The sequence below is a fragment of the Pseudomonas sp. yb_2 genome, assembly GCF_043103905.1.
In the GTDB taxonomy this organism is placed as follows: Bacteria; Pseudomonadota; Gammaproteobacteria; order Pseudomonadales; family Pseudomonadaceae; genus Aquipseudomonas; species Aquipseudomonas alloputida.
This window is the reverse complement of sequence record NZ_JBICKH010000002.1, coordinates 57672-98454: the sequence shown is the minus strand read 5'-3', so window position 1 is coordinate 98454 and position 40783 is coordinate 57672. Positions and strand designations below refer to the sequence as shown.

The following is a 40783-nucleotide window of genomic DNA, read 5'->3' as shown; positions in this document are numbered from 1 at the left end:
AGGGACCGCGTTGTAGGAGCGGGTTTACCCGCGAAGAGGCCGGTACAGGCGAAATGCTGAGCCGAAAATGCAGAGTCGATCTGTCGCGCCCCGATCTGGAACGCGCGTGTTAGCCTAGCCGGCTACCTCTGACAAGAAGACTGCAGCCTATGACGCAAACCTCATCCATAGCGACAGATGAACCGCACCTGCAACGCAACCTGACCAACCGCCACATCCAGCTGATCGCCATCGGCGGCGCGATCGGTACCGGTCTGTTCATGGGCTCAGGCAAGACCATCAGCCTGGCCGGGCCATCGATCATCTTCGTCTACATGATTATCGGCTTCATGCTGTTCTTCGTCATGCGCGCCATGGGCGAACTGCTGCTGTCGAACCTGAACTACAAGTCGTTCATCGACTTTTCCGCCGACCTGCTCGGCCCCTGGGCCGGCTACTTTACTGGCTGGACCTACTGGTTCTGCTGGGTGGTCACCGGCATTGCCGACGTGGTCGCGATCGCCGCCTACACGCAGTTCTGGTTCCCCGACCTGCCGCAGTGGATACCGGCGCTGACCTGCGTAGGGCTGCTGCTGTCGCTGAACCTGGTCACCGTGAAAATGTTCGGCGAAATGGAGTTCTGGTTCGCCCTGGTCAAGATCGTTGCCATCCTCGGCCTGGTCGCTACCGGCCTGTACATGGTCATCACCGGCTTCACCTCGCCAAGCGGGCGCACCGCCCAGCTGGCCAACCTGTGGAATGATGGCGGCATGTTCCCCCATGGCCTGATGGGCTTCTTCGCCGGTTTCCAGATCGCCGTGTTCGCCTTCGTCGGCATCGAGCTGGTGGGTACCACCGCCGCCGAAGCGAAGAACCCGGAACGCACCCTGCCGCGGGCGATCAACTCGATCCCGGTCCGTATCATCGTGTTCTATGTGCTGGCGCTGATCGCGATCATGGCCGTGACCCCGTGGCGCGATGTGGTGCCCGGCAAAAGCCCGTTCGTTGAGTTGTTCGTGCTGGCAGGCCTGCCGGCGGCGGCAAGCATCATCAACTTCGTGGTGCTGACCTCGGCGGCTTCGTCGGCCAACAGCGGCGTGTTCTCCACCAGCCGCATGCTCTACGGCCTGTCGCAGGAAGGTGACGCGCCCAAGGCTTTCGAGAAGCTGTCGAGCCGTTCGGTGCCGGCCAACGGCCTGTATTTCTCGTGCACCTGCCTGTTGCTCGGTGCGGTGCTGATCTACCTGGTGCCGAACGTGGTCGAGGCATTCACCCTGGTCACCACCGTGTCGGCGGTACTGTTCATGTTCGTGTGGACGCTGATCCTGCTGTCATACCTGAAGTACCGCAAAGACCGCGCGGCGCTGCACCAGGCATCGAACTACAAGATGCCGGGCGGGCGCTTCATGTGCTACGTGTGCCTGTCGTTCTTTGCGTTCATCCTGGTGTTGCTGAGCCTGGAGGCGGATACCCGTTCAGCACTGGTGGTGACACCGATCTGGTTTGTCGTGCTGGCGGTGACCTACCAGCTCGTACGCAGCAGGCGCCATCCCCGCACGGCCGTGCGTAACGGCTGATGGCCTCGGGGGCTGTTCCCACGAAGGCACGGTGTACGCCGTCCGATGTGGGAGCGCCCTTGTGTCGCGATGGGCCGCACCGCGGCCCCAATCCTGTGCACACAAATCCATCAGGCACCAACCTGGATCCAACCAACGCCCCAAGACCTCGCACAGCCCCTCTAAACCGTACCTTTCGCCACTAGGCACAGCCCTTGCAACGCCCTCCCCGCTTGCCCAACACCATAAAAAACTCAGCGGAGAGAGCACATGAAGCGTCGCAGTCTGATCAAGGCCCTTACCCTCAGCGCATCGATCGCGGCGATGGGCCTGAGCTGGAGTATCCAGGCCGCCGAGACCATCAAGGTCGGTATCCTGCATTCGCTTTCCGGGACCATGGCCATTTCCGAGACATCGCTCAAGGACATGGCGCTGATGACCATCGAGCAGATCAACGCCAAGGGTGGCGTGAACGGCAAGATGCTGGAACCGGTGGTGGTCGACCCGGCGTCCAACTGGCCGCTGTTCGCTGAAAAGAGCCGTCAACTGCTGACCCAGGACAAAGTGGCCGTGGTGTTCGGCTGCTGGACATCCGTGTCGCGCAAGTCTGTTCTGCCGGTGTTCGAAGAACTCAACGGCCTGCTGTTCTACCCGGTGCAGTATGAGGGCGAAGAGATGTCGCCGAACGTGTTCTACACAGGCGCCGCCCCGAACCAGCAAGCCATCCCGGCCGTGGAATACCTGATGAGCGAGGACGGCGGCAGCGCCAAGCGCTTCTTCCTGCTGGGCACCGACTACGTCTACCCACGCACCACCAACAAGATCCTGCGCGCATTCCTGCACAGCAAAGGCGTGGCCGACAAGGACATCGAAGAGGTGTACACGCCGTTTGGCCACGCTGATTACCAGACCATTGTCGCCAGCATCAAAAAGTTCTCCGCCGGCGGCAAGACCGCGGTCATTTCCACAGTCAATGGTGACTCCAACGTGCCGTTCTACAAGGAACTGGCCAACCAGGGCCTGAAGGCCACCGACGTGCCGGTGGTGGCCTTCTCGGTGGGCGAGGAGGAACTGCGCGGCATCGACACCAAACCGCTGGTGGGCCACCTGGCGGCGTGGAACTACTTCGAATCGGTGGATAACCCGGTCAACCAGAAGTTTGTCGCCGACTGGAAGGCCTACGCCAAGGCCAAGGGCCTGCCAGGTGCCGACAAGGCCGTGACCAACGACCCCATGGAAGCCACCTACGTGGGCATCCACATGTGGGCCCAGGCTGTCGAGAAAGCCAAGTCCACTGACGTTGACAAGGTCCGCGAAGCACTGGCCGGGCAGAGCTTCGAGGCGCCGTCGGGCTTCACCCTGACCATGGACAAGACCAACCACCACCTGCACAAGCCGGTGATGATCGGCGAGATTCAGGATGACGGCCAGTTCAGCGTGGTGTGGGAAACCGAGCAGCCGCTGCGGGCGCAGCCATGGAGCCCGTTCATTCCGGGCAATGACAAGCGGCCAGATTACGCCGTGAAAGGTAACTGAGTGCATGGGGCTGCTTTGCAGCCCATTCGCGGGTGAACCCGCTCCTACAAGGACCGCGCAGGTTTCAAACCTTGCACCGTCTCTGTGTAGGAGCGGGCTCACCCGCGAAGAATCCAACACCGATTTCCAGGATTGCCCGCATGCTCAGACTCCTGCTCACCCTCCTGCTGCTAATCCCCCTGGCAACCCACGCCAGCGAGGGCGAATTCTTTCTCACCGCCAAGCCCGCCGAGCAGGCCGGCCTGCTCGAAGGCTGGGCAGCACAACCCGATGCCGCGCGCCTGCCGCTGCTGGAAAACCTGCGCCAAGGCCGCATCGCCACCGATGACACGCGCAAGGTGCGCCTGAACAACCGCCTGCGCGGCCTGATCGACAACGCCCTGGCCAGCCACCAGTTGCTCAGCGACAACAGCGAAACCCGCCTGGCCGCAGCCCAGCAACTACAGAAAAGCGCACAACCCGCGCAAATGGCCTTCCTCGACCGGCGCTTCGCCGCCGAGCCGGACGCCGCCGTACAGGCCGCCCTCGGTCTGGCCCTGGCCAACCTGCAGCTGGGCGCCAGCGAGCCTGCGGTACGCCTGGCCGCCGTGCGCCTGCTGGGTGAAACCGGCGACCCGCTGGCCCGCACCCGCCTCGAAGCCCTGCTGCAGCCCGATGCAGAACTAGACCCGGGCGTGCGCACAGCCGCCGAAACGAGCCTGGCCCAGGTCAAGCGCAAACTGCTGGTAGGCGAGCTGCTCGGCCAGGCCTTCAGCGGCCTGTCGCTGGGTTCGGTCCTGCTGCTGGCAGCGCTGGGCCTTGCGATCACCTTCGGCCTGCTCGGGGTGATCAACATGGCCCATGGCGAGATGTTGATGCTCGGCGCCTACAGCACCTACATGGTCCAGGTACTGCTGCAGCGCTTCGCCCCAGGCGCCATCGAGTTCTACCCGCTGATTGCCCTGCCGGTGGCCTTCGCCGTCAGTGCCGGGGTAGGCATGGCGCTGGAGCGCACGGTGATCCGCCACCTGTACGGCCGCCCACTGGAAACCCTGCTGGCCACCTGGGGCATCAGCCTGATCCTGATCCAGGCCATCCGCCTGCTGTTCGGCGCGCAGAACGTCGAAGTGAGCAACCCGGCCTGGCTGTCCGGCGGCATCCAGCTGCTGCCCAACCTGGTGCTGCCGTACAACCGCCTGGTCATCATCGGCTTCGCCCTGGCCGTGGTGCTGCTTACCTGGCTGCTGCTCAACCGTACCCGGTTGGGGTTGAACGTGCGCGCAGTCACCCAGAACCGCAACATGGCCGCCTGCTGCGGCGTGTCCACCGGGCGCGTCGACATGCTCGCCTTTGGCCTTGGCTCGGGCATCGCAGGGCTCGGTGGCGTGGCTTTAAGCCAGGTGGGCAACGTCGGCCCGGACCTGGGCCAGAGCTACATCATCGATTCGTTCCTGGTGGTGGTGCTCGGCGGCGTCGGGCAGCTGGCCGGTAGCCTCTGGGCCGCGTTCGGCCTGGGCATCGCCAACAAGCTGCTGGAGCCGCAGATCGGTGCCGTACTCGGCAAGATCCTCATCCTTGCGTTGATCATTCTGTTCATCCAGAAACGCCCGCAAGGCCTGTTCGCCCTCAAGGGACGGGTAATCGACTGATGAACCAGCCACTGCTTGTCACTGCTACGCAAAAGGCCGGCCCACGCCTGACCCTTGCCATCGGTGCCGTCGTCGTCCTGCTGCTGGTGGCTTTGCCACTGTGCTCACTGCTGCCGGCAGATCATGCCCTGCACGTGTCGGCCTACACCCTGACCCTGGTCGGCAAGATTCTCTGTTACGCCATCGTCGCCCTGGCCCTGGACCTGGTCTGGGGCTATGCCGGGCTGCTGTCACTGGGCCATGGCCTGTTCTTCGCCCTGGGCGGCTATGCCATGGGCATGTACCTGATGCGACAGGCCGCCGGCGACGGCTTGCCTGGGTTCATGACCTTCCTGTCGTGGACCGAGCTGCCCTGGTACTGGGCCGGTACCCAGCATTTCGCCTGGGCCCTGTGCCTGGTGGTGCTGGCACCCGGGCTGCTGGCGCTGGTGTTCGGCTGGTTCGCCTTCCGCTCGCGGATCAAGGGCGTGTACTTCTCGATCATGACCCAGGCCCTGACCTTTGCCGGCATGCTGCTGTTCTTCCGCAACGAAACCGGCTTCGGCGGCAACAACGGCTTCACCAGCTTCCGCACCATCCTCGGCTTCGACATTGCAGCCCAGGGCACCCGCGCGGTGTTGTTCCTGCTGACCGTGGCCCTGCTGCTGGCCAGCCTGTACCTGTGCTGGCGCCTGACCCGCAGCAAGTTCGGCCGCCTGCTCACCGCCGTGCGTGACGCTGAAAACCGCATGATGTTCTGTGGCTACGACCCGCGCGGCTTCAAGCTGCTGGTGTGGGTACTGAGCGCCGTGCTGTGCGGCCTGGCCGGTGCCCTGTACGTGCCGCAGGTGGGCATCATCAACCCCAGCGAGATGTCGCCGACCAACTCGATCGAAGCCGCCGTCTGGGTAGCCTTGGGCGGGCGCGGCACGCTGATCGGTCCGCTGCTCGGTGCCGGCCTGGTCAACGGCATGAAAAGCTGGTTCACCGTGGCCTTCCCCGAGTTCTGGCTGTTCTTCCTCGGCGCGTTGTTCATCCTCGTTACCCTGTACCTGCCCAAGGGCGTGGTCGGCCTGTTGAAGAAAAGGAGCCAGCCATGAGAGGCGTGCCCCCAGTCCACCCGGAGTTCATGCTGGAACCGGTATTCGACAACCTCGGCGCCGGGCGCGATGCCATCGGCCTGGGCCACAGCCGCAAAGCCGGCCTGGATACCCGCCACGGTACGGTGCTGAGCCTGGAAGACATCAGCGTCAGCTTCGATGGTTTCAAGGCGCTCAACACGCTGAACCTGTACATCGGGGTGGGCGAGCTGCGCTGCATCATCGGCCCCAACGGCGCCGGCAAGACCACGATGATGGACGTAATCACCGGCAAGACCCGCCCCGACAGCGGCACGGCTTACTTCGGCGACACCCTCGACCTGACCCGCATGAGCGAATACCAGATCGCCCAGGCCGGCATTGGCCGCAAGTTCCAGAAGCCCACAGTGTTCGAAGCGCTGACCGTGTTCGAGAACCTGGAGCTGGCGCTGAAGACCGACAAGTCGGTGTGGGCCAGCCTGGCCGCGCGCCTGAGCGGTGACCAGCGCCAGCGCATCGAGGACGTGCTGACCACCTTGCGCCTGCTGCCGCTGGCCCAGCGCCAGGCCGGCTTGCTGTCGCATGGGCAGAAGCAGTTTCTGGAGATCGGCATGCTGCTGGTGCAGGAGCCGCAACTACTGCTGCTGGATGAACCGGTGGCAGGCATGACCGATGCCGAGACCGAATTTACCGCCGAGCTGTTCAAGGGCCTGGCCGGCAAGCATTCGCTGATGGTGGTGGAGCATGACATGGGCTTCGTCGGCAGCATTGCCGACCATGTGACCGTGCTGCACCAGGGGAGCGTGCTGGCAGAAGGCTCGCTGGAGCAGGTGCAGGCAGATGAGCGGGTGGTCGAGGTGTATCTGGGCCGGTGACCGGATTTGAAATTTTTGGAGCCTGTGCCGGCCTCTTCGCGGGTAAACCCGCTCCTACAGGGGGCGTAATGCCATGGGGCGGGTCCCCGTCGTAGGGGCGGGCTTGCCCGCGAAGAGGCCGGCACAGGCACAGCATCCCTTTCAGGAACTCTCACATGCTCAAGATCGACACCCTGCACCAGTACTACGGCGGCAGCCACATCCTGCGCGGCCTGTCCTTCGAAGCCAAGATCGGCGAAGTGACCTGCCTGCTGGGCCGCAACGGCGTGGGCAAGACCACCTTGCTGCGCTGCCTGATGGGCCTGGTGCCCGCCCGCGACGGCAGCATCGAATGGGAAGGCAAGCCGATCACCGCGCTCAAACCGCAGCAACGGGTGCAGGCCGGCATCGCCTACGTGCCCCAGGGCCGCGAGATCTTCCCGCGCCTGACCGTCGAGGAAAATCTGCTGATGGGCCTGTCGCGCTTCCCCGCCCGTGAAGCCCGCGAGGTCCCGGCCTTCATCTACGAACTGTTCCCTGTGCTGGAGCAGATGAAACAGCGCCGCGGTGGCGACCTGTCTGGCGGCCAGCAGCAACAGCTGGCCATCGGCCGCGCCCTCGCCAGCCGCCCGCGCCTGCTGATTCTCGACGAGCCGACCGAAGGCATCCAGCCCTCGGTGATCAAGGAAATCGGCGCGGTCATCCGCCGCCTGGCCGAGCGTGGCGACATGGCGATTTTGCTGGTGGAGCAGTTCTACGACTTTGCCGAGGCGCTGGCTGACCAGTACCTGGTCATGGCCCGTGGCGAAATCATCCAGCGCGGTCGCGGCGAAAACATGCAAGCCGAAGGTGTACGCGGGCTGGTAACCATTTAATCTGCGAGCAACGACCTTGCGAGACGCTGTCATGAGCTACGAAATTCGCGATGCCCTGCACACCGACGTGCCAGGCATACTCGACATCTACAACGACGCGGTGCTCAACACCACGGCGATCTGGAACGAAACCCCGGTGGACCTCGACAACCGCCAGGCCTGGTTTGAAGCGCGTGCGCAGCAGGGCTACCCGATTCTGGTGGCGGTCGATGAAACCGGCGTGCTGGGGTATGCCTCGTTTGGCGACTGGCGACCTTTCGAGGGCTTTCGCCTGACCGTTGAGCACTCGGTGTACGTGCGCAGCGACCAGCGTGGCAAAGGGCTCGGGCCGGTGTTGATGGCGGCGCTGGTCGAACGCGCGCGCGGATGTGGCAAGCATGTGATGGTGGCAGCGATCGAGCGTGGCAATGCAGCTTCGGTGCGCCTGCATGAGCGGCTGGGCTTCGTGGTGACCGGCCAGATGCCGCAGGTGGGGGTTAAGTTTGGCCGCTGGCTTGATCTGACCTTCATGCAACTGGTGCTGAACCCGGGCGCCGAACCGACCTGAAATGCGGTCCATCGTGTGAGCATCGCGAAAGGGCTGCAAAGCAGCCCCGGCAATTTTGCGGTGGAGCAAAGATCTGGGGCTGCAAAGCAGCCCATCGCGACACAAGGCCGCTCCCACAGATGCCGGCACGGCCGGCCTACAACTGGATAAACCGGCCCAGCCGCTGCTTCAGCATGCTGTTCTCACTGCGCAACTGCTGCACTTCCTGCAACAGCTCCAGCGCCAGCGCCACCCCTTCCCACTCCAGTTCCAGCTCCTGGTGCAGCTTCACCGCTCGTTTGGTCACCAACGGCGCCTGATCGTCAAACAGCCAGTCCTCCGGCGTTCGCCCGGAAGGTTCGACAATGCCGTGCTCGACGATTTCGATCACGCATTCAGCCGTGACATCGGCTTCCTGACACAGGGTACGCATGTCCAGTTGAACGATCAGGGTGCTGCTCATGATCACTTACTCCATTGTGTCCTCGGGTTGAACGCAGCTTTCTCGGAAAGCTTGGTCCAGAGTTCGCGGGCAGATTCGTCCGACGCGGGCGGCATGACCACCTTGAGCTGCGCATAAAGGTTGCCGCGCTCTCCCTGTTTGTTCGCCAGGCCCTTGCCCGGTACACGCAGGCGCTGGCCGCTCTGGCTGTCAGGACGGATGGTCAGGTTGATCTTGCCATCCAGGGTCGGAACCGCCACCTTGGCGCCCAGGGCCGCCTCCCACGGTGCCAACGGCACAGTGATGATCAGGTCATGACCTTCGACATCGAACAGCGGGTGCGGTGCCATGCGGATGGTCAGGAACAGGTCACCGTTGGCCCCGCCACCGCTGCCGGGCGCGCCCTGGCCCTTGAGGCGGATGCGCTCGCCGTCGGTCACCCCAGCCGGAATCCTCACGTTCAAGGTTTTGGTGGTGAAGCCGGTGCGCTGGCCCATGGCATTGGTTTGCGGCACCTGGAAGCTGATCTGCTTGGACTCCTTGCTCAGGGTCTCTTCAAGGAACACTGCCAGTTCAAGCTCCACGTCCTGCCCCCGCCTGCCAGCACTGCGTTGCTGCTGCCGGGCGCCACCGAAGGGGTTGCCACCCGCACTGCGCCCACCGAAGATCGAGCTGAAGAAGTCGGAGAAGTCGCCGCCTTCGAAGCCGCCGCCACCACCGCGGCTTTCCCAACCCGGTGGTGCCTGGAACGGCCGGCCATGCTGGCCGCCGTACTTGCGGATTTCATCGAACTCGGCACGTTTCTGCGCGTCGCCCAGCACCTCATAGGCCTCGTTGGCCTCCTTGAATTTCTCCTCGGCGTCGCGCTCCTTACTGACATCGGGGTGATACTTGCGCGCCAGTTTGCGGTACGCGGCCTTGATCGCCTTTTCGTCCGCAGTGGGCTCTACGCCGAGTATCTTGTAATAGTCTTTGAAGTCCATTTATGGATCACCAATGTGAATGTGCATGTTGCAACTGAAGATAGGGGTCAAGCATAGCCTTTCAAGACCGACTTGGGTTTGCCTCAAGGCAGACGACTGGTCTTGATTCTGTAGCCAACTGGCATACACTGCGCGGCCGTTTTGCCTCCGGAAGCCCATTTCCCATGTCTGACGTATCCCCGGCCCGCGCCCTGGGCATCGACTTTGGCACCTCCAACTCCACAGTCGGTTGGCATCGGCCTGGCGTCGAGTCGCTGATTGCCCTGGAAGACGGCAAGATCACCTTGCCCTCGGTGGTGTTCTTCAATATCGAAGAGCGGCGCCCGGTGTATGGCCGCCTGGCGCTGCACGAGTACCTGGAAGGCTACGAAGGCCGCCTGATGCGCTCGCTGAAAAGCCTGCTGGGCTCGAAGCTGATCAAGCACGACACCAGCGTGCTGGGCAGCGCCTTGCCGTTCAAGGACCTGCTGGGCATGTTCATCGGCGAGCTCAAGAAGCGCGCTGAGGCGGCCGCTGGCCGTGAATTCGACCAGGTGGTGCTGGGCCGCCCGGTGTTCTTCGTCGACGAAGACCCGGCTGCCGACCAGGAGGCCGAGGACACCTTGGCCGAAGTGGCGCGCAAAATCGGCTTCAAGGACGTGTCGTTCCAGTACGAGCCGATTGCCGCGGCCTTCGACTATGAGTCGAGCATCAGCCGCGAAGAGCTGGTACTGATCGTCGACATCGGCGGTGGTACCTCGGACTTCACCCTGATCCGCCTGTCGCCCGAGCGCCATCTGGTCGCCGAGCGCCAAAGCGACATCCTCGCCACCGGCGGTGTGCACATTGGCGGTACCGACTTCGACAAGCAACTGAGCCTTCAGGGCGTGATGCCGTTGTTTGGCTATGGCAGCCGCATGAAGAGCGGTGCGCTGATGCCGACCAGCTACCACCTCAACCTGGCCACCTGGCACACCATCAACGCCTTGTATTCGCAGAAGTCACAGTTGGCGCTGGGCAGCATGCGCTATGACATCGAGGACAGCTTCGGCATCGATCGCCTGTTCAAATTGATCGAACAGCGCGCCGGGCATTGGCTGGCGATGGAAGTGGAAGCCAGCAAGATCGAGCTGACCGAGCATGACAGCCGCCACATCGACCTGCGCCGCGTCGAGCCCGAGCTGACTGCGGAACTGACCCGCACGCTGTTCGAAGAGGCGATCGAAGGCCTGCTGGAGCGCGTGCGCGGTAGCGTGACCGAGCTGCTGGCCAAGGCTGGGGTAAGCGAAGGCCAGGTCGATACGGTGTTCTTCACCGGTGGCTCCAGCGGCATTCCGGCGCTGCGCAACAGTGTTTCGGCGATGCTGCCGAATGCACGGCATGTGGAAGGCAATATCTTTGGCAGCATTGGTAGCGGGCTGGCCATCGAGGCGCGCAAGCGTTACGGCGCGGCCTGATTTGTCGTTTAGCCTGTACCCGCGAAAGGGCCGGTACAGGCCACTACATGATCAGACCAGCTCCGCCCGCTTCAGCTCACTCTTCAGATAGGCATAGTAGATGGGCCCCGCCACGACACCAGGCAGCCCGAACGCCGCCTCGAATACCAGCATCGCCAGCAGCAATTCCCACGCCTTGGCACTGATCTGCCCACCCACGATCCGCGCGTTGAGGAAGTACTCGATCTTGTGGATGACGACCAGGTAACCCAGCGCCGCTGCCGCCACCCAGATCGACAGCGACAGGCCGACGATGGTGATCAAGGTGTTGGACATCAGGTTGCCGATCACCGGCAGCAAGCCCAGCAGGAAGGTCAGCACGATCAGCGTCTTGGTCAGCGGCAGGTGTACGTCGAACAGTGGCATCACCACGGCCAGGAAAATGCCGGTGAAGATCGTGTTGAGCAGCGAGATCTTGATTTGCGCGAACACGATGTTGCGAAACGCTTTCACCAGCAGGCTAAGACGTTCGAACAGCGCCGCCGCCAGGGGCTTGCGCCGGGAAATATCGGGAATGCGCTGCAAAGCGATGATGGCACCGAGGATCATGCCGATGAGCATCGTCACGAACATGTGCGCCATACCCTTGCCCACCAGCTGCAAATCGCTCAGGTGGCTCTTGATCCAGTCGCCGATGGCCACCTTGAACTCTGCGGCACTGGCAGGCAGGTAGCCCTCGATGAAAGGGGGCAACTGGCTGCGGGCTCGCTCGACCAAGGCCATGAACTTGTCCAGCGAGGCGCCGGGGTTTTCCGCCTCGTGCAGCAGGAAGCTGAAGGCACCGGCAATCAGCAGTGTTAGGGTGCTGACCACCAGCGTGCCGAGCAACGCCACGGCCAGCCAGCGCGCGCGTTGGCCAGCAAGCAGCGGTTGCAGGCGCGGGGTCAGCATGTTGACCAGTTCGAACACCAGCAGACCGGCCAGCAGGCTGGGCAGCAACTTCAGGGGCAAAGCCAGCAGCAGCCCAGCCATGACGATGATCAGGCTGGCCAGGGTGATCTGACGGGGGGTAAAGGTCATACAGCCTCGACGGCAGACAGCGGGAATGCCGCAGTCTGCCAGCCTTGGCGGCGCAGGCATAGGCGCAGGTCATTTCTTCTTCAGGCAATCGCTCATGAAGGCCTTGCGCTCATCCCCCTTCAGGGCTTTGGTGGTGGCGTCAGCATTGCAGGTCTTCATTTTTTCTTGCTGGGTTTGAGGCACATCCTTTTTCAGGCAGGTGCTCATGAACGCTTTGCGTTCATCGCCCTTGAGGGCCTTGGCAGTGGCGTCGGCGTTGCAGGTTTTCATCTTTTCCTGCTGCGCGGTATTGGCAGCGAAACCTTGGGCACTGAACAACACCGCCAGCGCCAGTAACGGGATTTGCAGCACTTTCATGGAGTGGTCTCCTTGGCTCCGCGCCCGATGCACGGTGATCGAGCTGAGTGTAGCCAAGAATGTTCAGCGCCCCGCCCGCGCCTGCCGGCGGTACTGCTCGGGCGTACACCGGGCCTGGCGCTGGAACATGGCGATGAACGCCGAAGCGCTGCTATAGCCAAGGTCGAAGGCAATGGCCTGAATCGGCAGGCCGGCTTCCAGCGCTTCGATGGCACGCAGAAAACGCAGGCGCAGGCGCCATTCGCCAAAGCTGATGCCCAGCTCGCGCAGAAACTGGCGGGCCAGGGTGCGTTCGCTGACGTGTACGCGTGCGGCCCAGTCGGCCAGCGGGCGGTTGTCCCCCGGCTCGGCGCTGAGCGCGTCGAGCACCTGGCGCAAGCCATCGCTGTGGGCAAACGGCAGGTAGCAGGCCAGGGTGGGCGCCAGCAGCAACTGGTCAAGCAGTACCTGTACCAGGCGCTGGTCACGCTCGTCCTCGGCCACCTTCAGATTGCGCCGGGCGAAGTCACCGAGGATGGCCTTCAGGATGTCACTGATCATCAGGCTGCACGGGTGCGGTGGTAGCGCTGCGCACAGGCTGCGGTCGAGATAGATAGAACGGTAGACGATGGCCTGGGGGTTGTAGCAGCCGTGCTCGGTGTCGGGCGGCACCCAAACGGCGTAGTGCGGCGGCGACAGGAAGCGCTGGCCGGCCACATCCAGTTGCATCACGCCGTGGGCGGTGTAGTTCAGCTGGCCCCAGGCGTGTTGGTGCACGGCGCTGTGGGTGTCGGCAACGAACTCGTCGTGGCGGAAGTACACCGGGGCCGGCAGTTGGGTGAACTGGGGGATATCGAGGTATTTACGCGGCATGCTGTCTGCTTTGCAGGGTCGGTTGTCTGGATAGAAGTATAGGCTTGTAGACAGACACTCGATAATACAGGCCTATCGAGGACCTGCCTTGCAGGCCTTCGCGGGCTCCCCGCTCCCACAGGATCTGCGCCAGCCTCCAGGCCTGTGTATCCCCCGTAGGAGCGGGTTCACCCGCGAAGGGCTGCAAAGCAGCCCCATTCCAGCCCCCAGCGAGTACCCTGCTGCATGAACTACCTGTTCCCCCTCACCGCCATCCTCATCTGGGCCGGCAACACCGTGGTCACCAAGATGTCCGCCGGTGCCATCCACCCTGCGGAGATCGGCTTCTACCGCTGGTTGCTGGCCGCCTTGCTGTTCACGCCGTTCCTGCTGCCCGCCGTGTGGCGCAACCGTGCAGCCATCCGCCCGCACCTGGCCAAGGTGTTCGTGCTCGGCGTGCTGGGCATGGCGATGTACCAGAGCCTGGCCTACTTCGCCGCCGGCATCACCAGTGCCACCAATATGGGCATCATCCTCTCGCTGATGCCGCTGATGTCACTGGCGCTGTCCATCGCCTGGCTGGGCCAGCGCCTGAGCTACGGTGCCCTGCTGGGCGCGGTGGTGTCATTCTTTGGCGTGCTTGAAGTGGTCAGTGCCGGCCACCCCGCCAGCCTGCTGCAGCATGGGCTGAACAGCGGCGACCTGTTGATGCTGGTGGCTACATTGGCCTATGCGCTGTACAGCTTCCTGCTGAAGAAATGGCAGCTGCGCCTGCCGCCGATGCAGCTGCTGTACCTGCAGGTTCTGGTGGCCATCGTCGTGTTGCTACCGCTGTTCTTGCTGTCGGACAAGACCGGCCTGAACAGCCACAACATCGGCCTGGTCCTGTATGCCTGCGTACTGGCCTCGATGATCGCGCCACTGGTGTGGATGCAGGCCGTGCACCGCCTGGGGCCCAGCCGCACCACACTGTTCTTCAACTTGCTGCCGCTGGTCACTGCGCTGATCGCCGCCGTGGTGCTCGATGAGCAACTGGCCAGTTACCACCTGGTCGGCGGCTTGCTGACCCTGGCCGGGGTAGTGCTGGCCGAACGCTGGACCACGCCGATCCGCCGCCAAGGCACTTGAGCTAAAGCCCCGCCGCCTTGAGCCGGGCGGCATGTTCGGTGAATAGCCGCACAGGCTCCGCGCCTTTGCCCACGGCACCGAGCGACTGGTTGACGATGTCCAGGTGATCGAGCGGGTAATCGTCGCCGATCACCTGCCCCAGGTGCGAACTGAAACGCCCGACCATGCCGTCGCAATGGCCCTTTTCCTTGATGAAACTGCGTGCGAACAGGCGGCAGAAGCGGCTGCTGCCGTCGAAGCGGTTGCGCCCCTGGTCTGTCAGGCCGGGCTGCAAGGTGCCGGACCAGGAGTAATAGCGTACGCCATTGACCTCATAGGCCCCTTCCCCACCCCAGGTTTGCGGCAGGCCCTGTGGATAAGCCTGGTTGAACAGCGCCACCCCGGCGCTGGTCAGCGACTGGTGCGAGGCGTGCACATCTACCGGCAGCGGGTCACGACGCCAGCCGGTTTCCAGCCACACCAGCAGCACGGCAAACCCATGCAGCACGGCCTTGAGGACGCGCCCCTGGGGTGAATGGCCCGGTGCCGTGCGTTCCAGGTGGTCGGCCAGCTCGGAGCCATGGTTGGGCCCCGCCACCGAGGTGACCGACGCCACCCGCTCCGGCCGTTTGGCCGCTGCGTAACGCGCGCTCAGGGCGCCCTGGCTGTGGCCGATGAGGTTGACCTTGTCGACGCCGGTACGTTGGCAGATATCGTCGATGATCGCCAGCAACTGCTCGCCGCGCACCTCGCTGGAATGCAGCGGCGAAACCTGCACCGGAAACACCTGCGCCCCGCCCTTGCGCAAGGCCGGCACAATGCCGAACCAGTAGGGGTAGAGCACCATCCGGACAAACCCGAGCATGCCTGGCACCAGCACCAGCGGGTATCGCGTTGCCAAATCCTGCTGCATTGCCGCAGCTCCTTTGCGTGTACGACGGGCCAACACTACAGCGGCCATCATGACCATCGCAATCGAACTCCTGGCGCGCGCTGTGGTTCAAAACCACACAGACCCTTTGCAAGGAGCGGGACCATGTACAAGCAGACCCTGGCAATCCTTCTGGCAAGCGCCACCCTGGCCGCCTGCGGCAGCCGCCCGGAAAACCCGGTGGATTACGTCACCTACCGCGATGAGCCGCTGGTCAAGCAGGTGGAGAACGGTATGACCATGCAGAAGGTCATCGCCATTGGCGGCAGCCCGTCGAGCGTGATCGACCTGCCACACGGGGGCACCTGCAACGACTACATCCTCAACCACGATGGCAAGCAGCAGCCCTATTACGTGCGCTTCGATGCCACCGGCCATGTGGATGCCAAAGGCTTCAAGACCTGCAAGCAACGCCAGGAGGACAGCGACGCCCTGCATGGCGCGTAAGCCTGTGTTCCGACCCGACCCTGACCCCTGCTGGAGATAACCATGAGCAATGTTGAACTGACCGATGTGAAAACCCTGCGCGAGCGTGCACGCCAGCATGTGGAGCAAGGCGCAGTGACCGAGGGTTACCACGCCGACCGTGAACAGATCCTGCGCCTGCTTAATGAATCGCTGGCCACCGAGCTGGTCTGTGTGCTGCGCTACAAGCGCCACTACTTCATGGCCAGCGGCATCAAAGCCAGTGTGGCTGCCGAGGAGTTTCTGGAACATGCCAACCAGGAAGCCGAACATGCCGACAAATTGGCCGAACGCATCGTGCAACTGGGCGGGGAGCCGGACTTCAACCCCGACAACCTGACCAAGCACTCGCATGCCCAGTACGTGGCCGGCAATTCGCTCAAAGAGATGGTGCTGGAAGACCTGGTGGCAGAGCGCATTGCCATCGACAGCTACCGCGAGATCATTCAATACATCGGGGATAAAGACCCGACTACCCGTCGTATCTTCGAAGACATCCTGGCGCAGGAAGAGGAGCACGCGGACGATATGTCCGACCTGTTGCAAGGCCTTTGATTTCTGACACCCTCAAGGGGCCGCTTTTGCGGCCCCTTGCTATTTCTGTGCTTTCACCGCTGCCGGCGCCTTGCCTGCCTTCATCTGCTGCAACAACGGTGTGCACTGGTTCGGGTCATCCCCGCTGCTGGGCGCAATCAGCGCCAGCAACCCCGCCGCCGGCCCTGCCACCACCCCCAGCGCAACCATCCCTGCGCCACGCAACGCCAGCGGCACTGCCTGCACACCGGCGTTCGGCTTGGCGAACGGTCCGCGCACATACAGGGGTGAACGCAGCGAGAACAACCGCAGCCCTTTCGATTCAGGGGTGATGTTCAAATCCAGTTGCTCAGAAGCGAAGTTCGCCGTGCCGTCGATGTAGATGATCGCGTTCTCGGTATCGAAGATGAACAGCCGCGTAGTCGCCAGGCCATCCTTGATGCCTACATCGGCTGCCGCACAGTTGATCTTCACGTCCTCGTCACCAAACAGCTTGCCGACCACATAGTTGCCCACGTTCAAGCCGGCAATTTCCATCAGGCTGCGGCTGATGGCGCCATCGTTGATCAGCATGCGCAAGTCGCCATTGGCGGTACCCAGCAAGGCGGCTACCGAGTTGCCACGGCCGCTGATGTCGGCGTCGCCATTGAGCTCACCAAAGCTGGTCTGCATTGGCGCAAAGGTGGGGAACAGTTGCTTGAGCTTGAAGCCCCGCGCAGTCAACTTCGCGCGCCCCTGCAAGGGCACGCTGCGCCCGTCCAGGCGGATGTTGGAGGCCAGGCTGCCGCCGGCCACGCCAAAGCGCAGGGGCTCCAGGCGCAACAGACCGTCTTCCAGAACCAAATGGGCCGACAGGTCAGTGAACGGCAGTTGCGCGCTGTGCACGATGCGCTTGCCAGCAAAGGTGACATCAGCGTCCATTGCCCGCCAACGCTCGGTGCGAAACGCCTCCACTGGCAGCACCTTGCCTGCCGGCTGCTTGCTGGCACCGCCACGGGCCTTCTGTTCGGCATTGGAGTCGGCACCGATCAGCGGCGCCAGGTCCTTGAACAGCAACTGGTTCGATACCAGGTTGCCGGACAGTTTAGGCCGTGGCTGGCTGGCAACGAAGGCCAGGTCCCCATGTATATCGCTGTCGCCGATCTTGCCGTTGAAGCCCTGGTAATTGAACGACGCCCCTTGCGCCGCCTGCAGGTTGGCGCGTAGGTGGCCGTCGGTGGAATAGGCCGGGGTGTCAGGCAAGGTGACGCCGGTCAATGGGTAGAGGTTGCCCAGGCTGGCACCCGACAAACGCAGGCGCAGGTCGAGGGCACCAAGGTTGCGCGGGTCGGTGAGGGTGCCGGCGAGCACCACATGGGTGTCGGCGATGCGCACGTCGGCCTGCAGCGGGAACGGCTGGCTGGCGTCCTGCAGGGCCAGCAGGCCACCGATCTTGCCGGTGCCGGACACTGGCTGGCCTTTGTAGCGGCCCTGGGCCTTGAGGCCGAAGGCATAGTCCTGAGCACCGCCGGCCTTCTCGGCGCTGGCCTTGCCGACAATCTCACTGAACGGGATTGGCTTGCCAAGCGGGTCGACCTGCACCTTCATGCTGGTTTTCAGGGTCTGGTCGTCGAAGCTGACGTTGCCCTGGTCAAAGCCGATGGCGCCGATGTCCAGCTGCCATTTGGAAGGTTCGGCGTTTTCATCCTTGGGGCCGAAGTCGAAGACCCAGTTGGCGCGGCCATCGGCCAGGCGAGTGAGGCTGGCAGTGGGCTTGGTGAGGTTGATGCGGGGTATGCTGATCTGCTGGAACATCAGCGGCAGCGGCGCCAGGCGAAACTCCACACGCTCAAGGCCGACCATCTTCGGCTCCTTGAGCCACTCGGGGTTGCCCAGCGTCAGGTCTTCGGCAATGAAGTGCGGCCAAGGCACCCAGGCACGCCACCCGCCCTCTTCGGGCTCGGTACGCCAGTGCACGGCGAGGTTGCCGTTGATCGCGAAGGGCCGATGCAAGGCTTCAGAGACCTTCTCGTTGAGCAGTGGCTTGACGCGGTTCCAGTCGAAGGTGGCAATCACTACCACCAGGATCGCCAGCACGGTAAGCAGGCTGGCGAGGGTCCAGACGAGGATTCTGGCGGGACGCGTCATTGCGTAATTCTCCTTGCGGCATGACAGAAAACAGGCGCTGCGATGGCCTCAATAACTCCGACTGATGAAAACCCGTGAGGTTTTATCAATGGCGCCATGATAGCGAAGTTTTTCCTGGCCCTTTGCTCAGGAATGTGTCGCGCCAGACTGCACATGTTACCCACCGCCAACAGGGGCCGGTGGTTGCCTGCATGGCTGCAAGGTCCGGAATAGAGGCACTGCAATCCTCTATCAATATGGTCGATTGTTACCATTACCCGTATGAACTTCTCTCTGGCGTTACGCGGCGTAGCATTGGCTTCGTACCCACTTTCCAGCCCCCGAGAGGAGCACCGAAATCATGAAACGCCATCTGCTGACCCTGACCCTGTCCCTTCTGGCCGCCAACGCTTTCGCCCTGCCGGCGTCCGAGCAACACCTGACGTCCGAAGCGCGCTCCAGCGCTGCCGAAATCGCCCAGCCGCTGAACACCGTAGCTGAAGGCGGCTCCGATCGCCTGATCGAACGTTCTGGCCGTGTTGCCGAAGGTGGCTCCGATCGCCTGATCGAACGTTCTGGCCGCGTTGCTGAAGGTGGCTCCGATCGCCTGATCGAACGTTCTGGCCGCGTTGCTGAAGGTGGCTCCGATCGCCTGATCGAACGTTCTGGCCGTGTTGCTGAAGGTGGCTCCGATCGTCTGATCGAACGTTCTGGCCGCGTTGCTGAAGGTGGCTCCGATCGTCTGATCGAACGTTCTGGCCGTGTTGCCGAAGGTGGCTCGGATCGTCTGATCGAACAAGCTGGCCGTGTTGCCGAAGGCGGCTCCGATCGTCTGATCGAACAAGCTGGCCGTGTCGCTGAAGGTGGCTCGGATCGCCTGGTTGAACTCAGCCGTGTGAGCTGATCGCCATGGCCGAAAAGAACAACTTCTGTCACAACGCTTGCTCCCCTCCAGGCCCGGTCCATTGACCGGGCTTTGTTTTTTTATCTAGAGTGCCCAGCCTGACCGTTACAGAAGCCCGCATCATGCTGCCGCGCGCCGAACAGAAGCTACAGACCCGCCAGGCCCTGCTCGATGCCGCCTGCCTGCTCATGGAGAGTGGCCGTGGTTTCGGCAGTATCAGCCTGCGCGAAGTGGCGAAGACAGCTGGCATCGTGCCGACCGGCTTCTATCGGCATTTCTCCGACATGGACGCTCTGGGCCTGGCCCTTGTCGCCGAAATCGACACCACCTTCCGCCAGACCATCCGCCTGGTGCGCCAGAACGAATTCGAACTGGGCGGCATCACCGACGCCTCGGTGCGCATCTTCCTCGACGTGGTAGCCGCCCACCGCGCGCAGTTCCTGTTCCTGGCCCGCGAGCAGTACGGCGGTGCGCAGGCCGTGCGCCAGGCCATTGCCCGCCTGCGCCAGGATATCAGCGACGACCTTGCCACCGACCTTGCGCGCATGAAGCGCTGGCAACACCTGGACAGCGCCGCGCTTGCGGTGATGGCCGACCTGGTGGTGAAGACCGTGTTCGCCACCCTGCCCGAGCTTATCGACAACCCGGAAGCGGGTTATCCACAGGCCCTGACGCCGCAGGAAAAGATCACCCAGCAATTGCGCTTCATCTTTGTCGGGGCGCGGCATTGGCAGGGGCTCGGCAACCCAGGCTACTGAAAACCCCACTTCTGCTACCATGGCGCCCTGCCCGACAGCGACGAGCGCCCAAATGTCCGACCCCCGCCCCACCCTGCCCGAACTGGCCCGCTTCAACCAGCACTTCGCCGAACGCATCGTGCCGCTGTGGCAAGGCCCGGGCTGGAACGCCGACATGGCCCTGCCCTACGAAGCGCTGGACGCCCAGCACCAACCGTTGCCGGTGCAGCGCTACCGGGCCATGGCCTGTGCACGCCAGCTGTACGTGTTCAGCAGCCGTATCGGCCAGCCGGGCGCCGCCGAACGCGCCGCAGCCCTGTTTCGCTCGCTGCAAAAGCACTTCCACGATGCCGAGCACGGGGGCTGGTTCTACAGCATCGACGCCCAAGGCAAGCCGCTGGACCGGCGCAAGGACCTGTATACCCACGCCTTCATCGTGTTCGCCTGCGCGCACTACTGGGGCAAAGTGCGCGAAAACCTGGTGGAGTCCACGTTGAATGCCGCGCTGGACATCATCGACCAGCAGTTCGCCCGTGACGATGGCCTGTACGAAGCCTGCCTGGGCGAAGACTGGGCCGACCTCGGCAGTGGCCCGCTGCAGAATCCGCAGATGCACCTGGCCGAAGCGTTCCTGCAGGTACTGGCTGTGCGTGACGACGAACATGTCCGCCAGTCGCTGCTGCAATTGTGTCAGGCACTCGAGGCGCATTTCATTGAACCGGCCCATGGCCTGATGCTGGAAAAGCCACGCGGGGCTGTGGATAACTGGTTCGAGCCTGGGCACCAGTTCGAGTGGTTCTATCTGCTGCATACCTCCCCGCTGCTGCGTGACACCCCGCTGCATGCGTCAATAGACCGGGCTTTCGCCTTTGCCGAGCAATTCGGGGTGAAGGATGCGGCCGTACTGGCCATGCTGAATGTGGATGGCCGGGTGCTTGATGCCTCCCAGCGTATCTGGGCGCAGGCCGAGTACCTGCGGGCGCTTACATTGCGTGAAGGCAGTGAAGCAAAGCTCGCGGGGCAGTTGGGCGCCCTTTCAGCGCGGTTCCTGCGTGACGCCGGCTGGTATGAGTGCCGAGGGGGTGACGGCGCGGTGAGCAGGGATGACATGCCATCGACCACGCCTTATCACTTGGCTACCTGCCTGGAAGGGCTGAATCAGGCGAACATCTAATCCATACAACGAATCTGTCAGGGGTGAGCGTTTCCCTCTGCCGGAAGCATCTCCCCACCCCTATGTTGGTGCCCCTTTCTCGAACGTTCAGGAGTAACCAACTATGGAAGCAGAAGCCTTCAAGGCATTTGTCGAAGAGCAGATCAACCGAGCGGCACAGAAGATAATCGATCACGGCCACCGCTATGACGAGCACTCCCATGGCAAACTCAGCTACCTGCTAAGCCTGCGCCGTGTCATCAATTGCGAGGCAACGGCCGAGGACATGGGCCGGCATGACGCCATCAACGATGTCCTTCAAGCGTTAGGCATCATCCCTGAAGGCAGAACCGGCTTTAGCTATATCAACTGAGCGATGCGGTTGTTTCGCGAACCGGGTCTTTCCGGTTCGCGGCGTATGCTTAGCCTTTTGATCGGTCGATCGAGAACCCTGCCCAGTCCTGGCTCACCGGCATCAGTTCCAAGCTGTTGATGTTGATGTGCGCCGGCTGGTTGAGGATCCAGAAGATGGTCTCGGCAATATCCTGTGGCTGGATCGGCTCCGCACCCGCGTAGGTAGCATCGTACTTGGCCTGGTCACCCCCGAAGCGCACCAGCGAGAACTCGCTCTCGCACAGGCCCGGCTCGATGTTGCTCACACGCACGCCGGTACCGCGCAGGTCGCAACGCAGGCTCAGCGAGAACTTGCCGACGAAGGCCTTGGTGCCGCCATACACGTTGCTGCCCGGGTACGGATAGTTGCCCGCCACCGACCCGACGTTCAGGATCGACGCGCCGCGGCCATGGGCGATGAGCCGTGGCAGCAGCAGGCGAGTGGTGTACATCAGGCCCTTGATGTTGGTGTCGACCATGGTTTCCCAGTCGTCCAGGCTGCAGTTCTGCGCAGCATCCACACCCAGCGCCAAGCCGGCGTTGTTGACCAGACCGCGAATCTTTTCAAAGCCGGCCGGCAGATTGGCAATAGCCTGCTCCATTGCCTTGCGGTCACGCACGTCCAGCACCAGGCCATGCACTTCGGTCTTGGCCGACAGTTCAGCGCACAGGGCATCCAGGCGCTCTTTGCGGCGCCCAGTGAGTACCAGCTTCCAGCCGGCTTCTGCGAAGCGGCGGGCGGTGGCCTCGCCGAAACCGGAAGTCGCGCCAGTGATGAATACGGTGGACGTCATGCTGTGTTCCTCACGGTAGGTTGTCATGGCAGCTTTGCAGCATGCCCGCGCACGGCGCAGGCAGCAAGCCGCTCAGGGGCTGTTCATTTTTTGTTCATACTCGCGAAACCCTTGCAGCAGAGGGCTCGCCGCCAGGTATGCGCATGTTATCCACAAGGCTTTCCCCACGGATTGGGGGCAACTTGTCCACTGTACGGAACCCTTTCAGCGGATTGTGGTCTGTGGATATCTTGTCGGTGATGGCGCAAGGCTTTCAAACATGCCGCCTGCAGCGGTCTGTCCAAGGTTTTTACACAGAGTTATCCACAGGATTGGCACTGCACTTGAAGCACACGCAGAGATGTTGAAAGCTTGGGAAAATCATCCACAACGGGGATATGAACAAAAAATGATCAAATCGCTACAGGGCTTGATACTCAAGGCCTTGAGCGATATGCCACCATGTTTTCCACAGGCGGCTCCACACTATCCGTGGAAAAGAGTTGGCCTGTGGAAACAATGGCTTGCGAAGGAATATGGGTGTGTTTCGGGAGAAGGGAACGACAAGTTTTCCACATTGAGAAGGGGGCTGCACTGCAGCCCCTTAACACAACTCAGTGCCCGCCCAGATAAGCGTTACGCACTTCCTCATTGACCAACAGTTCCTGCCCGGTCCCGGTCATGCGAATCTGCCCGTTGACCATCACATAGGCCCGGTCCGACAGTTTCAGCGCATGGTTGGCGTTCTGCTCCACCAGGAAGATAGTCATCCCGGTCTTGGCCAGTTCTCGCAGGGTCGAGAAAATCTGCTTGACCACGATCGGTGCCAGACCCAGCGAGGGCTCGTCCAGCAACAGCAATTTCGGCCGGCTCATCAGCGCCCGGGCAATCGCCAGCATTTGCTGCTCGCCACCCGACATGGTCATGGCCCGCTGGTTACGCCGCTCCTTCAACCGCGGGAACAGCTCGTACATACGCTGCATGTCTTCGTCGGCATGCTTGTCGCCGATGGGGATGGTACCCATCATCAGGTTTTCCTCGACGGTCATGTCGGGAAACACCCGGCGCCCCTCCGGCGACTGGGCAATGCCGTTGGAGGCGATGTAGTGCGAGGATTTGCGGGTGATGTCGGTGCCGCGGTACACGATATGCCCGGATGCCGCCCGCGGCTGGCCGAAAATCGACATCAGCAGGGTCGACTTGCCGGCACCGTTGGCGCCGATCAGGCTTACCGTCTCGCCCTCGTTGATGTGCATCGAGACTTTCTTCAGTGCCTGGATCGGCCCATAGAACACGTCCAGGTCTTTCAGCTCGAGAATGGGTGCACTCATACCAGTTCCTCTTCGTCTGCACCCAGGTAGGCGGCAATCACCGTCGGGTTGTGGCGGATGTCCTGCGGCGCACCTTCGGCAATCACGTTGCCGTGGTCCAGCACCACGATATGGTCGGAGATGCTCATGACCATGCCCATGTCGTGCTCGATCAACACCACAGTGATGTCGTGCTCGTCACGCAGCACACGGATCATGCGGCTGAGTGCCTCGGTTTCCTGCGGGTTAAGGCCCGCCGCCGGTTCGTCCAGGCAGATGATCTTCGGCCGCGTGCACATGGCCCGGGCGATTTCCAGACGCCGCTGCTGGCCGTACGACAGCTCGCCGGCCAGGCGGTTGGCGCAATCGACCAGGTCTACTACTTCCAGCCAGTAGAAGGCGTGGTCCAGCGCATCGCTTTCGGCCTTGCGGTAGGCCTTGGTGTTGAGCACCCCGGCCAGCAAGTTGCGGTTGACCCACATGTGCTGGGCCACCAGCAGGTTCTCCACCACCGACATTTCCTTGAACAGGCGAATGTTCTGGAAGGTGCGCGCCAGGCCGGCGCGGTTGACCAGGTGGGTACCACCGAACATCTTGTAGTACATACGGTTGGCAAAGCGCGCAGGCGACACGAAGTCGGCCGCCTGGAAGCGCTCGCCGAGCAGCTGGATGACGTTGGTGTGGCTGCCGCGCACGTTCAGTTCGATACGTCCGCCACTGGCCTTGTAAAAGCCGGTCAGGCAGTTGAATACCGTGGTCTTGCCGGCGCCGTTGGGGCCGATCAGGGCAAATATCTGGTTGCGCCGGACCTTCAGGCTGACGTCGCTGAGCGCCTTGATGCCACCGAACTGCATCATCAGGTTGTCGACCGAGAGAATGATATCGTCGCTCATGGCGCCACTCCTTTACGTGGGGTCACACCGGTACGGCTGATACGGATCAGCCCACGCGGTCGCCAGATCATCATCAGCACCATCAGCACGCCGAACAGCAGCACCCGGTACTCGGAGAAGCTGCGCAGCAGTTCCGGCGCCACGGTCAGCACGAACGCCGCGATGACCACACCCACGGTCGAGCCCATGCCACCCAGCACGACGATGGCGAGGATCAGCGCCGACTCGAAAAATGTGAACGACGACGGGTTGACGAAGCCCTGGTAGGTGGCGAAGAACACCCCGGCCAGACCGGCAGTCGAGGCGCCCAGGGTAAAGGCCGACAGCTTGACCAGCACGTGGTTCAGGCCCATCGAACGGCAGGCAATCTCGTCTTCGCGCAGCGCTTCCCAGGCCCGGCCGACCGGCATGCGAGTCAGGCGATGCTTGATGTACAGCACTGCCAGCACGACCATGAACAGCACCGCGTAGATGAACACGAACTTGAGGCTGGCGTTGTACTCGAAGCCGAAGAACTCGTGGATCGGCACCCCGCCATCCTTGGCCCGGCGGCCGAACTCAAGGCCGAAGAAGGTGGGTGAAGGTGCCGGCATGCCGTTGGGGCCACCGGTGAACGATAGCCAGTTGTTCAGCACCAGGCGAATGATCTCGCCAAAGCCCAGCGTCACGATCGCCAGGTAGTCACCGTGCATGCGCAACACCGGGAAGCCGAGGATGCACCCCGCCAGCGCCGCAGCGATGGCCGCCAGCGGCAGCACGCTCCAGAAGCCCAGCCCCAGGTACTGGTAACCCAGCGCCAGACCGTAGGCACCGATGGCATAGAACGCCACGTAACCCAGGTCGAGCAGGCCGGCCAGGCCGACCACGATGTTCAGGCCAAGGCCCAGCAATACGTAGATCAGGCCGAGGATGACCACGGTCAGCAGGTACTTGTTGGCGAAGATCGGGAAAACGATGGCAATCACGATCAGCGCGGGGATGATGTAACGCAGGCGCGACTTGTAGTCCGGTGCGGTCACATGCACGCCCGAGCCACCGCTGTCGAAGCCCAGGAGCATGCGCTGCCCGGGGGCAGTCTGCAGGAACAGGCTGAGCAGGAAGCGCCCCACCATCACACCGCCGACCAGCCAGGCCACGCGGCGCGGCTCGGCATTGAAGGTGTAGCCGTCGAGCACCACACCAACGACCGGACCAAACACGATAAGTGCCAGCAGGCCAGCGACAATGGTCTCCAGCAGGCTGCGTTTAAGGTCGAAACCCTTGGTTTCGCTAATAGAGGCAGTTTTGGCAACGGACATGTTCACACCTTAGCCACGAGCGGGCGACCCAGCAGGCCTTGTGGGCGGAAGATAAGGATCATCACCAGCAGCGAGAAGCTGAACACATCCTTGTAGTCGGAGTTGATCAGGCCTGAGAACAGCGACTCGGAAATTCCCAGGATGATCCCGCCGAGCATGGCACCCGGCAGCGAGCCGATACCCCCGAGCACTGCGGCAGTGAACGCCTTGATACCGATGATGAAGCCGGCGTAGAAGTCGAAGGTGCCGTAGTTCATGGTGATGAGCACGCCGGCCAGGGCGGCCATCACTGCACCGATGACGAACACGTAGGAGATTACCCGGTCGGTGTTGATACCCAGGATCGAGGCCATCTTGCGGTCTTGCTGGGTAGCACGGCACATGCGGCCGAGCTTGGTGTACTTGATCACGTAGGTCAGCAGGCCCATGCCGACAAAGGCCGCCACCAGGATGAAGATCTTGGTATAAGTCAGTTGCACGAAGCCGGACCCGACTTCGACACGCATGGCGCCTTCCAGCAGGGTTGGCACGCCTTGCTGGCGGGCGCCCTGGCTGATCTGTGCGTAGTTCTGCAGGATCAGCGAAATGCCGATGGCACTGATCAGCGGTGCCAGGCGGGTGGAGTTACGCAGCGGTTTGTAGGCGATGCGCTCGATGGTGAAACCATAAACGCCGGTGACGACGATGGTGAACAACAAGGTGCCCAGCATCAGCAGGGGGAACGATTCGACACCGAAGTAAGCCAGCAATGCCAGGCTGATCGCCGCGAGGTAAGCGGAGATCATGTACACCTCGCCGTGCGCGAAGTTGATCATGCCGATAATGCCATAGACCATTGTGTAGCCGATGGCGATCAGGCCATAGACCGACCCGAGGGTCAGGCCGTTGACCAGTTGCTGCAGGAAAATACCATCCATAACGCAATCTCACCTGATTGAGATTGCACGAGCGCCGACCACGGCGCGGGCCACCTGTGCGGGGCCCTCGCAGCGCAGAACTGTGCAGATCTACGAATAAAGACAGGTACCGCGGGGCTTGGGCCCGAGCAACCGCCCGGGCCGCGGGCCGTTGTTATTTTTGTTTTTCCAGCTGGTGGTATTTACCGGTCTTGTCCCACTGGTAGACCACGTAGTCGGAGACGGTCAGGTCGCCCTTGCTGTCCCACTTCTTCTCACCCATGACGGTCTGCACCGGGTTGGCCTTGAGCCACTTGGCAGCGTCCTCGCCCTTGTTCGACTTCGCGCCATTGAACGCGGCAGCCAGAGCCTGCAGCGAAGCGTAGGCGTACAGGGTGTAGCCCTCAGGTTCGGTGCCGGCCTTGCGGAACTCCTCCACCACCGCCTTGCTGTCTGGCAGCAGGCGCGGGTCGGCACCGAAGGTCATGTACACGCCGTCAACGTATTGCGCGCCGCCGGCGGTAGACACCAGTTCGTCGGTGACGATGCCATCATCGGACATGAACTTGACGTCCTTCAGGCCTTGCTCGCGCAGCTGGCGTACCAGCGGGCCGGCTTCCGGGTGCAGGCCGCCGAAGTAGACCACGTCGGCACCGGTAGAGCGGATCTTGGTGACCACCGCGCTGAAGTCTTTCTCGCCACGGGTCAGGCCTTCGTACAGCACAGGCTTCACGCCGCGTTTTTCCAGCTGCGCCTTGGTCGCGTCAGCCAGGCCCTGGCCGTAGGTGTCCTTGTCGTGCAACACCGCAACCTTCTTGCCCTTGAGCACGTCGACGATGTAGTCGCCAGCGACGATACCCTGCTGGTCGTCACGGCCGCACATGCGGAACATGGCACTCAGGCCGCGCTCAGTGACCTGTGGGTTGGTGGAGCCTGGGGTGATGGCGATCACGCCCGCCTCGTCATATACCTCGGAGGCCGGGATCGTGTTGGAAGAGCAGAAGTGGCCCACCACGCCAATCACCTTGTCCTGATCGACCAGGCGGTTGGCCACGGCCACGGCTTGCTTCGGTTCACAGGCGTCATCGCCTTTGACCAGGACGATTTTCTCGCCATTCACGCCACCAGCGGCGTTGATCTTGTCAGCCGCTGCCTGCGCACCTTTCATGTACTGCTCGCCAAACGCTGCGTTTGCCCCAGTCATGGGGCCCGCTACACCGATCTTGACGTCGGCCTGAACATACGAAGAAACACCCAGTGCCGTAGCTACGGCCAGAGCCAGGAAACCTTTCTTGTAAAACGTCTGCGACATGAGGTGGTGCTCCTAGAGTTTTTTTGGTTGGCACTACAACTTCTCAGCCCGGTACTCAGAGCAAGGGCCGTGCCATCGGTTTTGTCTTCCGGGAAAACACACTGTGAAGGGTGCCGGTAGGCGACGGGCGGCCTTTTCTTTATTGAGCGTGCAACCGTCTGCCACGCGGCAGGCGCCACCACACGTACAGACAAGGAGCAACCTTCGAGTGCCATCATTGCAACCCTGGCAAGTGTTTACGTGCAACCGCCCTGTAACAGCGGACGTCACCGAACTGCACACCGCTGGTGCGCGACTGCTACAGGCGGCACCGTTTCAAGGCTAGCTGGTGCACGGAAAAACACCTCTGTTTTGGCTGTTTCGGCCTCTTCACGGGCACGCCAGCTCCCACATTAGGAGCAAGTCCCCGCACCGTGCAGGAGCGGGCTTGCCCGAGAAGAGGCCGGAACAGCCACACAAGGTGGAAAAGGCTGGCACAATGTCCGCCAATCGCCGCTTCCGGAGCCCCCTTGATGAGCGAAAGCGCATTCGCCGAGCGCATCGTGCACAACCTGCTCGACACCGACTTCTACAAACTCACCATGATGCAGGGTGTGCTGCACAACTACCCGGACGCCGACGTCGAATGGGAATTCCGCTGCCGCAACGGTGAGGACCTGCGCCCCTACCTCGGCGAAATTCGCAATCAGCTCGAACGGCTTGCCGACCTCACCCTGGACGATGGCCAGCTGGCCTTCCTCGAACGCATCAGCTTCCTCAAGCCCGACTTTTTACGCTTTCTGCGCCTGTTCCGCTTCAACCTGCGTTACGTGCACGTCGGCATCGAAAATGATCAGCTGTTTCTGCGCCTGAAAGGTCCGTGGCTGCATGTGATCCTGTTCGAAGTGCCGCTGCTGGCCATCATCAGCGAAGTACGCAACCGCAATCTGCACCCGCACATGCGCCTGGCCGAGGCGCGGGATCAGTTGTACCGCAAGTTTGACTGGCTGCGTGCACATGCCAGCGACGACGAGCTGGCCGAACTGCAGGTGGCCGACTTCGGCACCCGCCGGCGCTTTTCCAGCCGCGTGCAGGAGGAAGTGGTAAGGGTGCTGCGCGACGACTTCCCCGGCCGTTTTGTCGGCACCAGCAACGTCGACCTGGCATGGAAACTGGATATCAAGCCGCTGGGCACCATGGCCCACGAGTGGATCATGGCCCACCAGCAGCTCGGCCCACGGCTGATCGACAGCCAGATCGCTGCGCTGGACTGCTGGGTACGCGAGTACCGCGGCCTGCTCGGCATCGCCCTGACCGACTGCATCACCATGGATGCCTTCCTCGGCGATTTCGACCTGTACTTCGCCAAGCTGTTCGACGGCCTGCGCCATGATTCGGGCGAGCCGGTAGCCTGGGCGGAAAAGGCCATTGCCCATTACCAGAAACTGGGTATCGACCCGATGACCAAGACCCTGGTGTTTTCCGACGGCCTCAACCTGACCCGCTCGCTGGAAATTTTCCGCGCCCTGCGCGGCCGCATCAACGTCAGCTTTGGCATCGGAACCAACCTGACCTGCGACATCCCTGGTGTGGCACCCATGAGCATCGTGCTTAAAATGACCGACTGCAACGGCGCGCCGGTGGCCAAGATTTCTGACGAAGCCGCCAAGACCCAGTGCCGCGACGAGAACTTCGTCGCCTACATGCGTCACGTATTCAAAGTCCCCAGCAAGGAGTAACCCATGCAAGCGGTTCAGCAAGAGATTGCCCAGGCGCTGAAGGTACAGCCGCCGTTCGCCGACGCGGCAGCGCTCGAGGCCGAAGTCGCCCGGCGGGTGGCGTTCATCAAGGACTGCCTGGCCAATGCTCGACTCAAGACCTTGGTGCTGGGCATCAGCGGTGGCGTCGACTCACTGACTGCCGCCCTGCTCGCCCAGCGCGCCATCAACGAGCTGCGCGCCGAGACCGGCGACAAGGCCTACACCTTCATTGCCGTGCGCCTGCCGTACCAGGTACAGCATGACGAGCATGACGCCCAGGCATGCCTGGAAGTTATCAAGGCAGATGAAGTTCACACGGTGGATATCGCCCCGGCAGTGCGTGCATTGGCAGCTGAAGTGGCGGCGTTGAAGAACGGCTCGCCGACGTTGGTGGACTTCGTGGTTGGCAACGTCAAGGCACGTACCCGGATGGTCGCCCAGTACACCATCGCTGGCGCCCGCGCAGGTCTGGTGATCGGAACCGACCACGCCGCCGAGGCGGTGATGGGCTTCTTTACCAAGTTTGGTGATGGTGCCTGCGACCTCGCGCCGTTGAGTGGGCTGGTGAAGAATCAGGTGCGGGCGATTGCGCGCAGCTTCGGTGCGCCGGAGTCACTGGTGGAAAAGGTGCCAACGGCCGACCTGGAAGACCTGGAGCCGGGCAAGCCGGACGAGGCGTCACATGGCGTGACCTACGCGCAGATCGATGCCTTCCTGCATGGGCAGCCGGTTGACCAGGCAGCGTTCGACATCATCGTCGCCACCTACCGCAAGACCCAGCACAAGCGCGAACTGCCGTTCGCTCCTTGATAAGTGGCCTGCAGGAGCGGGTTCACCCGCGAATACGAGGGTGAACCCACCGACGCATTCGCGGGTGAACCCGCTCCTGCAGGGTTCGCCGTCAGCCTTTGATTACTTGACGATGACCTTGCCTTTCATCATCGAGATGTGGCCCGGGAAGGTGCAGAAGAAGCTGTAGTCACCACCGGCTTCCAGCTTGGAAGTGTCGAACTTCACTTCGGTTTCTTTCTCAGGCGCGCCGATCATCTTGGTGTGGGCGATGATCGCGGCGTTGTCAGCCTTCAGATAGTCCTTATCCAGACCCTGACTCATGCCTTCGGTGGCAATGGCCTGCATGTCGGCAGTCTTGCTGATCACCAGGTTGTGGCCCATGACGTTCTTCGGCAGGTTGCCAGAGTGGGTCAGTTTGACGGTGAATTCCTTGCAGCTCTTGTCGACAGTGAATTCCTTGCTGGTGTAGGACATCTGGTCAGTCGAGTCGACAGTGACCGAGCACTCGGCGGCGAAGACAGAAGCGCTGGCGAGGGTCAGCAGGGATACCGCTACAGCTTTCGCAAACATCATGAATCTCCTTGGCAGGGTTTTATCAATTGCGAGACTGCCTGAAACCGTTCAGCCCCTTGCTGATATGGGTCAAGGGGGCGTCAAGAGGCCAGCCAGTAGAATTGTTCAATGGATTGTATACAACAAATCTAAGGGCACATCATGCCCTTTTATTGGACGATGAGACAACCTCTCATTTAGGAGCAATACCAAATGCCCATCTCCAACTTCCTCAATAGCCTGCTCGCCGCCTACGCCCACGGGGCCACAGGAGCCATCTGCGAATTCTCCCGGCCAGAATGAACCGGCCTTGGAAGTGACCGGCATGCGCCGTAACCTGTGCGCCTCAGTGACAGGAGATGAGCAATGCCCGTACGTTCCGTTTGTGTGTTCTGCGGCGCCAGCATGGGCGCCAACCCTGCCTACCGTGAAGCAGCCGTCGCGCTAGGCCAGGCCATTGCCCGCCGTGGCTTGACCCTGGTGTATGGCGGTGGCGCGGTCGGCTTGATGGGCGTGGTGGCCGACGCGGCCATGGCGGCCGGCGGCGAAGTGGTCGGGATCATTCCGCAGAGCCTGCTGGACGCTGAAGTCGGCCACAAGGGCCTGACCCGCCTGGAAGTGGTGGATGGCATGCATGCGCGCAAGGCCCGCATGGCCGAGCTGAGCGATGCCTTCATTGCCTTGCCGGGTGGGCTGGGTACGCTGGAGGAACTGTTCGAAGTGTGGACCTGGGGGCAGCTGGGCTATCACGCCAAGCCACTCGGGCTACTGGATGTGAACGGTTTCTACGACAAGCTGGGCGGGTTCCTCGACCATATCGTCGAAGAAGGTTTCGTGCGCCCGCAACACCGGGCGATGTTGCTGCTGGGGCAGCAGCCGGACGAGCTGCTGGACGGGATGGACAGCTTTGTGGCGCCGGTCGCGCCTAAGTGGGTCGACAAGCAGCCTGACTGACCCAGATGGATGGGCCGAACACTGACCCTGTAGGAGCGGGTTCACCCGCGAATCGATAGTGGATCTACCGACGCATTCGCGGGTGAACCCGCTCCCACAGGGCTCTATGTAGCCTTCAAGATCAGCGGGGAATGACAGGCTGACGCGGCTTCTTGTTGCCCTTGCCACCCTTGCTCGCCTCTTTGCGCTCCTTGGCAGCCTGCTGGTTACGCGCAAACGCCTCGGCCTTGGCCTTTTCGCGCTTGTCCCACGGCTTGCTGCCATCGCTGCCACGCGGCGGCAGGCCGGTGTGCTGGGTCAGGATCTTCTGGTCCTTGCCCACCTTGTGGCTCCCCGCCGGGGTCGAGTTCTTCCGGCGCGCGCTCTGATAAGTATCGGTCTGCGGCTGGTGCAGCGGGATCAGTTGGTGCTTGCCCGGCCCGATCAGGTCGGCTCGGCCCATACGCTGCAGCGCTTTACGCAGCATCGGCCAGCCCTTCGGGTCGTGGTAGCGCAAGAACGCCTTGTGCAGACGGCGTTGCTCGTCGCTCTTGACGATCTCCACCCCTTCGCTCTTGTAGGTCACCTTGCGCAGCGGGTTCTTGCCTGAGTGGTACATGGCCGTGGCCGAGGCCATTGGCGACGGGTAGAACGCCTGTACCTGGTCGGCGCGGAAGCCGTTGCCCTTCAGCCACAGGGCCAGGTTCATCATGTCTTCGTCGGTGGTACCGGGGTGCGCGGCAATGAAGTACGGGATCAGGTACTGCTCCTTGCCCGCTTCTTTCGAGAACTTCTCGAACATGCGCTTGAAGCGGTCGTAGGTGCCGATACCCGGCTTCATCATCTTGTCCAGCGGGCCACGCTCGGTGTGCTCCGGGGCAATCTTCAGGTAGCCGCCAACGTGGTGGGTGACCAGTTCCTTGACGTACTCCGGCGACTCCACCGCCAGGTCGTAGCGCAGGCCGGAAGCAATCAGGATCTTTTTCACACCCGGCAAGGCACGGGCCTTGCGGTACAGCTCGATCAACGAGCTGTGGTCGGTATTGAGGTTTTCGCAGATGCCCGGGAACACGCACGACGGTTTGCGGCAGTGCTTCTCGATCTCGGGGCTTTTGCAGGCGATGCGGTACATGTTGGCAGTCGGCCCGCCAAGGTCCGAGACCACGCCGGTGAAGCCCGGCACCTTGTCACGCATCTCTTCGATTTCGTGCAGGATCGACTCGTGCGAGCGGTTCTGGATGATGCGGCCTTCGTGCTCGGTGATCGAGCAGAAGGTACAGCCACCGAAGCAGCCACGCATGATGTTCACCGAGAAACGGATCATCTCGTAGGCCGGGATGCGCTCCTTGCCATAGGCCGGGTGCGGCACACGGGCGTAAGGCATGCCGAACACGTAGTCCATTTCCTCGGTGCTCATGGGGATAGGTGGCGGGTTGAACCACACATCCACTTCGCCGTGCTTCTGCACCAGCGCACGGGCGTTGCCCGGGTTGGTCTCCAGGTGCAGCACGCGGTTGGCATGGGCATAGAGCACCGGGTCGTTACGCACCTTTTCGAACGATGGCAGGCGGATCACCGACTTTTCCCGGGTCACGGCCGGGCTGTCGAGAATCTGCACCACCTTGGCTTCGTTCGGGTCTTCCTGGTCGCCCTTGGCCTGCTCGATGGCGCAGGCCTGGGTGTCCTGGGTGTTCACGTACGGGTTGATGATCTTGTCGACGCGCCCCGGGCGGTCGATACGGGTGGAGTCGATCTCGTACCAGCCCTGCGGGGTATCGCGGCGCACGAAGGCGGTGCCGCGCACGTCGGTGATGGTCTCGATCTTCTCCCCGTTGGACAGGCGCTGGGCCACCTCGACCACCGCACGCTCGGCGTTGCCGAACAGCAGGATGTCGGCGCTGGCATCGATCAGGATCGAGTGACGAACCTTGTCCTGCCAGTAGTCGTAGTGGGCGATGCGGCGCAGCGAAGCCTCGATGCCGCCGAGCACGATCGGCACATGCTTGTAGGCCTCCTTGCAGCGCTGGCTATACACCAGGCTGGCACGGTCCGGACGGCTGCCGGCCAGGCCACCAGGGGTGTAGGCATCGTCGGAACGGATCTTCTTGTCCGCGGTGTAGCGGTTGATCATCGAGTCCATGTTGCCGGCGGCCACACCGAAGAACAGGTTCGGTTCGCCGAGCTTCATGAAGTCGTCTTTCGACTGCCAGTTCGGCTGGGCGATGATGCCCACGCGGAAGCCTTGGGCTTCCAGCAGACGGCCAATGATGGCCATGCCGAACGACGGATGGTCGACGTAGGCATCACCGGTCACGATGATGATGTCGCAGGAATCCCAGCCGAGCAGATCCATCTCCTCCCTGCTCATTGGCAGGAAAGGTGCTGGTCCGAAGCATTCGGCCCAGTACTTGGGATAGTCGTAGAGTGGTTTGGCTGCTTGCATGTCAGTGACCGGTTCTGGTGTGCAGGGAAATCGCGGGCGCGGAATATAGCACAAATTTTGACCAAATCCGACTGGATTCGTGGGGATTGGTGGGCGGGGCGACGGTTGGGGGATGGACGTGGCAGGTGGTTGGGTTGAGGGGTGTAGTGGGGTTGCCAGGTGTTCGACAGAATCCTTGCAGCGCCTTTGAGATCAAGCGCCGCGCGGGCGGCGCTCGATCTCATAGGCGCTGAAACTGTTGCGGCGAACTCCTGGCGGCCTTCATGCAACCTGAAGCCAACCCCTCACTGCCTCATCCACAGCTCAGCATCATCCATCAGCGCCTTGGCCATCGCACTCAGGTAATGGGCAGCCCAGATCATCATCGGCTTCTCATCCATCAACCCGGTGATGGTCAGTTCGCGCACATAGCCCATCAACTCCGAAGACTGCTCGCGGGCGTCTCTACACTGGATCCCGGGCTCGATGCGGAACAACGGGTGGGGTAAACCCGCTCCCACAGGTACGGTGCAACTCTTGAAGCCTATGGTGAACCTGTAGGAGCGGGTTCACCCGCGAAAGGGCCAGCCCAGGCAACACATCAACGAAGCCTTACAGCAGGCCCCTGCCCCTGCATCGGGTTGTCTTCAAGAAAAGGGGGATCGTGGGGTGGATCGGGGCAAGGCGATTACTCACAGGAAAACCTGAGCCTGCTTAGACCGATGGCGATCGCGCCCCCTGCTGAGCGATCGCAATTCCTTCAGTTTTTTACTGAATGTTTAGCCTACCCAACCCTGAGAAAGTGCTAACCAGCTAATTATTGGTGCTTTTTTCTTTATCTCTTAAGAATTGCAGGAATCGACCTTCTAGTCTTAGTAAAAAATCCTACATTAACTTTCCTCAACAAATCCCGAGAAGATCTTGAACCCCCAAAAAAACAAGTGCTACAACAGTGACGCGCTGAAAGGCGCACTCAAACCAACTCTATAGGAGCATTAGCCATGGGACGTCGTCGTTCTGAAATCCACACTCTGCAGATCCCACGCGTGATGAACTACACATTCACCGAGTCCGAGGTTGAATTTCTCAACCTTCTGTAAGTGACAAACCAGAAGGGGCTTAGCCCCTTCTGGCTCTACCAAGGAGCAGAACATGATCACCGAACGCGAGCTGAACATAGAAGAGGCCTACAACCGCTTGACAAGAATGCATCATCACTTAGGGCTTCAATCGAAAACAGAACTATCAAAAAAGAATAGCCTGGTCGCCACATGCCACTTATACGACAGCGCCTACAAAGAAGTTTCTTGCGGAGCAGGAAAAGGGGAGCATTGCGAACTAGGAGCCCTTGCCGAGAGCCTAGAGCATTACTTCGTCGACAAGAGCACTCCACCACTCATCGAAAGCGACCAAATTTTGCAATCGATAGCCCCATTTGACGATTGGCTCCTAAAATCCATTCCCCCGGATTGCCGAATACCTTATTTCAGTCTTCAGGCATTGAACAGCTACGACGAAATAGCCATTCCCGCGATATTGATAGCACCTTCCTCCAGAAACATTGATGAAATCGAAAAAACTGCAGCGGGCTTTCTTTCCAAATATTCGACTAACTCTGGTACAGCACTTGGCTGCACGGAGAACGAGGCTCTGCTCCACGCCATCAATGAAGCTATCGAACGTCACGCACTTTCTATGTACTACCTATCACTTTGTGGCCTGACTTCCCCACCCGAACTTTACCAACCTTCGAGTTCTTTTCTGGAAGAAACATTTGCCCGTGATACCGAGCTTCTCCGCCGAGCCAAAAAACTAGAAATATACTTGACGCACGACTTCTACGAAGTTTCATTTTGCATTGCTGTTTCTCGTAGTAAAAAAGAAGGTTCACTCAGCAGCATTGGCTCCGGCAGCTCCATCAACCCCTCCATTGCAATGTACCGCGCCGTAACGGAGCAGATTCAGTGCGAGCAGCTTTCTGGGGCCACAGAAAAACAAGAGGATCTCTCTGCTGAAAAAATGCTTACTCATTCAACCCGCCTTTCAGCACTTATACACCCATGCCCCACATATGCTGTACCCGCTTTTCACCCTCCGCATACCGACCTCAGCGTGCGCGGGCAAGTCAAGCGAACACTGATCAACTTGGAAAAACATAATAAGGTCGCATTCTATCGCACACTTTATGAGCACCCGAATCTCGCTACGGTTGTTCAGGTGTTCATACCCGGACTTGAACGCTTCCACCTGATCAGATCAGGTATTCCAGTCGCGCCACAGAGTGCACTCAAAGGCATAAGGCAATGACATGCAAATCTATAGAGGAATTCTCGCCGCCCTCGGCGCGACACTGCTCCTGAAAATCGCGACCGTCGTACCTGCTCTAGTCTTGGCCGACATCATTGACAACCTGGCCACCTCAGCCGCGTCTTCCCAGCTTCTGCTAGGAGCCTTCATATGCCTTGTCGCATTACAAGCCTCAATGACCCCTCTACAAGCCTGGTGCCTGGCGCGGCTTTGCCAGGAACGCGTGAAGCAACTTTCCATCCGCTGGTGCCGCGAATTGCTGGACAAGCGCTTCGAGGCCTATGGACAACTCCATGGCGGAACACTGGTAAAAGTACTGGATAGGGGCATTACCGCACAGGAGCGGTGGTTAGGCTTTCTGATTGGCTCGGCATGGCCGGTGCTAGCCGAAGCTGCAGTGCTGATAACGCTCTTCGCTTACCTGGGGGCTACTTCGGTATTGATCGGCCTCATCCCTTTGAGCCTGGCCTACCTGTGGGCCAACGATCGCCTGGTGCGCTGGCGCCGGCCACATATCGAGGCAGTGAACGCGCGCGAGGATGAACTGGCGGAACAATGGGTCGATACCTTCGCCAGCGCGGCAACGGTCAAACTGGAAAAGGCCGAGGATGCCGCAATGCTCCCGGTCAACCAGACACTTTCGCACTATGCCGACTCAGCAGTGCAGGTAGCTCACAGTGGGGGTTGGATTCAGAGCCTGCGCACCCTGTTCATAGGCCTGGGCAGTGGCGGTTTGCTCATGTGGGGTATCCATGATCAGGCTCTGGCAACACCGCAATTGAGCCTGGGCGAGCTGGTTGCTCTCTTCACCTTGGTGAGCGGATTGCTGGCAGGGGTTGCGCAACTTGCTGAGGCCTGGCGATTGCTAGACCAGTTTCGGCTAGACAAACGCAAACTCGAACACTGGCTCCAGCTCCCCTCGTTCGGCCCAGCATGCACTACTGAGGCGAAGTCCCAAGACAAGGACGCTGGCCTAAGCATCGCCCCGTGCCAGTTGAGCGCTCGAGATACTGTACAACTTCACATCGAAGAACCCTTGGTACTGCACAAAGGAGAACGGGTCGCACTGATCGGGCCCAGCGGATGTGGTAAATCGACACTTCTGCATACGCTGGCGGGAACGATATTCCCGTTGCGCAAGGATGTGCACCTGCACGGCAGGTGCCTGGCGTCGCTCGACGCTAGTGAACAATTCAGTCGATTACGACTCTGCCCTCAGGATGCGCATTTCATTCCCGGCCCCCTGCCCCGCGCGGTGCTGTTCGAGCAAGCTCATGATCGCGCTCAAATCGAACGATGGCTTGAACGGTTGGGCCTGAGCAAAGACTGGTACGAACTTGATCTGGATGCACGCGCAGAATCGATATCGGGCGGCGAAGCACGCAGGCTGACGCTGCTACGCCTTCTTAATCAGCCTGGGGAATTCAATTTCTTTGACGAACCCACAGCCGGGCTCGATGCCGCGTCGGCAGAGCGTACCTGGGACCTGTTGTTCGAAGCATTTAAAGGGCGAGGGCTGATTTGCGTGACGCATGATCAGAGCGCACTGTCGCGGTTTGACCGGGTGATCACCCTGAGCGAGGGGCGGATCATCAGCCAAGGGCAAACGAACATCGCTCAGATTTCAGAGCTAGCAGGCGCACCACAAACCTTGTAGGAGCGGCCTTGCTAGCTCAATGGGTTATTCATCATCATCAAAGTTGTACATCCCCGGCGCCAAGTTCTCGAACCGGGTGTACTTGCCGATAAACGCCAAACGCACGAAGCCGATGGGGCCGTTACGCTGTTTGCCGATGATGATTTCCGCCACGCCCTTGTGCTCGGTCTCGGGGTGGTACACCTCGTCGCGGTACACGAACATGATCACGTCGGCGTCCTGCTCGATTGCACCGGATTCACGCAAGTCGGAGTTCACCGGGCGTTTGTTCGGGCGCTGTTCCAGCGAGCGGTTCAGCTGCGAAAGGGCAATGACCGGGCAGTTGAATTCTTTGGCCAGGGCCTTGAGCGAGCGGGAAATCTCGGAAATTTCGTTGGTACGGTTGTCACCGGCCGACCCCGGGATCTGCATCAGCTGCAGGTAGTCGACCATGATCATGGCGATTTCACCATGCTCACGGGCCAGGCGGCGGGTACGCGCGCGCATTTCCGAAGGGCTGATACCCGCCGTATCGTCGATGAACAATTTTCGGTCGTTGAGCAGGTTCACTGCCGAGGTCAGGCGCGGCCAGTCGTCGTCATCCAGCTGGCCGGAACGGACTTTGGTCTGGTCGATACGCCCCAGGGACGAGAGCATACGCATGATCAGCGACTCACCTGGCATCTCGAGGGAGAACACCAACACCGCCTTGTCGGTACGCAGTACGGCGTTTTCCACCAGGTTCATGGCGAAGGTGGTCTTACCCATCGACGGACGACCCGCGACGATGATCAGGTCGGCTGCCTGCAGCCCGCTGGTCTTCTCGTCCAGGTCGGTGTAACCGGTGGAGATACCGGTGATGTCACTGTCGGAGTTGAACAGCGTATCGATGCGGTCGATGGCCATGGTCAACAGCTCGTTGACGCCCACCGGGCCGCCGGTTTTAGGCCGCGCCTCGGCGATCTGGAAGATCTGCCGCTCGGCATCGTCGAGAATCTCGGCAGCGTTGCGCCCCTGCGGGTTGAACGCGTTGTCGGCGATGTCGGTACTGATGCTGATCAGCTGGCGCAACGTGGCCCGCTCACGAATGATCGCGGCGTAGGCCTTGATGTTGGCCACCGAAGGGGTGTTCTTGGCCAGCTCGGCCAGGTAAGCCAAGCCGCCGACTTGCGAGGACAGGCCTTCCTTGTCCAACTGCTCGTGCAGGGTCACCACGTCGAATGGCTGGTTGGCGTCGGCCAACTTGTGCACAGCGCGGAAGATCAGCCGGTGGTCATGCCGGTAGAAGTCGCCGTCCGACACCTGGTCCAGCACCCGCTCCCAGGCATTGTTGTCCAGCATCAGGCCACCGAGCACGGCCTGTTCGGCCTCGATGGAATGCGGCGGTACCTTCAGGGCTGCGGTTTGCAGGTCAAGCTGTTCGGAGGTGGTGATCTCGTTCATGGCCACGAAAGAATTCTGGAGGATGAAAAAGACAAAGGGCACGGCCTGTCGAAAACAGGACCGTGCCCGATGTTAACCGCCTGACTCGCAAGGAGCCAGCCAGTTAGCGCAGCTTAGGCAGCTACGACGACCACGCGTACGGTGGCTTCAACGTCGCTGTGCAGGTGCACGGCTACGTCGTATTCGCCAACCTGACGGATGGTGCCGTTCGGCAGACGAACTTCAGCCTTGGCCACTTCAACGCCGGAGGCGGTCAGGGCGTCAGCGATGTCGTGGGTGCCGATCGAACCGAACAGCTTGCCTTCGTCGCCAGCGGTGGCAGTGATGGTCACTTCCAGCTCGGCCAGTTGGGCAGCGCGGCTTTCAGCCGAAGCTTTCTTGTCAGCGGCTGCTTTTTCCAGCTCGGCACGACGCTCTTCGAACGCAGCCAGGTTGGCGGCGTTGGCAACGGTGGCCTTGCCGAATGGCAGCAGGAAGTTACGGCCGTAACCAGCCTTAACTTTTACTTTGTCGCCCAGGTTGCCCAGGTTAGCGACTTTTTCCAGCAGGATCAGTTCCATTTGGTAAAACCTCTTAACTTTTAACCTTCACCGTTCGCGGAGTCTTTCCCCGGAGGGGACTTGCGACCGCGAAAATCAATCAGGCTGTCGACAATGGCCAAAACCATCAGCAACGGATAAATCAGCTGCATGATCAGCGGTAGCGTCACGTACATCCCCACCAGCCAGAAACCGGCCAGTCGGCCCTGTGCCACCAGCCCGTGCATCAAGGCGATGCCGGCCAGCACCAGTACCAGGCTGGAAGCCGATGCCAGGATGATGAACTGCGGGCCGATAAACGGCGCCACCACCATCACTGCCACCAAGACCGCCATGGTCTGTTTCGGCAACTTCAGTTCGCGAAACTCGCGACCGAAGCCTCCAGGGTTGTACAACGCTGCCTGCCAATAGCGCGCCAGCATCAACGCCAGCACACTGAACAATTGCACCGTCACTGCTGTGGAAGCGACCAGCACAGGGCGGATCAG

The 40783-nt window shown here is 61.4% G+C and carries 39 protein-coding genes (1 of these 39 running past the window's edge); 20 read left to right on the top strand and 19 right to left on the bottom strand.

Annotated features, from left to right (window positions below; translation table 11 throughout):
* Positions 1-149 precede the first annotated feature (149 nt).
* The 7 genes from cycA to ACF8FB_RS00865 all read left to right on the top strand — a co-directional run bounded on the left by cycA (position 150) and on the right by ACF8FB_RS00865 (position 8033).
* On the top strand, positions 150-1556 hold the full coding sequence (gene cycA, locus ACF8FB_RS00895) for a D-serine/D-alanine/glycine transporter (RefSeq protein WP_392510819.1): 1407 nt from the start codon (positions 150-152) through the stop codon (positions 1554-1556).
* Between the two features lie 249 nt (positions 1557-1805).
* Positions 1806-3071, top strand: coding sequence for an urea ABC transporter substrate-binding protein (gene urtA / locus ACF8FB_RS00890; RefSeq protein ID WP_003249642.1), 1266 nt, complete (start codon positions 1806-1808; stop codon positions 3069-3071).
* Between the two features lie 140 nt (positions 3072-3211).
* Positions 3212-4699: an urea ABC transporter permease subunit UrtB gene (urtB, locus tag ACF8FB_RS00885; RefSeq protein WP_064491161.1), complete on the top strand. Its 1488-nt coding sequence runs from the start codon at positions 3212-3214 to the stop codon at positions 4697-4699.
* Positions 4699-5778, top strand: a complete 1080-nt coding sequence (urtC, locus tag ACF8FB_RS00880; protein ID WP_010955449.1) for an urea ABC transporter permease subunit UrtC — start codon at positions 4699-4701, stop codon at positions 5776-5778. The genes urtB and urtC overlap by 1 nt, the downstream gene beginning before the upstream one ends.
* Positions 5775-6632 carry an urea ABC transporter ATP-binding protein UrtD gene (urtD, locus tag ACF8FB_RS00875; protein WP_019437187.1) on the top strand — a complete coding sequence of 286 codons (858 nt, stop codon included), beginning with the start codon at positions 5775-5777 and terminating at the stop codon, positions 6630-6632. Before urtC ends, urtD begins: the two co-directional genes overlap by 4 nt.
* Before the next feature lie 155 nt (positions 6633-6787).
* Positions 6788-7486 (top strand): urea ABC transporter ATP-binding subunit UrtE, encoded by a 699-nt coding sequence (urtE, locus tag ACF8FB_RS00870; RefSeq protein ID WP_010955451.1) that lies wholly within the window; start codon positions 6788-6790, stop codon positions 7484-7486.
* Between the two features lie 31 nt (positions 7487-7517).
* Positions 7518-8033, top strand: a complete 516-nt coding sequence (locus ACF8FB_RS00865) for a GNAT family N-acetyltransferase (RefSeq protein WP_010955452.1) — start codon at positions 7518-7520, stop codon at positions 8031-8033.
* A 136-nt stretch (positions 8034-8169) separates the two neighbouring features.
* Here ACF8FB_RS00865 and ACF8FB_RS00860 read toward each other — a convergent pair whose 3' ends face one another.
* Both ACF8FB_RS00860 and cbpA read right to left on the bottom strand, forming a co-directional pair.
* On the bottom strand, positions 8170-8475 hold the full coding sequence (locus ACF8FB_RS00860) for a chaperone modulator CbpM (RefSeq protein ID WP_010955453.1): 306 nt from the start codon (positions 8473-8475) through the stop codon (positions 8170-8172).
* 2 nt (positions 8476-8477) lie between these two features.
* Positions 8478-9437 (bottom strand): curved DNA-binding protein, encoded by a 960-nt coding sequence (gene cbpA / locus ACF8FB_RS00855; RefSeq protein ID WP_010955454.1) that lies wholly within the window; start codon positions 9435-9437, stop codon positions 8478-8480.
* A 164-nt stretch (positions 9438-9601) separates the two neighbouring features.
* Between cbpA and ACF8FB_RS00850 the strand changes: the two genes are divergently transcribed.
* Positions 9602-10873, top strand: a complete 1272-nt coding sequence (locus tag ACF8FB_RS00850) for an Hsp70 family protein (RefSeq protein WP_010955455.1) — start codon at positions 9602-9604, stop codon at positions 10871-10873.
* A gap of 51 nt (positions 10874-10924) precedes the next feature.
* Here the strand turns inward: ACF8FB_RS00850 and ACF8FB_RS00845 are convergent, their stop codons facing one another.
* From ACF8FB_RS00845 to ACF8FB_RS00835, 3 genes are all read right to left on the bottom strand, one after another.
* Positions 10925-11932: an AI-2E family transporter gene (locus ACF8FB_RS00845; RefSeq protein WP_014592570.1), complete on the bottom strand. Its 1008-nt coding sequence runs from the start codon at positions 11930-11932 to the stop codon at positions 10925-10927.
* A gap of 69 nt (positions 11933-12001) precedes the next feature.
* The gene (locus ACF8FB_RS00840; protein ID WP_014592571.1) at positions 12002-12289 is read right to left on the bottom strand and encodes a PsiF family protein; all 288 of its coding nucleotides are present in this window, start codon (positions 12287-12289) and stop codon (positions 12002-12004) included.
* A 63-nt stretch (positions 12290-12352) separates the two neighbouring features.
* Positions 12353-13141, bottom strand: a complete 789-nt coding sequence (locus ACF8FB_RS00835; protein ID WP_064492499.1) for a helix-turn-helix transcriptional regulator — start codon at positions 13139-13141, stop codon at positions 12353-12355.
* 225 nt (positions 13142-13366) lie between these two features.
* On the opposite strand from ACF8FB_RS00835, the gene ACF8FB_RS00830 reads away from it, so the two are divergent.
* The gene (locus ACF8FB_RS00830) at positions 13367-14248 is read left to right on the top strand and encodes a DMT family transporter (protein ID WP_350298524.1); all 882 of its coding nucleotides are present in this window, start codon (positions 13367-13369) and stop codon (positions 14246-14248) included.
* A gap of 1 nt (position 14249) precedes the next feature.
* Here the strand turns inward: ACF8FB_RS00830 and ACF8FB_RS00825 are convergent, their stop codons facing one another.
* On the bottom strand, positions 14250-15140 hold the full coding sequence (locus tag ACF8FB_RS00825) for a triacylglycerol lipase (RefSeq protein WP_003249615.1): 891 nt from the start codon (positions 15138-15140) through the stop codon (positions 14250-14252).
* Between the two features lie 123 nt (positions 15141-15263).
* Here ACF8FB_RS00825 and osmE point away from each other — a divergent pair, with 123 nt between their 5' ends.
* Complete coding sequence (gene osmE / locus ACF8FB_RS00820; RefSeq protein WP_003249613.1) at positions 15264-15605, top strand: osmotically-inducible lipoprotein OsmE; 342 nt, start codon at positions 15264-15266, stop codon at positions 15603-15605.
* A gap of 42 nt (positions 15606-15647) precedes the next feature.
* On the top strand, positions 15648-16178 hold the full coding sequence (locus ACF8FB_RS00815) for a bacterioferritin (RefSeq protein WP_004576962.1): 531 nt from the start codon (positions 15648-15650) through the stop codon (positions 16176-16178).
* Positions 16179-16217: 39 nt separating this feature from the next.
* On the opposite strand, the gene ACF8FB_RS00810 is transcribed toward ACF8FB_RS00815, so the two are convergent.
* Positions 16218-18284, bottom strand: coding sequence for an AsmA family protein (locus tag ACF8FB_RS00810; protein WP_392510574.1), 2067 nt, complete (start codon positions 18282-18284; stop codon positions 16218-16220).
* A gap of 340 nt (positions 18285-18624) precedes the next feature.
* Between ACF8FB_RS00810 and ACF8FB_RS00805 the strand changes: the two genes are divergently transcribed.
* The 4 genes from ACF8FB_RS00805 to ACF8FB_RS00790 all read left to right on the top strand — a co-directional run bounded on the left by ACF8FB_RS00805 (position 18625) and on the right by ACF8FB_RS00790 (position 21430).
* A complete protein-coding gene (locus ACF8FB_RS00805; protein WP_060488932.1) occupies positions 18625-19167 on the top strand; it encodes a hypothetical protein in 543 nt (180 codons plus the stop codon).
* Between the two features lie 122 nt (positions 19168-19289).
* Positions 19290-19925, top strand: a complete 636-nt coding sequence (locus tag ACF8FB_RS00800; protein ID WP_003249603.1) for a TetR family transcriptional regulator — start codon at positions 19290-19292, stop codon at positions 19923-19925.
* Between the two features lie 52 nt (positions 19926-19977).
* Complete coding sequence (locus ACF8FB_RS00795) at positions 19978-21078, top strand: AGE family epimerase/isomerase (protein ID WP_049586712.1); 1101 nt, start codon at positions 19978-19980, stop codon at positions 21076-21078.
* Positions 21079-21181: 103 nt separating this feature from the next.
* A complete protein-coding gene (locus tag ACF8FB_RS00790) occupies positions 21182-21430 on the top strand; it encodes a hypothetical protein (protein ID WP_010955465.1) in 249 nt (82 codons plus the stop codon).
* A 49-nt stretch (positions 21431-21479) separates the two neighbouring features.
* Here ACF8FB_RS00790 and ACF8FB_RS00785 read toward each other — a convergent pair whose 3' ends face one another.
* The 6 genes from ACF8FB_RS00785 to ACF8FB_RS00760 all read right to left on the bottom strand — a co-directional run bounded on the left by ACF8FB_RS00785 (position 21480) and on the right by ACF8FB_RS00760 (position 27932).
* Positions 21480-22244 carry an SDR family oxidoreductase gene (locus tag ACF8FB_RS00785; protein ID WP_392510813.1) on the bottom strand — a complete coding sequence of 255 codons (765 nt, stop codon included), beginning with the start codon at positions 22242-22244 and terminating at the stop codon, positions 21480-21482.
* Between the two features lie 593 nt (positions 22245-22837).
* Positions 22838-23554, bottom strand: coding sequence for an ABC transporter ATP-binding protein (locus tag ACF8FB_RS00780; RefSeq protein WP_004576969.1), 717 nt, complete (start codon positions 23552-23554; stop codon positions 22838-22840).
* Positions 23551-24426 carry an ATP-binding cassette domain-containing protein gene (locus tag ACF8FB_RS00775; RefSeq protein ID WP_010955466.1) on the bottom strand — a complete coding sequence of 292 codons (876 nt, stop codon included), beginning with the start codon at positions 24424-24426 and terminating at the stop codon, positions 23551-23553. The genes ACF8FB_RS00780 and ACF8FB_RS00775 overlap by 4 nt, the downstream gene beginning before the upstream one ends.
* Positions 24423-25724, bottom strand: coding sequence for a high-affinity branched-chain amino acid ABC transporter permease LivM (gene livM, locus ACF8FB_RS00770; protein WP_049586711.1), 1302 nt, complete (start codon positions 25722-25724; stop codon positions 24423-24425). Before livM ends, ACF8FB_RS00775 begins: the two co-directional genes overlap by 4 nt.
* A 2-nt stretch (positions 25725-25726) precedes the next feature.
* On the bottom strand, positions 25727-26641 hold the full coding sequence (locus ACF8FB_RS00765) for a branched-chain amino acid ABC transporter permease (RefSeq protein WP_003249590.1): 915 nt from the start codon (positions 26639-26641) through the stop codon (positions 25727-25729).
* Positions 26642-26795: 154 nt separating this feature from the next.
* Complete coding sequence (locus ACF8FB_RS00760) at positions 26796-27932, bottom strand: branched-chain amino acid ABC transporter substrate-binding protein (RefSeq protein ID WP_003249588.1); 1137 nt, start codon at positions 27930-27932, stop codon at positions 26796-26798.
* Between the two features lie 512 nt (positions 27933-28444).
* On the opposite strand from ACF8FB_RS00760, the gene pncB reads away from it, so the two are divergent.
* Both pncB and nadE read left to right on the top strand, forming a co-directional pair.
* Entirely contained in the window at positions 28445-29650 is a 1206-nt protein-coding gene (pncB, locus tag ACF8FB_RS00755) for a nicotinate phosphoribosyltransferase (RefSeq protein WP_392510575.1), read from the top strand.
* A 3-nt stretch (positions 29651-29653) separates the two neighbouring features.
* On the top strand, positions 29654-30481 hold the full coding sequence (nadE, locus tag ACF8FB_RS00750) for an ammonia-dependent NAD(+) synthetase (RefSeq protein WP_010955469.1): 828 nt from the start codon (positions 29654-29656) through the stop codon (positions 30479-30481).
* Positions 30482-30583: 102 nt separating this feature from the next.
* On the opposite strand, the gene azu is transcribed toward nadE, so the two are convergent.
* Complete coding sequence (gene azu, locus ACF8FB_RS00745) at positions 30584-31033, bottom strand: azurin (protein ID WP_003249580.1); 450 nt, start codon at positions 31031-31033, stop codon at positions 30584-30586.
* A 348-nt stretch (positions 31034-31381) separates the two neighbouring features.
* Here azu and ACF8FB_RS00740 point away from each other — a divergent pair, with 348 nt between their 5' ends.
* A complete protein-coding gene (locus ACF8FB_RS00740) occupies positions 31382-31969 on the top strand; it encodes a TIGR00730 family Rossman fold protein (protein ID WP_003249578.1) in 588 nt (195 codons plus the stop codon).
* Between the two features lie 121 nt (positions 31970-32090).
* Here ACF8FB_RS00740 and ACF8FB_RS00735 read toward each other — a convergent pair whose 3' ends face one another.
* On the bottom strand, positions 32091-34391 hold the full coding sequence (locus ACF8FB_RS00735; RefSeq protein ID WP_392510810.1) for a YgiQ family radical SAM protein: 2301 nt from the start codon (positions 34389-34391) through the stop codon (positions 32091-32093).
* A gap of 284 nt (positions 34392-34675) precedes the next feature.
* The gene (locus ACF8FB_RS00730; protein ID WP_019438726.1) at positions 34676-34891 is read right to left on the bottom strand and encodes a DUF3077 domain-containing protein; all 216 of its coding nucleotides are present in this window, start codon (positions 34889-34891) and stop codon (positions 34676-34678) included.
* A 631-nt stretch (positions 34892-35522) separates the two neighbouring features.
* On the opposite strand from ACF8FB_RS00730, the gene ACF8FB_RS00725 reads away from it, so the two are divergent.
* Both ACF8FB_RS00725 and ACF8FB_RS00720 read left to right on the top strand, forming a co-directional pair.
* Positions 35523-36677 (top strand): YcaO-like family protein, encoded by a 1155-nt coding sequence (locus ACF8FB_RS00725; protein WP_392510808.1) that lies wholly within the window; start codon positions 35523-35525, stop codon positions 36675-36677.
* 1 nt (position 36678) lies between these two features.
* Positions 36679-38334 (top strand): ATP-binding cassette domain-containing protein, encoded by a 1656-nt coding sequence (locus ACF8FB_RS00720; RefSeq protein WP_392510596.1) that lies wholly within the window; start codon positions 36679-36681, stop codon positions 38332-38334.
* 24 nt (positions 38335-38358) lie between these two features.
* Here ACF8FB_RS00720 and dnaB read toward each other — a convergent pair whose 3' ends face one another.
* The 3 genes from dnaB to ACF8FB_RS00705 all read right to left on the bottom strand — a co-directional run.
* Entirely contained in the window at positions 38359-39756 is a 1398-nt protein-coding gene (dnaB, locus tag ACF8FB_RS00715) for a replicative DNA helicase (protein ID WP_010955472.1), read from the bottom strand.
* A 113-nt stretch (positions 39757-39869) separates the two neighbouring features.
* The gene (gene rplI / locus ACF8FB_RS00710; RefSeq protein WP_003249568.1) at positions 39870-40316 is read right to left on the bottom strand and encodes a 50S ribosomal protein L9; all 447 of its coding nucleotides are present in this window, start codon (positions 40314-40316) and stop codon (positions 39870-39872) included.
* A 20-nt stretch (positions 40317-40336) separates the two neighbouring features.
* Positions 40337-40783, bottom strand: partial view of a hypothetical protein gene (locus ACF8FB_RS00705; RefSeq protein WP_003249565.1) — the 3' portion only. Its footprint extends 417 nt past the window's final position; the window shows 447 of its 864 coding nt (coding positions 418-864); its start codon lies off the right edge, out of view; it ends in the stop codon at positions 40337-40339.

Excerpts from the sequence above, each read along its gene's own strand:
- ACF8FB_RS00805 (WP_060488932.1), top strand. The coding sequence starts at position 18,625 with ATGAAACGCCATCTGCTGACCCTGACCCTGTCCCTTCTGGCCGCCAAC.
- osmE (WP_003249613.1), top strand. The coding sequence starts at position 15,264 with ATGTACAAGCAGACCCTGGCAATCCTTCTGGCAAGCGCCACCCTGGCC.
- urtB (WP_064491161.1), top strand. The coding sequence starts at position 3,212 with ATGCTCAGACTCCTGCTCACCCTCCTGCTGCTAATCCCCCTGGCAACC.
- ACF8FB_RS00860 (WP_010955453.1), bottom strand. The coding sequence starts at position 8,475 with ATGAGCAGCACCCTGATCGTTCAACTGGACATGCGTACCCTGTGTCAG.
- ACF8FB_RS00825 (WP_003249615.1), bottom strand. The coding sequence starts at position 15,140 with ATGCAGCAGGATTTGGCAACGCGATACCCGCTGGTGCTGGTGCCAGGC.
- ACF8FB_RS00740 (WP_003249578.1), top strand. The coding sequence starts at position 31,382 with ATGCCCGTACGTTCCGTTTGTGTGTTCTGCGGCGCCAGCATGGGCGCC.
- ACF8FB_RS00775 (WP_010955466.1), bottom strand. The coding sequence starts at position 24,426 with ATGAGCGACGATATCATTCTCTCGGTCGACAACCTGATGATGCAGTTC.
- ACF8FB_RS00790 (WP_010955465.1), top strand. The coding sequence starts at position 21,182 with ATGGAAGCAGAAGCCTTCAAGGCATTTGTCGAAGAGCAGATCAACCGA.
- ACF8FB_RS00835 (WP_064492499.1), bottom strand. The coding sequence starts at position 13,141 with ATGCCGCGTAAATACCTCGATATCCCCCAGTTCACCCAACTGCCGGCC.
- azu (WP_003249580.1), bottom strand. The coding sequence starts at position 31,033 with ATGTTTGCGAAAGCTGTAGCGGTATCCCTGCTGACCCTCGCCAGCGCT.
- ACF8FB_RS00815 (WP_004576962.1), top strand. The coding sequence starts at position 15,648 with ATGAGCAATGTTGAACTGACCGATGTGAAAACCCTGCGCGAGCGTGCA.
- ACF8FB_RS00830 (WP_350298524.1), top strand. The coding sequence starts at position 13,367 with ATGAACTACCTGTTCCCCCTCACCGCCATCCTCATCTGGGCCGGCAAC.
- urtA (WP_003249642.1), top strand. The coding sequence starts at position 1,806 with ATGAAGCGTCGCAGTCTGATCAAGGCCCTTACCCTCAGCGCATCGATC.
- urtD (WP_019437187.1), top strand. The coding sequence starts at position 5,775 with ATGAGAGGCGTGCCCCCAGTCCACCCGGAGTTCATGCTGGAACCGGTA.
- cycA (WP_392510819.1), top strand. The coding sequence starts at position 150 with ATGACGCAAACCTCATCCATAGCGACAGATGAACCGCACCTGCAACGC.
- dnaB (WP_010955472.1), bottom strand. The coding sequence starts at position 39,756 with ATGAACGAGATCACCACCTCCGAACAGCTTGACCTGCAAACCGCAGCC.
- ACF8FB_RS00725 (WP_392510808.1), top strand. The coding sequence starts at position 35,523 with ATGATCACCGAACGCGAGCTGAACATAGAAGAGGCCTACAACCGCTTG.
- rplI (WP_003249568.1), bottom strand. The coding sequence starts at position 40,316 with ATGGAACTGATCCTGCTGGAAAAAGTCGCTAACCTGGGCAACCTGGGC.
- pncB (WP_392510575.1), top strand. The coding sequence starts at position 28,445 with ATGAGCGAAAGCGCATTCGCCGAGCGCATCGTGCACAACCTGCTCGAC.
- ACF8FB_RS00760 (WP_003249588.1), bottom strand. The coding sequence starts at position 27,932 with ATGTCGCAGACGTTTTACAAGAAAGGTTTCCTGGCTCTGGCCGTAGCT.
- urtE (WP_010955451.1), top strand. The coding sequence starts at position 6,788 with ATGCTCAAGATCGACACCCTGCACCAGTACTACGGCGGCAGCCACATC.
- ACF8FB_RS00720 (WP_392510596.1), top strand. The coding sequence starts at position 36,679 with ATGCAAATCTATAGAGGAATTCTCGCCGCCCTCGGCGCGACACTGCTC.
- ACF8FB_RS00865 (WP_010955452.1), top strand. The coding sequence starts at position 7,518 with ATGAGCTACGAAATTCGCGATGCCCTGCACACCGACGTGCCAGGCATA.
- livM (WP_049586711.1), bottom strand. The coding sequence starts at position 25,724 with ATGTCCGTTGCCAAAACTGCCTCTATTAGCGAAACCAAGGGTTTCGAC.
- nadE (WP_010955469.1), top strand. The coding sequence starts at position 29,654 with ATGCAAGCGGTTCAGCAAGAGATTGCCCAGGCGCTGAAGGTACAGCCG.
- ACF8FB_RS00785 (WP_392510813.1), bottom strand. The coding sequence starts at position 22,244 with ATGACGTCCACCGTATTCATCACTGGCGCGACTTCCGGTTTCGGCGAG.
- ACF8FB_RS00735 (WP_392510810.1), bottom strand. The coding sequence starts at position 34,391 with ATGCAAGCAGCCAAACCACTCTACGACTATCCCAAGTACTGGGCCGAA.
- urtC (WP_010955449.1), top strand. The coding sequence starts at position 4,699 with ATGAACCAGCCACTGCTTGTCACTGCTACGCAAAAGGCCGGCCCACGC.
- cbpA (WP_010955454.1), bottom strand. The coding sequence starts at position 9,437 with ATGGACTTCAAAGACTATTACAAGATACTCGGCGTAGAGCCCACTGCG.
- ACF8FB_RS00810 (WP_392510574.1), bottom strand. The coding sequence starts at position 18,284 with ATGACGCGTCCCGCCAGAATCCTCGTCTGGACCCTCGCCAGCCTGCTT.
- ACF8FB_RS00800 (WP_003249603.1), top strand. The coding sequence starts at position 19,290 with ATGCTGCCGCGCGCCGAACAGAAGCTACAGACCCGCCAGGCCCTGCTC.
- ACF8FB_RS00850 (WP_010955455.1), top strand. The coding sequence starts at position 9,602 with ATGTCTGACGTATCCCCGGCCCGCGCCCTGGGCATCGACTTTGGCACC.
- ACF8FB_RS00780 (WP_004576969.1), bottom strand. The coding sequence starts at position 23,554 with ATGAGTGCACCCATTCTCGAGCTGAAAGACCTGGACGTGTTCTATGGG.
- ACF8FB_RS00840 (WP_014592571.1), bottom strand. The coding sequence starts at position 12,289 with ATGAAAGTGCTGCAAATCCCGTTACTGGCGCTGGCGGTGTTGTTCAGT.
- ACF8FB_RS00765 (WP_003249590.1), bottom strand. The coding sequence starts at position 26,641 with ATGGATGGTATTTTCCTGCAGCAACTGGTCAACGGCCTGACCCTCGGG.
- ACF8FB_RS00845 (WP_014592570.1), bottom strand. The coding sequence starts at position 11,932 with ATGACCTTTACCCCCCGTCAGATCACCCTGGCCAGCCTGATCATCGTC.
- ACF8FB_RS00795 (WP_049586712.1), top strand. The coding sequence starts at position 19,978 with ATGTCCGACCCCCGCCCCACCCTGCCCGAACTGGCCCGCTTCAACCAG.